General features: G+C 48.0%; 50 protein-coding genes (2 of these 50 cut by a window edge). 20 read left to right on the top strand and 30 right to left on the bottom strand.

The features are described from left to right. From nfuA to ACJJIM_RS07535, 4 genes are all read right to left on the bottom strand, one after another. Nucleotides 1-549, bottom strand: partial view of a Fe-S biogenesis protein NfuA gene (gene nfuA / locus ACJJIM_RS07550; protein WP_282933143.1) — the 5' portion only. It extends 42 nt beyond the left edge of the window; only the first 549 of its 591 coding nucleotides appear in the window; its start codon is at nucleotides 547-549; its stop codon lies off the left edge, out of view. 108 nt (nucleotides 550-657) lie between these two features. Next, on the bottom strand, nucleotides 658-1,338 hold the full coding sequence (locus ACJJIM_RS07545) for a type 1 glutamine amidotransferase domain-containing protein (protein WP_444912858.1): 681 nt from the start codon (nucleotides 1,336-1,338) through the stop codon (nucleotides 658-660). Between the two features lie 33 nt (nucleotides 1,339-1,371). Next, a complete protein-coding gene (locus ACJJIM_RS07540) occupies nucleotides 1,372-2,403 on the bottom strand; it encodes an NADP-dependent oxidoreductase (RefSeq protein ID WP_444912857.1) in 1,032 nt (343 codons plus the stop codon). 119 nt (nucleotides 2,404-2,522) lie between these two features. Further along, nucleotides 2,523-3,113, bottom strand: a complete 591-nt coding sequence (locus ACJJIM_RS07535) for a TetR/AcrR family transcriptional regulator (RefSeq protein WP_444912856.1) — start codon at nucleotides 3,111-3,113, stop codon at nucleotides 2,523-2,525. Nucleotides 3,114-3,333: 220 nt separating this feature from the next. Here ACJJIM_RS07535 and metH point away from each other — a divergent pair, with 220 nt between their 5' ends. Both metH and ACJJIM_RS07525 read left to right on the top strand, forming a co-directional pair. After that, nucleotides 3,334-7,029 (top strand): methionine synthase, encoded by a 3,696-nt coding sequence (metH, locus tag ACJJIM_RS07530; RefSeq protein ID WP_444912855.1) that lies wholly within the window; start codon nucleotides 3,334-3,336, stop codon nucleotides 7,027-7,029. A gap of 4 nt (nucleotides 7,030-7,033) precedes the next feature. Next, nucleotides 7,034-7,252 (top strand): DUF2970 domain-containing protein, encoded by a 219-nt coding sequence (locus tag ACJJIM_RS07525; protein ID WP_413665506.1) that lies wholly within the window; start codon nucleotides 7,034-7,036, stop codon nucleotides 7,250-7,252. A gap of 344 nt (nucleotides 7,253-7,596) precedes the next feature. Here ACJJIM_RS07525 and ACJJIM_RS07520 read toward each other — a convergent pair whose 3' ends face one another. Further along, on the bottom strand, nucleotides 7,597-8,409 hold the full coding sequence (locus ACJJIM_RS07520) for a hypothetical protein (RefSeq protein ID WP_444912854.1): 813 nt from the start codon (nucleotides 8,407-8,409) through the stop codon (nucleotides 7,597-7,599). Between the two features lie 430 nt (nucleotides 8,410-8,839). Here ACJJIM_RS07520 and ACJJIM_RS07515 point away from each other — a divergent pair, with 430 nt between their 5' ends. Both ACJJIM_RS07515 and ACJJIM_RS07510 read left to right on the top strand, forming a co-directional pair. Next, nucleotides 8,840-10,501 (top strand): nitrite/sulfite reductase, encoded by a 1,662-nt coding sequence (locus ACJJIM_RS07515; protein WP_444905527.1) that lies wholly within the window; start codon nucleotides 8,840-8,842, stop codon nucleotides 10,499-10,501. Then, complete coding sequence (locus tag ACJJIM_RS07510; RefSeq protein ID WP_444897573.1) at nucleotides 10,485-11,033, top strand: DUF934 domain-containing protein; 549 nt, start codon at nucleotides 10,485-10,487, stop codon at nucleotides 11,031-11,033. The genes ACJJIM_RS07515 and ACJJIM_RS07510 overlap by 17 nt, the downstream gene beginning before the upstream one ends. Nucleotides 11,034-11,082: 49 nt before the next feature. Here the strand turns inward: ACJJIM_RS07510 and ACJJIM_RS07505 are convergent, their stop codons facing one another. Next, nucleotides 11,083-11,685 (bottom strand): TetR/AcrR family transcriptional regulator, encoded by a 603-nt coding sequence (locus ACJJIM_RS07505; RefSeq protein ID WP_413665502.1) that lies wholly within the window; start codon nucleotides 11,683-11,685, stop codon nucleotides 11,083-11,085. Between the two features lie 108 nt (nucleotides 11,686-11,793). On the opposite strand from ACJJIM_RS07505, the gene ACJJIM_RS07500 reads away from it, so the two are divergent. Beyond that, nucleotides 11,794-12,528 (top strand): SDR family oxidoreductase, encoded by a 735-nt coding sequence (locus tag ACJJIM_RS07500; protein WP_444912853.1) that lies wholly within the window; start codon nucleotides 11,794-11,796, stop codon nucleotides 12,526-12,528. A gap of 54 nt (nucleotides 12,529-12,582) precedes the next feature. On the opposite strand, the gene ACJJIM_RS07495 is transcribed toward ACJJIM_RS07500, so the two are convergent. After that, nucleotides 12,583-12,876, bottom strand: a complete 294-nt coding sequence (locus ACJJIM_RS07495; RefSeq protein WP_413665500.1) for a YciI family protein — start codon at nucleotides 12,874-12,876, stop codon at nucleotides 12,583-12,585. Nucleotides 12,877-13,257: 381 nt separating this feature from the next. Beyond that, entirely contained in the window at nucleotides 13,258-13,563 is a 306-nt protein-coding gene (locus tag ACJJIM_RS07490) for a YciI family protein (protein ID WP_444912852.1), read from the bottom strand. An 81-nt stretch (nucleotides 13,564-13,644) separates the two neighbouring features. On the opposite strand from ACJJIM_RS07490, the gene ACJJIM_RS07485 reads away from it, so the two are divergent. Continuing rightward, complete coding sequence (locus tag ACJJIM_RS07485) at nucleotides 13,645-13,974, top strand: winged helix-turn-helix transcriptional regulator (protein WP_444912851.1); 330 nt, start codon at nucleotides 13,645-13,647, stop codon at nucleotides 13,972-13,974. A 413-nt stretch (nucleotides 13,975-14,387) separates the two neighbouring features. Here ACJJIM_RS07485 and ACJJIM_RS07480 read toward each other — a convergent pair whose 3' ends face one another. Beyond that, a complete protein-coding gene (locus tag ACJJIM_RS07480) occupies nucleotides 14,388-14,798 on the bottom strand; it encodes a GFA family protein (RefSeq protein WP_444912850.1) in 411 nt (136 codons plus the stop codon). A 110-nt stretch (nucleotides 14,799-14,908) separates the two neighbouring features. Here ACJJIM_RS07480 and ACJJIM_RS07475 point away from each other — a divergent pair, with 110 nt between their 5' ends. After that, a complete protein-coding gene (locus tag ACJJIM_RS07475; protein WP_444912849.1) occupies nucleotides 14,909-15,268 on the top strand; it encodes a winged helix-turn-helix transcriptional regulator in 360 nt (119 codons plus the stop codon). A 298-nt stretch (nucleotides 15,269-15,566) separates the two neighbouring features. On the opposite strand, the gene ACJJIM_RS07470 is transcribed toward ACJJIM_RS07475, so the two are convergent. Continuing rightward, the gene (locus tag ACJJIM_RS07470; protein ID WP_444912848.1) at nucleotides 15,567-16,316 is read right to left on the bottom strand and encodes a sporulation protein; all 750 of its coding nucleotides are present in this window, start codon (nucleotides 16,314-16,316) and stop codon (nucleotides 15,567-15,569) included. 648 nt (nucleotides 16,317-16,964) lie between these two features. On the opposite strand from ACJJIM_RS07470, the gene ACJJIM_RS07465 reads away from it, so the two are divergent. Beyond that, the gene (locus ACJJIM_RS07465; RefSeq protein ID WP_444912847.1) at nucleotides 16,965-17,978 is read left to right on the top strand and encodes an ELM1/GtrOC1 family putative glycosyltransferase; all 1,014 of its coding nucleotides are present in this window, start codon (nucleotides 16,965-16,967) and stop codon (nucleotides 17,976-17,978) included. A 111-nt stretch (nucleotides 17,979-18,089) separates the two neighbouring features. Here ACJJIM_RS07465 and ACJJIM_RS07460 read toward each other — a convergent pair whose 3' ends face one another. Together ACJJIM_RS07460 and ACJJIM_RS07455 are read right to left on the bottom strand one after the other, a co-directional pair. Then, nucleotides 18,090-18,659: a hypothetical protein gene (locus ACJJIM_RS07460; protein WP_444912846.1), complete on the bottom strand. Its 570-nt coding sequence runs from the start codon at nucleotides 18,657-18,659 to the stop codon at nucleotides 18,090-18,092. A 2-nt stretch (nucleotides 18,660-18,661) separates the two neighbouring features. Beyond that, nucleotides 18,662-20,053 carry an aconitate hydratase gene (locus ACJJIM_RS07455; RefSeq protein ID WP_444912845.1) on the bottom strand — a complete coding sequence of 464 codons (1,392 nt, stop codon included), beginning with the start codon at nucleotides 20,051-20,053 and terminating at the stop codon, nucleotides 18,662-18,664. A gap of 369 nt (nucleotides 20,054-20,422) precedes the next feature. Here ACJJIM_RS07455 and ACJJIM_RS07450 point away from each other — a divergent pair, with 369 nt between their 5' ends. Continuing rightward, nucleotides 20,423-21,109, top strand: a complete 687-nt coding sequence (locus ACJJIM_RS07450; protein ID WP_444912844.1) for an alpha/beta fold hydrolase — start codon at nucleotides 20,423-20,425, stop codon at nucleotides 21,107-21,109. Nucleotides 21,110-21,238: 129 nt separating this feature from the next. Continuing rightward, the gene (locus ACJJIM_RS07445; RefSeq protein ID WP_444912843.1) at nucleotides 21,239-22,807 is read left to right on the top strand and encodes a multicopper oxidase family protein; all 1,569 of its coding nucleotides are present in this window, start codon (nucleotides 21,239-21,241) and stop codon (nucleotides 22,805-22,807) included. Between the two features lie 53 nt (nucleotides 22,808-22,860). On the opposite strand, the gene ACJJIM_RS07440 is transcribed toward ACJJIM_RS07445, so the two are convergent. From ACJJIM_RS07440 to ACJJIM_RS07390, 11 genes are all read right to left on the bottom strand, one after another. Beyond that, complete coding sequence (locus ACJJIM_RS07440) at nucleotides 22,861-24,234, bottom strand: glutamate decarboxylase (protein ID WP_444912842.1); 1,374 nt, start codon at nucleotides 24,232-24,234, stop codon at nucleotides 22,861-22,863. Nucleotides 24,235-24,248: 14 nt separating this feature from the next. Continuing rightward, nucleotides 24,249-25,769: an amino acid permease gene (locus ACJJIM_RS07435; RefSeq protein WP_413665489.1), complete on the bottom strand. Its 1,521-nt coding sequence runs from the start codon at nucleotides 25,767-25,769 to the stop codon at nucleotides 24,249-24,251. A gap of 220 nt (nucleotides 25,770-25,989) precedes the next feature. Further along, complete coding sequence (locus tag ACJJIM_RS07430) at nucleotides 25,990-26,793, bottom strand: class I SAM-dependent methyltransferase (RefSeq protein ID WP_444912841.1); 804 nt, start codon at nucleotides 26,791-26,793, stop codon at nucleotides 25,990-25,992. A gap of 36 nt (nucleotides 26,794-26,829) precedes the next feature. Then, nucleotides 26,830-27,198, bottom strand: coding sequence for a SpoIIAA family protein (locus ACJJIM_RS07425; RefSeq protein ID WP_413665487.1), 369 nt, complete (start codon nucleotides 27,196-27,198; stop codon nucleotides 26,830-26,832). 81 nt (nucleotides 27,199-27,279) lie between these two features. Then, nucleotides 27,280-27,846, bottom strand: coding sequence for a hypothetical protein (locus ACJJIM_RS07420; protein WP_444912840.1), 567 nt, complete (start codon nucleotides 27,844-27,846; stop codon nucleotides 27,280-27,282). 309 nt (nucleotides 27,847-28,155) lie between these two features. After that, nucleotides 28,156-28,620 (bottom strand): hypothetical protein, encoded by a 465-nt coding sequence (locus tag ACJJIM_RS07415; protein ID WP_413665485.1) that lies wholly within the window; start codon nucleotides 28,618-28,620, stop codon nucleotides 28,156-28,158. A gap of 199 nt (nucleotides 28,621-28,819) precedes the next feature. Further along, nucleotides 28,820-29,905: a PQQ-dependent sugar dehydrogenase gene (locus tag ACJJIM_RS07410; protein ID WP_444912839.1), complete on the bottom strand. Its 1,086-nt coding sequence runs from the start codon at nucleotides 29,903-29,905 to the stop codon at nucleotides 28,820-28,822. Between the two features lie 150 nt (nucleotides 29,906-30,055). Next, the gene (locus ACJJIM_RS07405) at nucleotides 30,056-31,069 is read right to left on the bottom strand and encodes a GlxA family transcriptional regulator (RefSeq protein ID WP_444912838.1); all 1,014 of its coding nucleotides are present in this window, start codon (nucleotides 31,067-31,069) and stop codon (nucleotides 30,056-30,058) included. A 2,179-nt stretch (nucleotides 31,070-33,248) separates the two neighbouring features. Then, on the bottom strand, nucleotides 33,249-33,896 hold the full coding sequence (locus ACJJIM_RS07400) for an OmpA family protein (RefSeq protein WP_413665482.1): 648 nt from the start codon (nucleotides 33,894-33,896) through the stop codon (nucleotides 33,249-33,251). Between the two features lie 615 nt (nucleotides 33,897-34,511). Next, nucleotides 34,512-34,739: a SlyX family protein gene (locus tag ACJJIM_RS07395; protein WP_282933169.1), complete on the bottom strand. Its 228-nt coding sequence runs from the start codon at nucleotides 34,737-34,739 to the stop codon at nucleotides 34,512-34,514. Beyond that, entirely contained in the window at nucleotides 34,739-35,881 is a 1,143-nt protein-coding gene (locus ACJJIM_RS07390; protein ID WP_413665481.1) for a serine hydrolase domain-containing protein, read from the bottom strand. Before ACJJIM_RS07390 ends, ACJJIM_RS07395 begins: the two co-directional genes overlap by 1 nt. A gap of 110 nt (nucleotides 35,882-35,991) precedes the next feature. On the opposite strand from ACJJIM_RS07390, the gene ACJJIM_RS07385 reads away from it, so the two are divergent. Continuing rightward, nucleotides 35,992-36,456 (top strand): PaaI family thioesterase, encoded by a 465-nt coding sequence (locus tag ACJJIM_RS07385; protein WP_282933171.1) that lies wholly within the window; start codon nucleotides 35,992-35,994, stop codon nucleotides 36,454-36,456. A gap of 63 nt (nucleotides 36,457-36,519) precedes the next feature. Here ACJJIM_RS07385 and ACJJIM_RS07380 read toward each other — a convergent pair whose 3' ends face one another. Beyond that, a complete protein-coding gene (locus ACJJIM_RS07380; protein WP_413665480.1) occupies nucleotides 36,520-37,353 on the bottom strand; it encodes an ion transporter in 834 nt (277 codons plus the stop codon). A 166-nt stretch (nucleotides 37,354-37,519) separates the two neighbouring features. On the opposite strand from ACJJIM_RS07380, the gene yciH reads away from it, so the two are divergent. Further along, nucleotides 37,520-37,843 carry a stress response translation initiation inhibitor YciH gene (yciH, locus tag ACJJIM_RS07375; protein WP_444912837.1) on the top strand — a complete coding sequence of 108 codons (324 nt, stop codon included), beginning with the start codon at nucleotides 37,520-37,522 and terminating at the stop codon, nucleotides 37,841-37,843. Here the strand turns inward: yciH and ACJJIM_RS07370 are convergent. Then, a complete protein-coding gene (locus ACJJIM_RS07370) occupies nucleotides 37,840-40,383 on the bottom strand; it encodes a hypothetical protein (RefSeq protein ID WP_444912836.1) in 2,544 nt (847 codons plus the stop codon). The genes yciH and ACJJIM_RS07370 overlap by 4 nt on opposite strands. A 183-nt stretch (nucleotides 40,384-40,566) precedes the next feature. Next, nucleotides 40,567-41,211 (bottom strand): TetR/AcrR family transcriptional regulator, encoded by a 645-nt coding sequence (locus tag ACJJIM_RS07365; protein ID WP_444912835.1) that lies wholly within the window; start codon nucleotides 41,209-41,211, stop codon nucleotides 40,567-40,569. Between the two features lie 202 nt (nucleotides 41,212-41,413). Between ACJJIM_RS07365 and ACJJIM_RS07360 the strand changes: the two genes are divergently transcribed. The 6 genes from ACJJIM_RS07360 (at nucleotide 41,414) to ACJJIM_RS07335 (ending at nucleotide 49,174) form a co-directional block, all read left to right on the top strand. Continuing rightward, a complete protein-coding gene (locus ACJJIM_RS07360; RefSeq protein ID WP_444894137.1) occupies nucleotides 41,414-42,307 on the top strand; it encodes an SDR family oxidoreductase in 894 nt (297 codons plus the stop codon). Beyond that, a complete protein-coding gene (locus tag ACJJIM_RS07355; protein ID WP_444912834.1) occupies nucleotides 42,307-43,914 on the top strand; it encodes an acyl-CoA carboxylase subunit beta in 1,608 nt (535 codons plus the stop codon). The genes ACJJIM_RS07360 and ACJJIM_RS07355 overlap by 1 nt, the downstream gene beginning before the upstream one ends. 81 nt (nucleotides 43,915-43,995) lie before the next feature. Continuing rightward, nucleotides 43,996-45,162: an acyl-CoA dehydrogenase family protein gene (locus tag ACJJIM_RS07350; protein WP_413665474.1), complete on the top strand. Its 1,167-nt coding sequence runs from the start codon at nucleotides 43,996-43,998 to the stop codon at nucleotides 45,160-45,162. 9 nt (nucleotides 45,163-45,171) lie between these two features. Then, on the top strand, nucleotides 45,172-45,975 hold the full coding sequence (locus ACJJIM_RS07345; protein ID WP_444912833.1) for an enoyl-CoA hydratase/isomerase family protein: 804 nt from the start codon (nucleotides 45,172-45,174) through the stop codon (nucleotides 45,973-45,975). Continuing rightward, complete coding sequence (locus ACJJIM_RS07340; RefSeq protein ID WP_444912832.1) at nucleotides 45,975-47,999, top strand: acetyl/propionyl/methylcrotonyl-CoA carboxylase subunit alpha; 2,025 nt, start codon at nucleotides 45,975-45,977, stop codon at nucleotides 47,997-47,999. Before ACJJIM_RS07345 ends, ACJJIM_RS07340 begins: the two co-directional genes overlap by 1 nt. Nucleotides 48,000-48,010: 11 nt before the next feature. Then, nucleotides 48,011-49,174, top strand: coding sequence for an acyl-CoA dehydrogenase family protein (locus ACJJIM_RS07335; protein WP_444912831.1), 1,164 nt, complete (start codon nucleotides 48,011-48,013; stop codon nucleotides 49,172-49,174). Between the two features lie 96 nt (nucleotides 49,175-49,270). Here ACJJIM_RS07335 and ACJJIM_RS07330 read toward each other — a convergent pair whose 3' ends face one another. Together ACJJIM_RS07330 and ACJJIM_RS07325 are read right to left on the bottom strand one after the other, a co-directional pair. Further along, a complete protein-coding gene (locus ACJJIM_RS07330) occupies nucleotides 49,271-51,040 on the bottom strand; it encodes a DUF885 domain-containing protein (protein WP_444912830.1) in 1,770 nt (589 codons plus the stop codon). A gap of 360 nt (nucleotides 51,041-51,400) precedes the next feature. Then, a complete protein-coding gene (locus tag ACJJIM_RS07325) occupies nucleotides 51,401-53,218 on the bottom strand; it encodes a haloalkane dehalogenase (protein WP_444912829.1) in 1,818 nt (605 codons plus the stop codon). Between the two features lie 395 nt (nucleotides 53,219-53,613). On the opposite strand from ACJJIM_RS07325, the gene ACJJIM_RS07320 reads away from it, so the two are divergent. Continuing rightward, a complete protein-coding gene (locus tag ACJJIM_RS07320) occupies nucleotides 53,614-54,639 on the top strand; it encodes a sensor histidine kinase (protein WP_444912828.1) in 1,026 nt (341 codons plus the stop codon). Between the two features lie 7 nt (nucleotides 54,640-54,646). Beyond that, the gene (locus ACJJIM_RS07315; RefSeq protein ID WP_444912827.1) at nucleotides 54,647-55,423 is read left to right on the top strand and encodes a LytR/AlgR family response regulator transcription factor; all 777 of its coding nucleotides are present in this window, start codon (nucleotides 54,647-54,649) and stop codon (nucleotides 55,421-55,423) included. Nucleotides 55,424-55,490: 67 nt separating this feature from the next. On the opposite strand, the gene ACJJIM_RS07310 is transcribed toward ACJJIM_RS07315, so the two are convergent. Together ACJJIM_RS07310 and ACJJIM_RS07305 are read right to left on the bottom strand one after the other, a co-directional pair. Then, nucleotides 55,491-57,461, bottom strand: a complete 1,971-nt coding sequence (locus tag ACJJIM_RS07310) for an alpha/beta hydrolase family protein (RefSeq protein ID WP_444912826.1) — start codon at nucleotides 57,459-57,461, stop codon at nucleotides 55,491-55,493. Next, nucleotides 57,458-57,671 carry the 3' portion of a hypothetical protein gene (locus ACJJIM_RS07305; RefSeq protein ID WP_444912825.1) on the bottom strand. 449 nt of this gene lie beyond the right edge of the window, so only the last 214 of its 663 coding nucleotides appear in the window; its start codon lies beyond the right edge, outside the window; it ends in the stop codon at nucleotides 57,458-57,460. The genes ACJJIM_RS07310 and ACJJIM_RS07305 overlap by 4 nt, the downstream gene beginning before the upstream one ends.

Genomic DNA, 57,671 nt, shown 5'->3' with positions numbered 1-57,671 from the left:
TTTCACGCCAGCTAATTCGGGGATTTTCTCTTTGAGAGTCTTTTCCACGCCTTCCTTCAAAGTCATATCAACCATGCCACAGCCCTGGCAGCCGCCACCAAACTTCAACACAGCAAACATATCCTCGGTCACTTCTACCAGGCTTACCTGGCCACCGTGAGCTGCCAGGCCCGGATTAACCTCGTTGTACAAAACATAGTTAATACGGTCCTGAATAGGGCTGTCATCGGTAATTTTCGGCATACGGGAGTTGGGCGCGCGAATCGTCAGCTGCCCGCCCATCTTGTCCGAAGAGTAATCGACCCGAGCATCATCCAGATAGGGAACACTGCGCCCTTCAAAGTAAGCTTTGAGACCGTTCATTTCCAACATCACATCACCTTCTTCCTCCTCTCCCGGGCGGCAGTAGGCGATACAAGTCTCGGCGTTAGGCGTGCCGGGACTGGAAACAAACATGCGAATGGCAATTCCCTCACAGTCCTGTTTGGCCAACAGCTCTTTCAGGTATTCCTGAGCGGGTTCAGTAATAGTGACATTCAAATCAGACATATAGGCTCTCAAATAACCAAGCTTCTTTGTCGGGTATTCTACTCTCAGAAAGACTCAAGGGAAACCGGTCAGTTGGAACCCTTTCGACCGACCGGCCTCACCACTCTCCTAGGTGGGGATAAATCCCATAAGAGTCTGGGCGGTTTCCTCTGAGGAGGCCGGATTTTGACCAGTTACCAGTTTGTCGTCTACCACTACGTAGGGTGCCCAATCACCACTTTTGGAGTAGTTTCCACCATTACTCTTGAGCATATCCTCAACCAGGAAAGGCACGACATCCACCAGTTCAACCGCAGCCTCTTCCGAGTTGGCAAATCCAGTCACACCTTTTCCCGACACCAGGTAAGCGCCATCCTGGCGGCGGGTATGACGGAAAATGCCTGGAGCATGGCACACAGCACCGATCGGCTTGTCTGCGGCAAAAAAGTTCTCAATCAGTGCAATTGAGACCGGGTCTTCCGCAAGGTCCCACAAGGGACCATGGCCACCGGGATAAAAGACTGCATCAAAATCAGACTCATTCATATCAGCCAATTTGTGGGTATTGGCCAGAACCTGCTGAGCATCGGCGTCAGCCTGAAAGCGATGAGTCGCCTCAGTCTGAAAATCTGGCTCATCACTCTTGGGATCGAGAGGCGGCTGCCCGCCTTTTGGAGAGGCCAGGGTCACTTCAGCACCGGCGTCCTTGAAGGTGTAGTAAGGTGCAGCAAACTCCTCCAGCCAAAACCCCGTTTTCTTACCGGTATTCCCCAGTTCATCGTGGGAAGTCAGAACCATCAGTATTTTCATATTTCTGTCCTTATAAACTTTGTCAGCTTTGCTTCAATCATCATTTCCTATGCGCACAACTAACTTGCCGAAGTTCTTTCCTTCCAGAAGCCCGATAAATGCATTGGGTGTTTCTTCCAGCCCTTCGACCATATCCTCAAGATATTTAATACTGCCTTCCGCAACCCACTGACTTAATGTACGTACCGCTTCATGAAAACGTTCGTAGTAATCGAAAATAATAAAGCCTTGGATTTTCAAGCGTTTGGTCAGTACATCCCGCATTAACAAACTGGTGCGATTCGGGCCTTGCGGCAATGAGGTTGCGTTGTACTGAGAGATAAGCCCACATACAGGAATCCGCGCAAAATCATTTAATAGCGGTTGCACCGCATCAAAGACCTTGCCACCAACACTTTCAAAATAGATATCGATACCGTCAGGGCAAGCCGCAGCCAATTGATCGACAAAATCTACGGCGCGGTGATCCAGGCACAGGTCGAAGCCCAACTCCTCTACCGCATAGCGACACTTTTCCTCACCTCCAGCAACACCGATTACCCGGCACCCTTGCAACTTGCCGATTTGTCCAACTGTTGCCCCCACAGGACCGGTAGCAGCTGCAACTACCAGTGTCTCTCCTTCTTTTGGCTCCCCAATTTCCAGCAAGCCAAAGTAGGCGGTGATTCCCGGCATACCCAGCACTCCCAGGGAGAAGGAGGGGTAATCCGGATTTTTACCCAAGTTAATCAGCCCAGTACCATCAGAAATGGCGTAGTCCTGCCAGCCGCTATAACCGAGTATCCAATCCCCCTCCTCGAATCCATTCAATCGGGACTCAACCACACGGCTCACCGTCCCTCCAACCATGGTCTCTCCCAGTGAAACAGGCTCTGCGTAGGACTTCGCATCACTCATTCGCCCCCTCATATAGGGATCGAGCGATAGGAATACTGTGCGCAACAGCACCTCGCCGACCTCCGGCTTGACCACAGGGGCATGCTCCAGGCGGAAGTTATCTGTTGTCGGGGCACCTTCAGGGCGGGATGCCAATACCAGGCGGCGGTTTATATCGCTCGATTGCATTCTCTATTCTCCATAACTTCATAAGACGGAAGTCAAAGTCGCCAAATTAGACCGGTCGTCTAGAATGGCGCCATAAAAATACCCGCAACGGTTTTCCCCTCGCGGGCTCAGTAAAAAACTCAGTGTTTTCCCAGTATCTCCTGGGTCGCCAGCATCGCCTCTGCCATTGGCGTATCGTTGCGGTTTAACTTGGCCAACAGGCTGGCTCCCAGCCACAGCTGGTACAGGGAAGCTGCGGTGGCACGGGCATTGAGGGTGCTAGGCAGAGAACCGTCTTCCCCTGCCAACTCGATACAATTCTGGAGCTTCTGAATAATATGCTCAGTCCCATCTCTGAGGATAATCCGCATCGATTCAGACAGGTCTGCCACCTCAGCGCTAAGCTTAACCACCAGGCAGCGGTGTGCATCGTAACGCTCCCCACTACTCTTCTGCCAAGCATCAAAATAGGCCAATAAATTATCGGCGGCAGATTGATCCCGGGAGGAAAAGCCAACGTCCATCTGTTCCAGGTAGCTGCGAAAATAATCTTCCAGCAGAGCCTCGCCAAATTGCTCCTTGGACTTAAAGTAGTGATAAAAGGATCCCTTTGGCACACCGGCGGTTTTGAGAATTTCACTCAAACCCACACCGGAGAAACCTTTTACGGCCATCACGGTATAACCGGTATCCAACAAATGTTGGCGAGTATCTTCATAGCTGCTTTTCATGCCTAGCACTCTACGCAAAACTAGACCGGTCGTCTAGGGATTTATAGTGATTAGGCGCTGTGAAGTATCTATAAATTGCTCAACTTTAATCAAAACTGCTCTGTTATTGTGGTGGATCAACCAAAAAGGCGTAAGTCGCAGCCAGTGAGTGGGCGTGACTGTGCTAAGATTGGCGCCATTCCCACCATCGGCAAAAGATCGACAACATAAGGATTGGTAAATGTCCCAGCAGTCCCGCGACCAACGTCTCGAGCAAATTAATGCCGCGCTTGCGCAGCGCATCCTGATCCTGGATGGCGCTATGGGGACGATGATCCAGAGGGAGAAGCTGGAAGAGGCCGATTACCGGGGTGAGCGCTTCGCCGACTTCCCACGCGATTTGAAAGGCAATAACGACCTGCTCAGCCTGACCCGCCCGGAGCTGATCGAAAAGATTCACAGGGAGTACCTTGAGGCGGGCGCGGACATTATCGAAACCAATACTTTTAACGCGACCCAGCTGTCCCAATCTGATTACGATATGGAACACCTGGTGGTAGAGATCAACCGGGCCTCCGCAGAGATCGCGCGCCGTGCAGCAGATGCACTCTCTACCCCAGAGCGCCCGCGCTGGGTAGCCGGGGTCATCGGCCCCACTTCCCGCACCGCCAGTATTTCACCAGACGTCAATGATCCAGGGGCACGCAATGTCACTTTCGATGAACTGGTAGAAAACTATGTAGAAGCGGGCCGTGCTTTGGTCGAAGGCGGCAGCGACCTGATCTTAATCGAAACCATTTTTGACACCCTCAATGCCAAGGCCGCTATCTATGCCATGCAGCAGCTCTTTGAGGAGCTGGGTTTCGAATTGCCAATTATGATTTCCGGCACCATTACCGATGCCTCTGGCCGCACCCTTTCCGGCCAAACGACTGAAGCTTTTTACAATTCCGTTGCCCACGCAAAGCCAATTTCTGTGGGGCTCAACTGTGCCCTGGGCGCCACCGAATTGCGCCCTTATGTGGAAGCCTTATCGGGCGCCTGTACCTCTAATGTCTCCGCCCACCCCAACGCGGGATTGCCCAATGAGTTTGGCGAATACGACGAAACCCCTGAGCAGACCGCCGCAATCGTAGCGGAATTTGCCCGCAGCGGATTTATTAATATCCTCGGCGGCTGTTGTGGCACCACCCCCGATCATATTCGTGCAATTGCCGACGCAGTGGCCGATATACCCCCACGACAGCAGCCGGAAATAAAACCTGCTCTACGCCTGTCCGGACTGGAGCCATTTGTCGCCGATGAAAACGCCCTATTCGTCAATGTGGGCGAGCGTTGCAACGTCACTGGCTCCGCCCGATTTAAACGCCTGATCCTTGAAGAGGACTACGACACCGCCCTGCAAGTGGCTGCCGCCCAGGTGGAAGATGGGGCGCAGGTAATCGACTTCAATATGGATGAGGCGATGCTGGATGCACTCGCCGCTATGCGCCGCTTCCTCAACCTTGCCGCTACCGAACCGGATATCGCCAAGGTGCCATTTATGGTGGACTCCTCTAAGTGGGAGGTGGTTGAGGCCGGCCTGCAATGCATCCAGGGCAAGCCCATTGTGAACTCCATCAGCCTCAAGGAAGGCAAAGAGGAGTTTATCGAAAAGGCTCAACTGTGCCTGCGCTACGGTGCAGCTGTGGTGGTGATGGCTTTTGATGAAGATGGCCAGGCGGATACTTTCGAGCGCAAAATTGAGATCTGTAAGCGCAGCTACGATGTGCTAGTCGATGAAGTCGGCTTCGATCCCACCGATATTATTTTCGACCCGAATATTTTTGCTGTCGCCACCGGTATTGAGGAGCACAATAATTACGCAGTGGACTTTATCGAGGCGTGCCGCTGGATTCGCGCAAATCTGCCCGGTGCCCAGATCAGTGGCGGCGTCTCCAACGTTTCCTTCTCTTTCCGGGGCAACAATCCGGTACGTGAAGCCATTCATTCAGTATTCCTGTTTCACGCTATTAAAGCCGGCCTGAATATGGGTATCGTAAACGCCGGGCAGCTGGCGGTTTACGACGAACTCCCAGAGGAGCTGCGGGAAAAAGTTGAGGATGTGATCCTCAACCGCAGCCCGGATGCCACCGAAGCCCTGTTGGACATTGCCCCCAAATACCAAGGGGATGGCGGTGGTGCGGCGCGCAAAGAGGACCTGAGCTGGCGCAAATTGCCCGTGAAGGAACGCTTGGCACACTCCCTTGTGAAAGGCATTAACAACTATATCGAGGAAGATACCGAAGAGGCCCGCGCAAGTTCCTCACGCCCACTGGATGTGATCGAAGGTCCACTGATGGACGGTATGAATATTGTCGGCGACCTGTTTGGCGAAGGGAAAATGTTCTTGCCCCAGGTAGTGAAATCCGCCCGGGTTATGAAACAGGCGGTAGCCTACCTGCAACCCTATATTGAAGCGGAAAAAACCGAAGACAGCCGCTCCAACGGCCGTATCCTGATGGCCACTGTTAAAGGGGATGTGCACGATATCGGCAAAAATATTGTGGGTGTGGTGCTGGCCTGCAACAACTATGAAGTGATCGACCTCGGCGTGATGGTGCCAGCGGAAACCATTTTGCAAACTGCAAAGGAAAAGGAGTGTGACATTATCGGCCTGTCCGGCCTGATCACCCCCTCCCTGGATGAAATGGTTCACGTAGCCGCCGAGATGGAGCGCCAGGGGTTTGATATCCCATTATTGATCGGCGGAGCCACCACCTCCAAAGCCCATACCGCCGTAAAAATTGATCCCCAATTCCACCGCAACCAGGTGGTGTATGTAGCCGATGCATCCCGCGCCGTAGGCGTGGCCAGCAGCCTGATTTCCAATGAGCTGCGCCCAGCCTTTGTGGAAAAAATCCAGGCAGAGTATGACAAGGTGCGCACCCGCACCGCCAACCGCAAGCGCAATGACACCCGCTTAACCTACGAGGAAGCGCGGGATACTGCCCCGGAATTTGATTGGAAAAACTACCAGCCAGCACGACCCAACAAGCTGGGCCTTACCGTGATCGACGATTTCCCTCTGGAGAAACTGCTCGACACTATGGACTGGACGCCTTTCTTTATTTCCTGGGATTTGGCGGGTAAATTCCCGGCAATCCTTGAAGACGAAATTGTGGGAGAAGCCGCTACCGATCTCTACGACAACGCCCAGCGCATGTTAAAAGAGATTATCGATAAAAAGCTATTGCGCGCACGGGCTGTATTCGGCCTATGGCCCGCCAATAGCGTCGGCGACGATATCATCGTCTACAAGGATGAAAGCCGCAGTGAGGAGCTGGCTCGCCTTCACCATATGCGCCAGCAGGTACAGAAACGCGGTGGCGATGGCCTGTGCCGCTCCCTGGCAGATTTCGTCGCGCCGCTGGAGTCCGGCCAAATAGACTATGTGGGCGGCTTTGCGGTTACCACTGGCATCGGCGCAGACGAGTTGGCAGACACCTACGAAGCCAAACACGACGATTACAGCGCCATTATGGTAAAGGCCCTGGCAGACCGTATGGCAGAGTCCTTTGCTGAGACACTGCACCGTTTGGTGCGAAAAGAATATTGGGGCTATGCCGAAGACGAAACCCTCAGCAATGAGGAGCTGATCAAGGAAGCCTACCAGGGCATCCGCCCAGCCCCGGGCTATCCCGCCTGCCCCGATCATTCGGAAAAAGCTACCCTGTTCAAATTGCTACAAGCGGAGCAAAATGCAGGCGTCAGCCTTACCGAGCACTTTGCCATGATGCCCGCAGCTGCGGTGAGCGGTTGGTACTTCGCCCACCCCCAGGCAAAGTACTTCAATGTGGGCAAGATCGGCAGGGATCAGCTGCAAAGCCTGGCTAAACGAAAAGGGGTCAGCGAACCAGAATTGGAGCGCTGGCTACGTCCCAACCTCGAGGAGTGAGCCCGTGGAAGATAATAATAAGAAAGCGAAAAAGCCCAATTTTGGCCAGGTGGTAGTCAGTACCCTGGCCGCCGCAATTGGCGTGCAGAGTGATAAAAACCGCGAAAGGGATTTTCAAAGCGGCAGTATTATGACGTACGTTATTGCCGGCGTTGTTTTTACCGCCGTATTTGTAATCGGATTGGCTCTAATTGTGAAAATAGTACTCGGCAATATGGGCTAAGAGTGCAGAGTGCTTTTCATCAGCTAGCAGCTACACAAATAAGCCGAGCGAAATGCTAATGCCCGGGACTACACAACTCCGGGCCAGCGGCGGGCTAGCGCGTGGCCACCCAAAAAACACAGGTGGCTACGAAAATTGCGACCAGTGCTACAGCAGCAATTGCATCCACTACATTATCGTCTTCAGAAACTACAGCTACTTCATCATTCATCGAATCTCTCCGATCGTTCTTTATTGTTATTTAAAGTAGTTGGGCCGCTGGATGCGGCAACCCAAGTAGAGCAAATCAAGTCATCAGTTGCAAGGCGGGGCCGGCAAACAACCTTACCGACCCAACTGCCACTCTACGCCTGCCCGGAATAGAGAGCGATATGAAACCCTCCGGTAAGAGCCTGGCCAGTCTTAGCAACCTGTGTACGGCTGTTAACATCGACATTCAGATTGCCCCATTTGTTTGGGGAAACTGACATAATCCCATTAACACCTTTGCCCTTGTTAACACTCGTCATATTGCAAAACACCACGGCTCCACCACCACTCTTGTTCGTCGCCAGAGAACCTGGACTCGGGCTTGAGCCATCGGAAATCAGTATATGTACATCGACAGTTTTACCACCCAGCGAGTTTTTTAGAATCCTATTGTTATGATCCAAACAAATATCAATGCCAAAAGTTAAGCCCTTGTACGAAAAAGTACTGTCACTTGCCTTGGTCGAAAAAGCATCATCTGTCTGATACTTATCATTGCCAACTTTATATTTCTTCAGCAGGAAATTGCCACCGGCCAGGATAGGAGCAATGCTCAAGTAAGATGCTGAAGAAAAACATCCACCACCTTTTGTGTAAGCAATAGTCCCTGCAACAATCAGAATGTTCGGGTACTGACGGGAAGCTCTGCGCAGGCCGGAATAAATATCACTCTTGGAGCCCTTGCTTAAAGAGTCGATGTGATTAGTTTTTGCTTTAGAGGCATACCCTGAAAAGTAATACTCTGGAGCAACCAACATCTTGATATATTTATCGTCGGAGTACTCTTGCATCATGGCTTTAGCGCGAGCCAACGCCCCCTCAAACACATCGAAATTACTGTTACTCACACCAGTAAACTTTGATGAATCATCAAACTCAATCATCGCCGCTAGGATATCTTTAGCCATCCCGCTTACCTCTTATATTTTTTTAGGAATTCACTTACTGACTTACCCACTGACCAGCCTCATATGTGACTGGCGATTCGCACTTTATATCACCGCAAGTAAACTGACAGGCGGTATCAATTCACAGCAAACCGAATTAGCGTCGATTTGCCAGGCCCCGAGGTGGAGTCACTACACTCAGCAGGTAAGTTGCGACTAAAAAACATTCAGGATGACATAGATAACCATTACTCCAACGCTCCTCGAATCTGCAACGACAGACAAGCACTATGCTGATAAATCTCTCTTATAACTGTTGGTTACAGATATAGCGGAAAATATTGTTATTTATTGCATAAGAGCGCTGGTATGTTATGCGCCAGCGGAGAATCGTCCGGGGCCTGCCCCTTTCTCCACCATCAGCGCACAAAGGCAATGGAATCAAGCTGTTATGTATCGATACGACGACCGGGACCGCGCCATCATCAACGATCGCGTAGCCCAGTTCCGCGGCCAAACGGAACGTTACCTTGCCGGCGAGTTAAGCGAGGAGCAATTCCTGCCGCTGCGCCTGCAAAATGGCCTCTATATTCAGCGACTGGCCCCCATGTTGCGCATTGCCGTTCCCTACGGCCTGCTCAACAGTGCCCAGTTACGCCGCCTCGCTCGCGTAAGCCGCGACTACGATAAAGGCTACGCCCACTTCACTACGCGCCAGAACCTCCAGTACAACTGGCCGCAGCTGGAAGATGTACCCGCTATTCTCGATGAGCTGGCGGAAGTGGAAATGCACGCGGTACAAACCAGCGGTAACTGTATCCGAAATACCACCTCGGACCCCTACGCCGGCATTGCACTCGACGAGATTGCCGACCCGCGCCCCTACTGCGAGTTGATTCGCCAGTGGTCTACATTCCATCCGGAATTCGCTTTCTTGCCGCGCAAGTTCAAGATTGCCGTCAGTGGTTCAGAGCAGGACCGCGCGGCCATCCGCGTACACGATATCGGTGTGCAGATCGTCAAGCGCGGTGAAGAGATTGGCTTCCAGGTATTGGTAGGTGGCGGTCAGGGCCGCACACCGGTTATTGCCGAGACCATCCGCGACTTCCTGCCGGAAGAAGACCTGCTCTCTTACCTTGAAGCGATTGTCCGCGTTTACAACCAGCTGGGTCGTCGCGACAACAAGTACAAAGCGCGCATTAAAATTCTGGTCAAGGCCCTCGGCCCGGAAGAGTTCGGCCGCCGCGTGGAAGAAGAGTGGCAACATATTAAAGACGGCGCTGAAAAGTTAACCCAGGAAGCATTGGATTGGGCTAAATCCTTCTTCACAGCCCCGGAATATCGCGAGTTTGACGGATCAGCTGCTGAAGCTGCACTGCAACAACAAGCTGACAGCGACAAAGCCTTTGCCCGCTGGCTTGAACGCAACACCTACCCGCACCGGGTACCCGGTTATCGCGCGATTAAGTTGTCCACCAAACCCACTGGTGTCCCCCCAGGTGATGTAACCGATGCCCAATTAGAGGCTATTGCCGATCTCGCCGATACTTTTAGCTTTGGTGAAGCTCGGGTAACTCACGACCAGAATGTGGTACTCGCAGACGTCGAACAGGACAAACTGTTTGAACTCTGGCAACAGGCCCGCAAGCACGGTTTCGCCACACCGAATATCGGCACCCTGACCGATATGATTTGCTGCCCCGGCGGTGACTACTGCTCACTTGCCAATGCCAAGTCCATCCCGGTAGCCGAAGCCATCCAGCGTCGCTTTGACGATATGGACTACCTGTACGACCTGGGTGATCTCAACCTCAATATATCTGGCTGTATGAATGCCTGTGGCCACCACCACGTGGGACATATCGGCATCCTCGGCGTCGACAAAAAAGGGGAAGAGTTCTACCAGATTCAGCTGGGCGGCAGTGCATCCAACGAGGCCAGCCTGGCCAAGGTATTGGGCCCCAGTTTCTCCCGCGCTGAAGTGCCAGACGTGATCAGCAAAATCCTCGACCTCTATGTCGAGCAACGCCAAACGGAAGAGCCCTTTATCGACACCTACAACCGCATCGGCCTTCAGCCCTTCAAGGAGAGAGTTTATGCCAAAGCCAGCTAAACTGGGCCCACAGCCGGGCAACCCCGCAGAACTGATCATCGATGGTGAAGTAAAGACCAACGAATGGCAGCTGGTACCCCAACTGGAAGCGGGAGAGGAGTTGGACCCAAGCACCCTGCCCTCCGGCAAAATTATCCTGCCACTGCGACAGTGGCTGGCGCATCGCGATGCGCTGTCATCCCGCAGTGACGAAGTCGGTGTTTGGCTGGACAGTGAAGAAGGTGCCGAGCAAATTGCGGAAGAAGCTCCCAAATTGCCGGTAATTGCCGTGCACTTCCCGGCATTTGCCGACGGTCGAGGCTTTACCGCAGGCCGTATGCTGCGCGAGCGCTACAGCTTTACCGGAGAGTTACGCGCAGTAGGCGGGTTTATGCGAGACCAGCTGACCTATTTACAACGCTGCGGCTTCAATGCCTACGCATTTGAAGGCGAGCAGCCTCTGGCAAGCCTTAAAGACTCGATGAGCGATTTTGGCGATAGCTACCAAACAGGGGTAGACCAACCGCTGCCCATGTTCCGTCGCCGCTTCTAAAGCTCAATTTAGACCTCTGAATACTCAGAGGTCTAAATTTCCACTTCCATCACGCCTCCAACCCCAATCCATTAAGTGCAAACTCCAAAGAGGGTTCCACCTCCTTGAGTTCCCGCCCGGATCGCAATACCGATGCTGTGCCATGCAGCAGGGTAATCAGGTACATAGCGCACTCCTCGGCACGCCGATCCAGCCCTATAGCCTGGGACTCTTTATCAAAACGAAACAAGTCAACCAGTTGCTTTACCGCTTCTGCGTCAGCAGCTTTTAAAGCGTCAATGGCATCAGAAGGCAAAGCATCACCGGCAGTTTCCGATAATCCAAACGCCAGATAACAACCCCTCGGGGTTCCCTCCCCGGCCTGTCCTTTAACGGTAGCCAGCAAATAACTATGCAATCGCTGCCGTAACGGCACTCCCTCTTCCGTTAGGAACTGCATACGATCTTTGGCATATCTATCCAAGTATTGCCCCAATGAAAGAACAAACAGTTTCTCTTTATTGCCAAAGGAAGAATACAGACTGGGCTTATTAATCCCCATAGCCTTGGTCAGGTCAGCCATTGAGGCGCCCACATAGCCCTTTTTCCAAAAGACTTTCGTTGCTGATTCCAGCGCATGCGCCTTATCAAACTCCGGCTTGCGTCCCGCCATTGGCAATCTCCCAAAAATTGTTTTGACAATATTGTACCGATCGGTAAGACTTAGCTCAAACCTTACCGATCGGTACAATATTGATCAACCCTTCACAGGAGAACGGAATTGAGCATTTCAATCGAAGGAAAAACTGCCCTTGTAACTGGAGCAAACCGCGGAATTGGCAAGGCAATTGTCGAGCGCTTTCTCGACGGTGGCGCAAAAAAAGTCTATCTGGCCGTTCGCAACCCGGAGACAACGACAGAACTGACAGAAAAATATGGCGACAGAGTAATCACATTGGAACTCGATGTGGCAAAAGCCCAAAGTGTAGGGGCGGCGGCAAAGGCGATTCAGGAATTGGATATTCTGGTGAACAATGCCGGGGTACTTGCGCCCGCAGACCCGCTTAGCGACCATGTAGAGGACTCCCTTAAGCAGGAACTCGAAGTGAATACCTTTGGGCTTGTCCGAGTAGCCAAAGCATTCACCCCCCATTTGGAAAAGAGCAAGGGCGCCCTGGTACAAATGAATTCGGTCGTATCCTTGCGTACCTTCCCACACGTTAGCACCTACTCCGCATCCAAAGCCGCCAGCTACGCAATTACCCAGGCACTTCGAGAAACGCTTCAGGAGCGAGGCGTACAAGTATTGAGTGTTCACCCCGGCCCCATCAAAACAGATATGGCCAAACAGGCTGGGCTGGAGGACGGAGAATCCCCCAGTGCAGTGGCTGAGGAAATTGTTGGCGCGCTAAAAAATGGGGATTTTCACCTCTTCCCGGATGCCATGTCGCAGACTTTTGAAGCCGCTTATCAGAGCTTCTCTGATTCGGTGATCACCGCAGACCTTAGCAAATAACACGGCCGAAGATTGTCTGAGTAAGAAGTAACACAAGCCTCGAAGGAACCCGGTCTAGGGTTCTTTCAAGAGGCTGGAAAATTCCTCTGAAGCCATAACGGGTACAAACTCAGTGATCGTAAAAGTCGACGCCCCATGTTTTGTAAAAGGGTCTTCTTCCAGAACCTTTCTCAGAACCTCCTCAGAGGGGTGACGTGAAATAATTATCGCGCCAGTTCTAGGCTCTTTCGCTCCCCCAAAAAGCAGGTCTCCCGATTTATAGTGCCCCTCCAGGTAGCTCACATGCTCCGCCATTAACTCTGGGGTCAGTTTTTTAAGATCCGGGAAATTCAAGTTCACTAAAAACATAACACCTCCCCCCTCCTTAGGGGCTATATATCAACTCTTTACACCACTTTAAGCTTGCAGAAATAGCCTCCACCAATCTAATAGATAGCAAATCTTTCCACCTTGGCGATAGAGGATAATCCCCAAGTAGTAGCTTAAATGGAAACCATCGGAGATTGATGATCGGGCATCATTTAATTTAATGGTGCCATCAAGTACCTTTCTTTAGGCAATAGTGTTAACTAGACGATACTTCAGATTAATCAAGTTACATGTGGCCTGAAGAGCTTCATCTGCCTTCCAGGCTATGGTATCCCCCTCAAAGCCACATACCAAACTCCCCTCAAAACATTTGGGGATTAATGAGATGGCACTCCCTCTTTGAGCTCACTCTTTAGACTGTTAATGCGAACTCATCTTTAGAAGGTGTAAAAACTGTTCAGAGGCCATAACAGGCTCAAATTCGGTTAGCGAATAAACTGCCACTCCACTTTTTATAAAAGGGTCCTCATCAAGCACTCTCCGCAATGCTTCTTCACTGTTGTGGCGAGAAACAATAACCCCTCCAGTCCTGGGATTTTTCCTTCCTCCAAAGAGCAAACTTCCAGACTTATACTCTCCTTCCAGATAAAGCCTATGCTCCGCAGTCAGTTCTGGGGTTAGCTTTTTCATATCCTTGAAATGCATATCCACTAAAAACACACCCATTCCCTCTTCTCTAAAAACACTATAAGATTGCTACTGATTTCGTAGCAACTGTAACGCTACTAATTTAGAAGCGCAAGAACCATGACAACTCCTCTACCGAAAAAAACTGTCAGAGGCTCGACTAGCGGCATAGCCATCATGGCTGTATTCGATCTACTCGGGCGAAAATGGAATATGAGAATACTGTGGGAACTGAGGAACAAACCCCGGAGCTTCAGGGAACTCCAAGCCCAGTGTGATGCCATGTCTCCTTCGGTACTAAATACAAGAATCAAGCAGTTGAGCGAAGCTAAATTGATTAATAAATGTACGAATGGATATCAACTGACAGATCTAGGTGTTTCGCTAATGGAAACCCTTGATCCGCTGAGGGAATGGGTTAATAACTGGGAGGAATCCCTCAAGGCCTAATAGACACTCTGTAAAAGCCAAAACCCAAGAGCCTTGCAGCCTAGATGCCGCTGGGTTCTTAGAGGCAGGCCAACTATCGCGAAAAAATGGACTGAATCGATGGGGCAGTCTCATTATCACTCGCATCATGCGCTAGCGAAAACGAATAATATTAATCGCCGCGCAAATCAAATCTACGAATAATTCTGCCAAACAATGCACCTGCTCACCATCAAGGGTAAATGAGGGTTCAATCTCTTTAGAAGTCAACAAACCACTGCTCTCAAGGGCACTCTTATGAGTTACCTTTTTGTGCCCGTAAGTAGCGAATCATGGGGATTGCAGGGAGATAAATTGAGAGAAATGTGATTTTCAGAAGTTTCCTTAACCCAAAAACAGCTGTGCGCTGCATCCCCTACTTTTGATTGTTAAGGTCACATTTCTGGCATTTTTTCAAATTTTTGTAATTCCGGGTCCATATAGTCCCAAGATGCACCACTACCAGCATATACCACCATTGTCGGGTTGAATTGCTCCAGGTCATGAAGACTTCCAGCGCGGATAAATTCAAACTGCGGCATACCGCTATTTTCCGCATAAATATGCGAACCGCAGCGAGGGCAAAAACCTCTCCTTACTGTATTGCCGCTATCTGTCTGCTTCTCATGAAATGCAAGATCGCCGCTAATGGCTAAGCTTCCGCGAGGAATAGCAATGTTAGCGATGTGTCCAGCCCCACTAATTTTCTGACAATCTGTACATTGGCAATGACCCGCCATTACCGGCTCTTCAGAGCAAGAATAACTAATATAACCGCACAGGCATTCTCCAGATATTTTGGACATAAATTTCCCCTGTTACTTACGAAGTTGAAGTAACCTTAGCCTAAATCAATAACTTCAACTTCGCAAGTAACTAGGCTAGTATTTCATTTTCTGGCAGTAAGAGTGTGAGCATGGGTCCTGATAATCAATTTTTACGTTCGGGATGCCCTATCGTGAACGGACTGGACGTATTCGGCGATAAATGGACATTAGTTATTCTAAGAGACTTACTGTGTGGTAAAGAGACCTATAGCGAGCTAGCTGACTCACCAGAAAAAATACCAACCAACAGACTCGCAGAAAGATTAAAAATGCTAGAAGCAGAGGGAATGTTGGTGAGGGAACAATATCAATCAAAGCCTAAGCGATATAAGTACCTGCTAACACAGAAAGGCAAGGATGTCTTACCGATTCTTCAGGCAATCGCCAAATGGGGAAATACATATTTTGAAGGCTCATGGATTCCCCCGAAGTGGTTCATGGAAACCTAACCCTTTGATTCCGGGCCAGAAGCGTAACAATACCGTAGGGCCAAGCTAAGCTGAAAATTTAGCGATAACAGCAACTTTTATGCATTTTTACTTTGTAATTGCTCTCTATAAATGGCCAGAAGCTTATGATATTGACTCTGCCTGTTATGCTCCCCCCCCCCAATCTCATTAAGAAACCCTCCTGAATCACTAACGAACCTGGCGGCAGTTGATACTAAGAGTATACTGTTTTACTTGAACACTTTTGCCCCTAAGGGCCCGGCAGCTCAGTGCCGCCAGACTCTATGGATCAGCTCATCTATAGAGACAAAATAGACTGAACCGCTGCGACAACCTCATTATCACTCGCATCATGTGCTAATGAAAACGAATGATATTCATCGCCCCGCAGACCAAATCTGCGATCAATTTCAGCCAAACAGTGCACCTGTTCACCATCAACGATAAAGGAGAGTTCAATCTCTTTTGAAGTCAACAAGCCACTACTCTTAAACTCTATCTCCTGGTAGCATCCAGACTGGGAGACAAAATTGCTTCCACGCAAATGCCCCTTTTCAACATCCGCTTTTACCATTTTAAAGCCACTTTCCTCGATCATGGAAAGTACCTTCTCTACAACGGGTAAAGGTCTTATCCGCAAGGGATCCCTGTCTTTCGGATCCAGCGCAAAATCAATATCCAGGGAAGTTTCCAGCCACACATAGCTTTTATTTCTACGGGTGTTTAAAACAGTAACTGGTGTCTCTTCATGCAACGCCAACTGAAAAGGAACTTCCCGGCTCTCTCCAGCGCCAATAGTGAAAGGGTCCTGTACCTGCAATTCATTCAGTACAAAACGCTCATGGCTTACCCCTTCATCGGTCTCCACCTTGATCTCGGTGCAGAGCTTTAAACTTATAGCATCCACCTGCTGGTCGATATCACCACCAATGATATGGATAGCCCCTTCAATGATTCCACCCTGAACTTGCTCAGAGTTTTGTAGAACTGTATCAACTTTAGCTGCACCAATACCTATTGACGCTTTGAGTTTTTGAAACATAGACATACTTGGGGTACTCACCTAACCAAACAACCTGGCCTTAAAATATGGACTTCAATTTATTTCTTAGCCCAATAAATAGAGTCCAACATTAACATAAATCCAATTTAGGTAATACCAGGCCCAATAAGTTCATTTATGTCTTGAACTTCTACATAAATAATTGATAACACCTATACCTACCTCTACCAGGTTCAGGGAGAGCTTGCCTGATTAAAAAGAGATATTTTTATTACATATTTCCCCCAACAGTAAAAAATTTAATGCTTGAATAAGGCCACTTACTTTTTCTGAATGTGTCATTTTTCGTTGGAATATCGGCAAAATCCTAACTGTTGTTAAGAAAATTCCAGCAGTACCATAGTATCTGAGCCCTATTTATACCGAAGAAGTAAAAATATGATCAGAAATAGTTTCAAAATTACACCTTCTCACACCTACATCATGCTGCAAGGGCTAGACCACTATCTGCAGCATCAGAAGTCGATAACAAACCAAAGGTAGATTGTAAGTTTAAATCTGCAAATTGAGACTCTCCATCTCAGCCACTACGTATAGAAACTCCATCTACAGAAAATTGAGAATAATCAATTTAGGGTACTCCTATTCACTTAGAGCCCCCTAGAAACATTTCTCAAACCATTAAGCAAGGTTATGCACATTTTAATTATTTACGATGGAAAACCGGGCCATCTCAGTCCTTCGCTGGGGCTATACCAGCTACTCTCCCGCCACTCCAAGGGCAAATATTCTTATGAAATCACCACCAGTAAACCAGTTTTAAAGGCCCTAAATAAACCAATAAGACTATTGACTCGACATCTCGCCAGAAACGCACACAAATTTATCATGCTCTTTCACAGAAACCCCTCCTTCAAAAGAAAACCAGATCTAATTATTTCCTTTGGTGGGAATAGCGTTGCTGCGAACGTTGCACTAACCCAAAAAACACAATGGATGAATATTGCCATAGGAAATATTTACAGCTTCAGGAAAACCGACTTCTCTCTAACCCTATCTACCAAAGAGGACATTAAGAAATCTAGGCAATACCTTCCATTTAGCCGCATAGATGTAAATTTATGCAAAGCATTGGGCGACAACTTAAAGAAGAAACACCACAAACCCTTTTATACTTTACTTATCGGAGGCAATGGAAGCGGCTATAAATACACACGGAAGGATTATATAGACTTGATAGAAGAGCTAAAAAAAATAGCGATCTATCAAAATATTTCATGGCTAATTAGCACCTCAAGAAGAACCCCTAAATATGTGGCTGAGCTAATTGAAAGCAACATGCCATTTGATACATGCTTCAACTTGCTAGATTATGAGGCCCCCAATGCCAGCCTCGAAGAAATACTCGGTGCAAGTGAAGCTGTCTTTATAACCGAAGACAGTTCATCAATGATTTCTGAGGCCCTTGCCCTATCTAAACCTATATATACTTTAGTCCCCCAAGAGAATAACATCTACGGAGCCCACAAAACTCTCATCAATAAACTTTACAGTGAAACTTATATAAAGAGGATGGAGATTTTCGAACTGGCCAAGACCTTTAATGATTCTCTATCAAAAGATTTCAACTTAGATTATGGATACCATTCTAAAGCAAGATACGATGAAATTATCTCTGCGCTTGACATCAGCAGCAATAGTAGGTGAGCGATCTCAACCCGTTAAATTGACCACCATAACGACAGAGACTTCAACACAAAGATCTATTGATATAAAAACCTTTAGTGGAGAGCCAACCCCACACCACCCTGCACACTGTTAAAATGAGCCCATATCTTCCAGAGACCTTCTCAACAACCCCTTAATATAGTTGATGCGGCCTCCAAATTTAATTATTTCAATTTCTTCTTGAGAAAGGTCATTTTCCAACCAAATCTTAATACCTTTAGTCACATTTCTCAGCTCTAGCATCTTGTTACCCCCCGTACAGCTTGAGAGATCATAAAATTGAAGTTGATCATCTTTACTAAAGGCGTCAAAATCGCTTGGATTACAAAATGTTAAAATGAGAATTCCGTGGTCAATAAGATTCTTGCGATAGAGTCCAGCTACACTTTTGGCTATGACGCAGCGCACTCCCAAGTATCGTAGTGTAATTGAGGCATGCTCCCGGCTCGACCCATGACCTAAACTGTTGCCGGCAATAAGAAATATATCCTCCTTGGTGCTCAAAGCCCGCTGATAAAAAGATTCATCTACATTTGAAAAAGCAAAGCGGCTTAACTCTGGGACATTTGACCAATAAGGCAAAGCATCCGCACCTCCGGGAATAATATCATCGGTTGAGACATTATCCTCCAGCTTTAAAAGAGCTGGGCCTTCGATCACACTTAACATTTTTCCAGAACTGGCAAAGGCTTGATGTTGGGGCCCTTTCTCACCTCAACTTTCACTGGTATTTCCTGCGGTGGCTCCAATAGTGATCGCATATCCATTAGATGTTCAGGCTCTTCAAATACCGGATAATCCATGTCTAAATTTCTGGGGTCAGTTATTTTTCCTTTCAGGGCGCTGGCCGTCGCAGTCTCTGGGCTGCATAAATAGACGCTATCTTCTTTAGTTCCCGAACGCCCAGGGAAATTTCTCGGCACAGTTCTAAGACTATTGTGCCCGCTAGCTGGGGCTTGCCCCATACCGATACAGCCACCACAGCCGGTTTCATGCAAGTAAGCCCCTGCACCAAGCAGTTTTTCAAGGTCACCATTATGAGTCAGCTCATGAAGTAGTTGGCGCGACGCGGGATTAATATCTAAAGAAATCTCGTGCGGTACAAAGAGACCATTTACCATCCGGGCGGGAATAGAAAAATCACGCAACCCAGGGTTAGCCGAAGAGCCGATATAGCTCTGAGAAACTGGCCTACCCTCAACTTCACGAACTTTAACAACCTTATCCGGCCGCGAGGGGCAAGCGATCATTGGTTCAATTTTCGATAGATCTAAAGTTGCAACCTCATCATAGGTTGCATCCTTATCGGCAAGCAACTCGACAAAGTCGTTCTCGCGCGACTGCTGCCGCAAGAAAAGCCTCACTTGATCATCAGCAGGAAAGACACTTGTTACGGCCCCCATTTCCTGCCCCATATTGGCGATTACGTGACGATCCATTGCTGTAAGGTTTGCCAATCCAGGGCCGTGATATTCAACAATCTTGTTCCAGCAACCTCTCAATGTATATCTACGTACAAGCTCCAAAATAACATCTTTAGCGCTTACCCATGTCTGTAGCTCCCCCTCTAAACGCACCCCCAAAATAGTTGGCATTACCAGAGAAAGCGGAAATCCCATCATTGCAAGCGCAACCTCAATTCCTCCGGCTCCTATTCCTAACATACCTAACGAGCCAGCAGCACATGAGTGGCTATCCCCACCTAAAAGGGTTTTACCGGGGATACCAAAACAAGCCATATGGACAGGATGACTAATACCATTTCCTGGTCGCGAGTACCATATCCCGTAGTTTCGACAGGAACTTTGCAGGAACACGTGGTCATCACCATTCTTATGGTCTGCCCTCAATACATTGTGATCCACATACTGAGCGCATATTTCTGCTTTCACCTGCCTCGCCCCCAAAGCTTCAAGCTCCAACATCACTAACGTGCCGGTGGCATCCTCACTGAGGACTTGGTCAATTTTAAGCTCGATTACACTTTGGGGAGCCATATTCCCTTTGACCAAATGACTTTCAATTAACTTTCTAGCTACGTTTAGGCCTGTCATTAAGTTACACTAATGAACTCTAATACTTACCCACCTAGACAACTTATTGGCCTAGCAATTCTGTTTTCGTTATCGACATAACTAGAAATAACGTATTAGTATAAATAAATATCCATTAGAATAATTAAATATATTTAGAAGCTCAAATCAAAGAAACTATTTTTATCTAAAACATGCACACCCAACAGCCTTCACAGCAACTCAAACCGCCTCATACGATAGAAAACTTCACCTTTCGGCACTACCAGATTGCTTGTCCCGTACAAACATCAAGAAGAATTACCCTGGCTGAATGTCATATATAGAGAAATACTCAACATAAGCATGTTAATATTCAATTAATAGGAAATTCCAGCAGGATATTCGGAATTGAAAGTTTTACTTCTACCAGGACTTGATGGAACAGGAACACTGTTTTCAGGTTTGAGTAAGGCACTACCAAAGCAATGGACAACCGAAACTATCTGCCTTTCCAAGCTCCCAGGGGATAGTTACCTGACTCAAGCTCAATCAATCGCCAAGAGCTTTCTCAATGAGAAGACTCACATTATTGCTGAGTCCTATTCAGGACGAATTGCATATGAGTTATCCCTCTTAGCTCCCGAGAAAATTTTAAGCATTACCTTTATAGCTAGCTTTATAAGCTCTCCTTCGCTTCTATCCAAGGCAGCACAACTAGCTCCAATCTCGCTTATAGACTGCCCATCTTTAACCAAAATCACACTAAATTTTTTTGGTTTCAATGGCAAAGGCAGTGACATACTCATTGACAGCACCTATAACGCCCTACTAAACACCAACAGAGGCAAACTAAAGCAAAGGCTTCACAATACCGCCTCGATTTCCCAACCATCCCAAAGATTGGAAATCCCTGCCGTCTACATCCGCCCGGATAGAGATCGACTTGTAAGTAAAAAAGCTGTCATCGATATATCTGCGATATACATCAACCTCAATGTCATTGATATTCCTGGTGGGCACTTTATTGCTCAGGCACACCCCAACAAAGTCGCGAGAATTATTATGAATTTTGCAGAAGGATTATTGCTACCCTAACTTGCCTCTCAATTAACGATCATATGGCGAGCAATTCCACAAATAATCTCGCCTTAGAATCTAAACTGATATTCGTTCATAAAGTACCTCTTACCAATCTCGCTTCCCACAAAATCCTCGGAGTTAACAGTGAGCAATAGAGAGCATATTTCCTTTCTAGAACCAATAAAAAATCCGCCTGCTTACTCAATGGATAAAGAAAATAGAAAATTAGAACTTAAACTTGATGTACAGTACGAAAAGAATAACATTTTCAGTTTTTACAAAACCCATGACACACCAACCTGGACCCGTGTATTTTCATCATCAATCACTCAAGAAGCAGGTTTCACACTTACAGGCCCTACCATTGAAATTCGCGCTGATAGCCACCTTACTATCCAGACAAACAACCTGCTGCCAGAGGAAGACCCCCTTAATACACCCGCTACAATAAACTTCCCCCATGAGTTCAATACCTACAACTTACATACTCACGGGCTCCACGTCTCCCCAGAATCTCCGGCCGACAATGTCTGCATGAAGATCAAACCAGGGGAAAGTTATACCTACAAATACGACATTCCCAAGGACCAACCCCCAGGACTCTACTGGTACCACCCCCATAAGCACGGCTCTGTCGCTATACAAGTCGGCAGCGGGATGGCAGGTGCCCTAATCGTAAGGGATGAATTTGACGATGAACTTGAGGCAATGGGAGTTAAGGAACATATTCTTGTCTTCCAGAATATTGCCGTAGATGAGCACGGAAAAGTAGAGGATCAACACCAAGTCGCTATGTTCCCAGATAGTGAATACTGTATTACCGTTAACGGACAATACTGCCCTATCATTCATGCAACGGTGGGTGAGCTTCTCAATCTGAGACTTCTCAATGCTACCACCAGGACATCGATAGATATCGATTGCCCTTGGTTCGCGCAAATGTACATCTACGGGTTTGATGGAAACCCTACTGATGACTACCGCCTACAAGACGGAGTAAGCCTGGGCCCCGCTAATCGAGCTTCCCTTTTCTTAAAAATCAGTGAAGCTGCCACTCCGGGAGCTCATTTTTACATTTACAATAATGCGATTGAGTTCCAACAAATGCCGCATTATAAGTACCATAACAACAGTCCACTTTTTGTTATCGCTATTGCCCAGGGAGAGGAAATCGGAACGGCAATCTATGCTCCCAGCAAACCACCCGCCAGATGTGCACCCCCACCCTTCCCCAGCAGTTTTAAAGTGGACTTACTGAAACCTATTACAGATGATGAGATCACCAATACACGTCGACTCACTTTCCAGGCCAACACGCTTGATGACCCCCAAAAATATTATCGCGGGCTGAATGTCAGTATTGACCATTCACCATTCGAAGGATGTGAAGTGGTTAATCATTACGTAGAGCTTGATGCAGTAGAGGAGTGGACCTTGGTTAATGAGAGTGAATTCCCACACCCAATCCATATTCATGTTAATCCGTATTATGTTATCGAGGTGGTTGGAGAAGACCCCATGCACCACACACTCAAACTACCGTTTTGGTGCGACACCTTTCAAGTACCGCCCCATGGACATGTCAAATTCCGTACTCGTTTCAAGGATTTTACCGGAAAGTATCCTCTGCATTGCCACTTACTTTATCATGAGGATGGGGGCATGATGCAGCATGTTAGAGTTGTCAAAGATGCCTCTGAGATTCCAAAATAGCCCACTTATCTATCCAGTCATTGAATGCAAGGATCGTTAAAGTCCCTTAAGAATTAACACTTACTGGGGGCCACTTTTTGCGGGTCATGTAACTTGGGCGGAGTTGCATTACCGCAATGCTTACTCAACCAATCGCAAGCATGGATAATATCCTTTGCAAGGCCACTGATGGCATTCTGATTGAGATGAGGGCGAACAACAATTCTCAGAGAGTTTACAGACTGAGCGTTTGGCGGCATCGAATAGGCAGAAAGAACCCATCCCCGCTCACGTACTTTATTGGATATATCATATTCATTAAAATTCTTATATTTTTTATTCAGGGTCATGGCAACAACTGGGATTCTCTGGGTTTTATTCATTATTTCAAAGTACCCACTGGCCACCAGAAGTTGACGAAGAGTCTGCGCATTTTCCAAGGTGTGCTGCATAATCTGCCTGTACCCCTCATAGCCTAGACGTATAAAGTTGTAATACTGGTAGGCAACCGGCGATGCATTTCGGCTGAAGTTCAATGTGGCTGTAGGCATCTCCCCACCCAGGTAATTCACATAGAACATCAAGTCTTCATCAAAAACTGCTTTTTCACGAAAAATTATCCACCCCAATCCCGGCGGCACCAAGCCAAACTTGTGCCCGGAGGCATTGATAGATTTCACTCTTGGCAAACGAAAATCCCATTTATAATTCGGGTAGAGAAATGGATTAACAAATCCTCCCGACGCCCCATCAATATGCATAGGGATATCGTTTCCTGTTCTCTCTTCATACTTATCCAACCAGTTTTGAATCGCCCTAAATGCATCATCCTCACCGGTAAAGGTTTGCCCGGCGATAGCGACAACAGCGATGGTATTCTCATCGACCAATTCATCCAGATGTTCACTGGTAAAGCGGTAATGACCAGGCTTTAACGGTGCTATGCGCGGCTCCACATCAAAGTAGCGCATAAATTTGTCCCAAACGATCTGCACATTGGCTCCGGTAACCAGGTTAGGTTTTGAGCCGTCTTTGCCGGCTTGCTGCCTCTTCTTACGCCAATTCCACTTATGCGCCAAACCAGCCAACATGCAGGCCTCTGACGAGCCTATGGTCGCTGCGCCGTATGGCTCTACTCCCTTAGGTCCATTCCAGAGGTTGTGTAACCAGCGAACCATTCGCGCTTCCATCGCAAACAGCTGTGGATACATGTCGTGATCAATATAGTTCTTCAGATAATGTTTCTTAGCGACCTCAAATGCTTCTGACTCAGTAAAAGTTGTGACAAACGAAGATAAGTTCATCGCAGGCTTTGCGTCAGCCCAGGTTTCACTGGTTACGATAGCCTCGGCAGCCTCTGCTGAAATACTACACCGGGGAAAGTGCTTTTCTGGGATATCTTCATTGTATTCGTCAAAGAACCTATCAAATGGAGATTGCTCTTTCACTACCTGCCTCCGGCTCACTCATCAATATCAGAAAATGACTGCTGTTGATGGCCACCCTCCCCCCGCCAGGAGGGATTGTGAAAATAGAAAATTAACAAGGGAACGGTGATCGCTATAGCAATTCCACCCAGATTGAGAGCAACATAAGTTACAGGATTTTTTATCGTGAGCTGTTCTGGCGGGAAAAATGAAACTACCAAGGCAAAAACAACGGAAATTAAGCCTATTCCGGCAACAATACAAACCCCTGGCAGCCCTCCCGGGATACGAAAACTTCTGGGTAAGTCTGGTTGCGTGATCCGTAACCGAATAACCGCAGCAAACATCATTATGTACATAATGATATATAAGCTAATAGCCATCACTGAAATCAAAACAAAAGCTGTAGATACATTATCCATTAAGATATAAATGGACGAGATTGCCGCTACCACTACAAACTGTGCAAGGAGAATATTTTTTTGTACACCCACCCGGTTTTCTCGCTGAAACCAGGGCGGCAACATCCCATCCTGGGCCGTAGCCAGTAGCCCTCGACTGGGGCCAGCCAACCATGCCAAGGCACCACTTAGTGCACCATAGCCAATTAGCCAGGAAAGTGCTTGCACGGGCCATTGAATCCCAAGTAGCTGCCCAAAAGCTCTTTCGTAAGCTGTAAATAAGCCAGTTTCTACAGATATCTCTTTATAGGGCAAAATTGCAGCAATAGAGAGAGCGCCGAGGGTGAACACCAGGATGGAAATAACGGCGGCGATGGCAATTACAGCTGGATATCCTCGACGGGTATCACGTAGTTCCGACACATGCGTGGCCTGTGCTTCCACACCAGCAAAGGCAAGTAATATACCCCCGAGAAAAGCAATAGCCCCCAAACCGTTAATATGGGGAAACCAGCGCGGGTGATCATAACCATCCCGACGCACTGCTACTTCCGGGTCGGTCAAGGTCTCCCAGCCAATAGGATTACCACTCACCACCCACCAAACAGCCAGGACAATCAAAATCAAACAGGGAAATACGATACCCACCAGAAATCCAAACTGTGCCACTTTTACCAGAAAGCGGGTTCCGGTAAGGGCAATCAATGTCGCTAGCAAATAGGCAAGAATACAAAACCCACCGATATAGTAGGTATTCTGGGCGATGGTATTATCGCCCACCGCATAAGCCACCGCCGCAGCGGCAAAACCCAACTCCGTGGGATACCAAACAATGCACTCGATCCACTGCAACCATATAGCGACAAAACCCACCTTCGGGGTAAAAGCTTCACCAACCCAGGTATAGACACCCCCAGTGCGCTCTGAAAAGGCACTGCCAAGTTCTGCCGACACGAGCCCTGCAGGAATCAAGAACAGCAATGCCGCAAAGCCGATATAGAAAAACATCGTCAGTTCTTCTTGCGCCATCATCGGCAGGGTACGCAAGCTGGTAACGACCGTTGCGGCAGTTAGGAGCCCGAGAGCAGCCACAGAAAACATCTTTCTGTTGGCAATATCCGGGGTGCTCGATGCACTGCTCCCTTTTGGTCGCACTGATGGGACCTCCCTGGAGTGCAATATTTTTGCGGCAGTACAAAGAAGCAAAGCCTATCGTGGGAGTCTGCGGAATAGATGGGATAACAGAGGTGCCGCTACCAAGGCATAAGCCGCCCTTTTAGCAACGGAATTATGGAAACATAGAATTCATAGCAAGTCGGTGCCCACACCATCTTTCACCCAAGGAGAAATCGGCTAGGGCAGCGGTATGTGGCAGTTAGCCTGGAACCCCATGTTTGGTGTAGATATCGAAGCGGCCGGATTTCCCCTCCAAGGAAAGGTTGGGCTTCATATCAGCCAAATAGGGGGCAAGCTTAGGGCGCTTAACTACTGTGCGGTAGTAGCAGGCCGCCAAGGCAGGGCTCAATAAGCTATCCGCATCCTCATCAGTCCCAACCAAATGATGGAAGGCAGCCATTTCCTTTTTGACCTTGGCAGCTTTCCCCCGCGCAGGGAACATCGGATCCAGATAAATAACAGGGATGGATTCCTCCGATTGCAGCGCGAGCCACTCTGACGCCGCCGTACAGCAATCCACCAAGCTCATTCGCTCAGAAATTGCAGCCAACTCAGCATCCCCGATAGACGCCTGTCGCAGCCGGCGTATTCCATCTTTCAGCAATTGGAAAACAACCGGGTTGCGCTCCAGCATCTGCACCTCACATCCCAGCGCTGCCAGAACAAAAGCATCTCTACCCAAACCAGCGGTGGCATCGAGGACTTTGGGATGGAAGCCAGAACGCAGACCAACAGCTTTTGCTACCGGTTGAGCTTTACCGCCGCCATACTTGCGGCGATGAGCAAGTGTTCCAGCAACAAAATCCACCCATACTGGCCCGGCTGCTTTACGCCCGGTCGCACATAACTGCAGTTGCTCTCCGACACACAACACTTGGGGAAAGTCGACCACATCAGCAGGAGAAATAGCTCCAAGGAGGGGGTAATCTAACTGAGCGGATAGTTCTTCCGCTGCGGAAACATATTCTGGCGCCGCAGCGACAATAGCCAACGATGGACTCACCTGCCCTCCAGGTAACATTGAAAAAGGGAGGCGATGCTAACCCGGTTTTTGTAACCATTCCAGAGCTTGAGCGGACTCCTCTTCGGGAAAGGGACGCACCTCAGCACTGATGAAGTGACAGGCAAGGTTGGGCATAAAGCGGAGGATAGGATTATCGGTAACCACGGCTATTCGGCGGATATGCCGTTGATGCTCTCGAATAAAGCGAAAATGAGAGATCATTGCGACGAAGCTCTCCCAGCCAGCAAAATCTCCCGCATTGACTAGCAACCCTTCTATACGTCCCCGCTTGCTGATGATCGGATCAACTTGCGCGGCTAGCAACTGGAAGTCCTCAACGGTTAACTTCCCAACTGGTCTAACTTCGAGTATTCGATCACCCTGATGCCAGATATGCTCAATCATATTTTGAGAATGCGGCAGGGCCACACTTCTGTGCGGCCCTGCTTTTCGCTTAGCTCGATGTAGCTGAGTCATTACTATTGGTCAGTTATCATTACTTTCCATTCCCTCATCCTGACCGGTATCTGCCTCTGTATCTGTTTCAGTGCCATCGGCAGAGGCATCCATATCGTTAGTCGCTCCCTCTACAGCATCATTGGCTTCCTTCGTAGCATCATCTACGACCTTATCCGCTTGCTGATTTAGGTCGCCGCCCGAGTTATTGCTCGCGTCTGGCATGGCGCTAGAATCATTAGCATCCGGGCTCATGTTGCCATCTGCACCCATATTGTCGGACCCTGACATAGTAGCGTCAGGTGAGCCCCCGTTATCTGAAGACCCCGGAGGAGCGGGATCGGTTGAGTCAGAGTCCTGGGGCATTTGGGAATCGGGATTGCCCATACCATCAGGGGAATCCGAGGTATCTGCTGGGGCCATTGAGCCACCGCTACTTCCTCCACTAGAGGGGGTAGAGGATCCCCTCATCTGTTCACTCTTCTGCTCCTGCTCCATCGAGTTATAGGCTTCTTTAGCCTTATGCTCGCCGCTGCGCGACATAAAATAACCGATGATCAGTAATAAAATGATCAGGGGAATCAGTAACTTCTTCATATCTGGACCTCTCGACCCCAGGCAAACTCAAAAGAAGACATTAATCATTAAAATCGAGCCGGTTACACAGTGCTGGTCGGTGTACTTTCTCGATAACAATCCCAAACCCTGACACTCCAGCCTGTTTACAACGGTGCGCAACTTAATGAGATGCAGCGCCTGTAAAAGAAGGTCGCGCCAATACTGATAAGAATAACCCTCCTTTGGGGTTCTTCAAGGGGGAGAGCCACTTCGTAGCAGGTTGGATTGCTGTAAAGAAAGAACCAGTTACAACTGATAGTTCTAACAGGTCTGCAAGAAAGCAACTTATTAGCCCTGTTTAATAAACTTATTAAGTTGGGCAAGTATCGCGGTGGCGTCTGACTCAGCAATAACCGCCTCACAACTCCTCAGGTGTAACCTTCCGTAGCTATCCAAATTCGCAAAAATCAGATAGTTTTCACCTTGCTCCAGCTTTAAATCGCAGGATTCAAATCCCAGGCGGAAGGTGATCTCTCCACCCATTGGCCCCTTCCAAACCTGGCTGGGAACGGCAGAGTAGATATAGCCTGATATGGCTGTAATTCCCTCCTCAGACAGTGCGCTATCCACATCCCTGTGAACATCAATAATTTCTACTTGCGCCACAACCTCAGCTTGGGCAAAACGTAATTCCAAATGGGCAGTAGATGCCGAAGCTATGTCCTCAGTCGCATGCGCCGTGCTACTCACTAGGAGATATAAAATAACACTCACGATTTTGGAAAATGTCTCACAGGATATTTTTTGCGTCACAACCCTCTCCTAACTTATGCTCTTATCGCAGTAGACATAGCACAAGTAATTAGGATCGGCTTACTCTTTTTTACAGAGTCTGAAGGATAGCTAAGAGGTGAGGAAATATGGCAGAAATTCCTCTAGCGTGAAAACCAATAAAGTGGATAACCAAGCGGGCTGCTCAATGAGCAGCCCTGATAGCTATAAAATCGGCCATTTAAATACCGGTATAGGTTAAGCGATAGATTTTATGGGCAAAATCATCAGAAATTAATACGCTGCCATCAGGCATTTCTAAAAATGTAACAGGGCGCCCATAGGTGGTTTCATCCCGCATAAAACCAGTGACCAGCGGCTTGTAATCCGTGACCTCACCATCTTTAACTGTCGCCATCATTACTCGGTAACCTGATTTTTTGCTTCGATTCCAGGACCCGTGCTCAGCAACCAACAAGTTCTGTTGGTATTCCTTGGGAAACTGCCCACCGCGATAAAAGTGAATTCCAAGAGGCGCCACATGGGCATCTAAATTTAATACCGGCTTGGAATAATCAGCGGCCTTCTTACCCTGACCAAATTCCGGATCTGCAATATCGTCACCGTGGAAATAAGGATAGCCAAAATGCTCTCCTGCAAAGCTTACCTTATTGATTTCACAGGGTGGGATATCATCACCCATCATGTCCCGACCATTGTCTGAAAACCACAATTCATTAGTTTGCGGATGAAAATCAAAGCCAACGGAGTTTCTCACTCCATTTGCAATCACTTTTGTTTTCTTAGATTGCAAGTCCAGCGAAAATATTTTTGAGTAATTTTCGTTGGCATCACAGATATTACAGGGCGCGCCGACGGGCACTATCAGCTGCCCTTCACTATCAAAACGCAAAAATTTCCAACCATGATGCCTGTCCGCTGGAAACTGATCGTAAACAACCTCAGACTTCGGTTTGTCAAGATTTTTATCAATCTGGGGAAAGCGAATAATCTTATTGACATCAGCCACATATAAATCGCCATTTTTATAGGCAATACCTGTCGGCGCTTTTAAATCATCCATCAATAGCCAACGCTGATCAGCTACACCATCATTATCTGTGTCCTTGAAAGCATAAACTTTTTTCGCGCTGAAAGAACCAGAAAATACTGTACCCGACTCAGAACGTGCCAATTGACGAGCCGTCTCAACATCTTCTGCAAAGTAGCTGAGCTTAAAGCCCTCGGGTACCTTTAGGTAATCAAGGTCTATCTCAGCACTTGCAGAAGCTGCAAATAGCAAACTGGCCAAAAGTAAGTATTTCATATTTATATTCTTGCAAAATATAAATATTAACTAAAAGTGAAGATGTTGATCAACTCAGAGGTTCAGACATACATGAGCACTCATGCTTAAACACTGAAAAGCCGCCTCCCATATCGAAGATAAGCCGAAAATCAACGAAATCCAGTATTTTCAAGCGAACTGTTTGCGGTATTTACTGGGAAGAATACCTTTCTGCCGAAGAAACGCCCTTCTCATTTGTTCCTGCGACGAAAAGCCACACTGGGTTGCCACTACATCCTGACTAATCCCTGCCTCCAATATTAACTGACAGGCCTTCTCAACTCTAACCTGCTCCAAATACCGAGCCGGAGTTACACCTATTTCGCTTGTGAAGCAGCGAGAAAAATTCCGGGGGCTCATTGCTTGTTTTTTGGCCAAAAAATCAACGCTGAGAGACTGCTCTAAGTTAAGGTTTATCCATTCCAACAACGGGGAGAACCTATTATTTTTTAATTGTGCCTGCAAATAACTACTGTACTGACTCTGATCACCATCACGCTTCAGGTACAAAATCATTTCCCGAGCAACTAAAAGGGCCAGTTTTCGACCGAAGTCCTCCTCAACCATAGCCAAGGCCAAGTCTATCCCTGCACTTCGCCCTACAGAACTGTAGATTTTCTTATCTCTCACAAAAATCGCTTTGTCATCTACTTCAATATCTTTATATTTTTTTAGATCACCGATGTATTTTTCATGGGTTGTAGCCCGATGCCCTGATAAAACTCCAGCCTTAGCTAGTACTAATGTGCCACTTCCGCTAACCCCTATCCTCTCAACTTCCCTTGCCTTAACTTTCAACCACTCAAGAAACTGACTGTCATCCGTTAAGTCAAGGCAACTTTTCGCAGTACCACCACCAACTAAAAGAGTATGGATGGAATCAGCCTCGTAGAAACATTTATCTGGATGTACTTTCAGGCCAGTAGTTACTTGCCTCGGCTCCTTGCTTGCAGCCAAAAATTCAATTTTATACAGCTGATCTTCGCCGTACCCAAAATCGGCCATTTGTTTATTAGCAAACGTAAACACCTCAGCTGGACCTGTGATATCCAGGCACTGGGCACCAGAGCAAATAATGATCGATATCGTTCTCTTTTTACTTTCTTTAAGGCCCTGGTATGACGATAGAAGACTACTTTTCACGGCAAACACCTACAACTAACTTATCAACCCAGAAGGGTTCTTTATGTTTTCTCGCAAATCTAACTTGGCGTAAAAAGGCAAAATAACTCGTTGGAATTAAGTGACTTTGCGTTAGGATGTACTAACCTTGTATATTCTGTAAAGTGATATTGATATTACCTTAAAGAATAACCAGTCACCCAAAATTTGGGGCCTTTTAACTGATCAAATTTCATCCCACTTGTACTAACAAGCTGTACCAATAAAACTAACAACCTCAATTGGTACAGATGAACCAATAATTATTTCACTTACACAACGATAAATAGTATTTTCCACCCTAAAAATTTTGGCGTCTTTAGCATGCACACCAGCAAATGATTGAAGACTGTTTTTTTTGACACATCTAAATAAAATGCCAATTAAGGACCCACAACACTGCCTCAATTTTTCCACCCCGCCCCACAGACCGGGCCTGGGTGTAAAACAATCACCCAAAATTAAAAAAACTCCAAATCACAAACAAAAAAAGAACAAAAACCTACTAGAAAAATTTAAATGTAATAAAATTGCAATAAAACACTAAAGCCAAGAACTATTTACCAACTCTAACATCCAACCACTCAATCAATAGCTTTACGATCGATTCAGCAATTAGGCGCAGCTACTACATCTACCGCATGTTAAGTGAGACCCCTATCTTTACCTGAGCCACTAAAATTCTAAACTCTTCCCTTAAGAGGAGAGTCAAGGCTTTAAGTTAAGAACTCATTGTGTACTCTTCTCAGAACCTACTTTTAGCCAACACCTTCTGCCAAGATCACCGCTACCCCTTATTAATTACCAACCAAAAGTTATCGAGATAGCCTTTCCATCTTATGGATAAAATCTTTTAGTGAAGAACTGAAAATGACATAGACCTTCATAAAAAGAGCTTGAAGCCCTCAGCCCCAATATGAATCTCACAAAACATTTAAGTAATGAAGCTTGACTATCATCACAGGCCCACATCTTAAGACTCATCATTTCCAACCAAAAGGACAAGCTTCCTGCAAAATTTTACTTTATCGTCTCTTAAAACCAGCCAGGTTCACAATCACCATTATTATATTTCTGCAGCGTATAGATCAGCCATTTACAGCAGTGAAACCATGAAAAACAATACTTATGGAATTCTTTACCCTCCTCAATGTGTCGAATTAATTCTCCGACGAGACAGACACAAACATCCATCCATCCATCCATCCATCCATCCAACAACTAAATTACCAATCGAAGTGGCGAATGAGGGAAGGAACAACCTCCACTATTAACACAACCCTAAAATCTGGCGCTACACCCTTCGAATTAGAAGTATTTATGCGATCCTTTGCCTGGGGGTACTAATCAAAACTGATTCCACCAACTAAACACCTAAAAATATCCGCGACAGAAAAAACAATAAAAACTTACGACTCATACCACCTCAACTTGCACAGGTGTACCAACATAAAAAGCTGGTCAAAATATAAATCACATAAAATACAAATCCAGAAAATAATAAAACTAAGAAATTATTATTAGCGCCAACCCAACCCTAGACAACTTAATTTTCGGACTTTCCTGCTTACTTGACGGCCAATGCTCTAAAAATCAAAAAGCAAGCAAATCCATCTCTGCATACATGGCCACAAAATCAATTTTTCATAGATAGAAAATATGATTGGCAAAAAATCTCTATAAAAATGTTGGCACGTCTAATTTTTAGCAGTCGAACAAACTGAGACATCAAAGAACTGACAACCACTATCGTTTGGCTCAAAAAAAATTTCTAAAAATCTACTAGAATCAAACTAATGCTAAATCTTAGGGTCGTTAGATTTATATAAGTCTGAAAACAAGACAACACGGAAATCCAAAGATGAGCCTTGATCTAAATAGAATGGTTTGAGCGGCAACTACAAAAACAGTTCGGAAAAGATTCTGAAGATGGCAAGAGGATAAGTGAGAAAGCTATCTCTCAATACGTCATCCGCTGAGTAACCAGGGATCAAAGCCGGAAACTCTTTGCAGGGACAAACAAATAGCGGATTAAGGGAATAGTTAAGAAATTGAGCAGAATAATAAAGGGAATTTATGAAGGGGTGTAGTGCCCAAACCGAACAATCTGGGCACTATCAACAAAAGAACGACTAAAGGTAGAAATTATCTGACCTGATCGTTATAAAGGCAGTAGTTCCAACTCAACTCGGCGATTGGCCTGACGCCCAGCTTCAGAGTCATTGCTGGCAATAGGATAACGCTCACCGTAACCTACAGCCTGTACACGACCTGCAGAAACGCCCTGACCGCTGAAGAAGCCAGCAACGGAATTAGCACGCTGTTCGCTCAAGCTCTGGTTGTACACATCTGAACCAGTGCTATCGGTATGGCCGCTGACTCGAATTGCAGTTTTATCAAACTCCTGCAATACAACAGTGACCGATTCCAGAGTGTCATAGAAGTCTGTACGAATATCTGCGCGGTTAGTACCGAAGGTAATGTTACCTGGCATGATCAGGCGAATATTATCACCTTCACGCTCAACACGTACGCCGGTACCTTCCAGGCGCTGACGCAACAACATTTCCTGACGATCCATATAGTAACCAATGCCACCACCGATCGCCGCGCCACCCAGGGCACCGGTCAAGGCTCCCTTACCACGGTCTTTCTTACTGGCAGTAGCGACACCAACGATCGCTCCAGTTACAGCTCCAATTCCAGCCCCCTTGGCGGCATTACTGGTCTTACTTTCACCTGTGTAAGGGTCCAATGTGGAACAACCAACCATCGAACCCAGTGCCAGGGCTGCTACCCAATATTTCATTATTGGCTCTCCTAACGCATTTTTAAGTAACGGGTATTGAGCTACACATGTCTTGTGCAATCTCTGTATTGTTCAACACACTATCTGACTGGCGGCTGAACCAACCCAATGAAATTTTCCATAGACTAAAGCGAATTTATTGTCAGTTCTACTGACTAGTCCCCATTACGTACTAACTATTCATAACTACGTACCAATGACGGACAAAGTAGCGAGCAAGAAGTGATCAGCTTTCCGGTCTTCCACAAAATCTGTGGATAAAACTGTGCACTAATAAGCTATCCATGGCGCCAGCCGGCGTAAACTCTCGCCTACAGCGTTTTGCACATTTTTTAAACTCTTCAGTTTTCCTTTTAAAAACAACAAGTTAGAAATCTGCCTTGACGTCAAATAGCGGTGGATATCTTCTTGTTTGAGGGCAAATTTTACCAACTGCGTATGTGGAAAAGTTTGTCAATAGCCCCACACTCCACTGAGGCAATTTTTTTAGACGCTTTTGTTTTTAAAGTCACCCCCAAGAGGCAGCGAATACCTCTATGTCTGTCACTTAGTAACAAAAAAAATTTCGTGCCAGCCCCTGTGGACTTCTATAAAAACCCTTTTGTAACCACTGAATTAGTAATGCGGAGGTTTTTCATCCAGCGGCTTGCCGGCCCCCTGCATCTCAAAAGCAATCGTCCGATACTTTTCGCCCAACTCGCGCATATGTGCGAGTAGAGTGCGAATATCCGTATCCTGACGAGTAATCACATCATTTAATTGGCTTATAGTGTCTTCCTGGAAAGCCAAACGGCTCTCCAGTTCATCGACCCGCTCTACCAGAGCCTTTATTTCTTCAGTCATCACAACAACCCGTAAAGAACATCTACCAGACCGACCGCTCGACGATCCATAAATAAGCTCTGCCCCAAACGAGTTGTCACGTATCCGAAGCCCAGCCCTCTTTCCGGATCAGCAAAGCCGACACTACCACCCGCTCCCGGATGGCCAAAGCCCTGGCTACCCCCAAAGCGCAAGTCCGCCGCGGAACTGCTGCGAATAAAGCCACAACCAAAACTCACCTCAGCCTGCAATACTTTATCGTGGCCATGACTCTGCTCCTTTGCCGCTTCATCTATCAACCGCTTGGGCAAAATAGTCGGCTCGTCACAGGTGAGTTCACCGTAAACCGCTGCCAGGTCTCTCGCACTGAAGTGGCCATTGGCTGCAGGAATTAAAGCACCGCGCCACTCGGAGCTATTGGTACCCATCATCAAGCTCACCGGGTTGCTAAATGCCATCGCAACAGGCCCTTTGCGGTCTTCTTTTATGGCGCGGCCAATGGCATTTTCCCGAAGCTCTGGTAAGGGTTGTTTCAGCGGGCTGACATCGGCAATTCTCTGCGAACGATGTCCATTTGCCCCAAAGCCCCCATCAAGATTGAGGGGTTTGGCTAGCAATTCCCGATAAAGTTCCAACAAGGGTTTTTCGGCAACCCTTTCAATTAATCCACCCAAGCTCCAGCCGTATAAAAATGGGGCGTAACCCTGTGCACTTCCGGGCTTCCACCAAGGCTCGCTGCCAGCCACCTGGTCGCAAGCCGCCTGCCAATCGTAAATCAAACTGTCTTTTACCCGCTCACGGAAAGCGACAAGTCCGCTGCGGTGGCACAGCAATTGGCGTGCGGTGACAGTTTCTTTGCCTGGGGCAAATTCAGGCCAGTAATCCGCTACCGGGCGATCCAAATCCAGTTTGCCTGCGGCAACTTGCTGCATCGCCAAAACTGCAAGAACGCCTTTGGAAGATGAGAAGACATTGGCCAATGTGTCTTCAGTAAATGGCCTCTCTGCACCCCGATCCGCACTTCCCGCCCATAAGGAACAGATTAATTCTCCATGCTGGCGCACGGCAAAGGCCGCTCCTGTATCACCGCACTCGCGAAAATTTCTGGCAAAAGCATCGTAAAGAGCCTCTAAACCAGGGGCACAAAAGCCGTATATGTCCATGTATTTACGTCCAGATAATTCGGATAACTCTGTTGCAAGCCCGCAAGGGTAGTTTCTTCCACTCTGCGGCGCAAATCGGTAGTATTGCGCGCTCATAGCGAGGGATAAATATGACTCAGGAAAGCGCAATTCAAGATCAGATCCAGGGCAATCATTGCTTCGGCTGTGGCCCAGACAATGACCAGGGCCTGCGTATTAAAAGCTACTGGACAGAGAAGGATCAAACCCGCTGCGAGTTCCTTCCCAGCTCCCATCACAATGCTGGACCTGCTCAATATTTAAACGGTGGAATTATCGCTACGGTTATCGACTGCCATACCGTATGCACAGCCATCGCCGATGGTTACCTGCAAGCCGGACGAGCTGTCGGCACTGGTGACAAGATCTGGTATGCCACCGGCAAACTGGATATTAGCTATCTGGCACCGGCTGCCATCGATAAACCGGTCATTCTCGAAGCCACTATTGTTCAGCGCTCCTCCAAGAAAACTGTTCTGCACTGCAATCTCACCAGCAATGGACGCCTTTGCGCCAAGGCAGAAGTCATAGCAGTCCGCGTCCCTGATGAATGGTAAAACCATAAGCTGATAAATGGCTGCCGGCCCTGTGTTGGCCGGCAGTGACAAAGTGCGAATAACTTACAGCGCTTCGCTCTCTTCCATATCCTCCAGGCGATGGCCACAGAATTTGCAGTATTCCGCATCTGGGTCATGGGCACTACGGCTGCAGTTATCACAGCGCTGTTGCACTCGCTCCCGATGCATTTCTCCAGCCAATTCCGCCGTTAGAATGCCGGTAGGCACTGCAATAATTGAGTAACCAATCAGCATGGTCATTGCAGCAATGCCCTGCCCCAAAGGCGTTTGCGGAGAGATATCGCCATAACCAACGGTTGTGATGGTCACAATGGCCCAATAAACACTCGTGGGAATACTGGTAAATCCGTGACCTGGCCCCTCCACCACAAACATCAGGGAACCAAAAATAATGCACATAACCAAAACACTGGAGTAAAACACCAGGATTTTGCGCCGGGCCAGCCCGAGGGCTCGCAACAAGACGTTGGCATCACGTAAGTAGCGAACCAGCTTCAGGATTCGGAAGATCCGCAGCACCCGCAACAGGCGAATCACCAAAAGATAGGTGGCGCCAGTATAGAGAAGCGCCAAGTAACTGGGGAGAATTGCGAGCAGATCCACAATCCCATAGAAACTGAAAATATATTTGCGGCGATTCACCGTGCAATATATCCGGGCGATATACTCAATGGTGAAGAGGCCAGTAAATACCCATTCCAGGCCGATGAGTAAGTGCTCATAGCGGTCGCGCACCGTACCTATGGAGGTCAGGAGCACCAAACCCACGCTGATCAGGATCGCCCAGATCAAAAAAACATCAAAATTCCGCCCTGCCCGGGTCTCGGTTCCGAAAATTACCTCATTGAGCAGTTTGCGACGTCCCGTCAACGCCATCTATCACCTCAACTACGCTGCTGTTTCATATTGCGGCAAAATTCTAACCTCTCAGGCTTCAGGGGTCGCCCCATTTTCAACATCGTTTACAGCGGCTTTGACATCCTGCGCACCTCGGGCACAATTCCCGGCATTTTCAGCAAATACCAACGGAGTATTCCCAGCCATGGCTAAGGAGAATCGTCTCGTCTATTCAACTGACCTCGGTCGAATTAAAGAGGAATCCAGGACAGAGAAGCGCCATGATGGAGATGGCATAGTTCGAATCCAAAGGGAAACCAAGGGCCGCAAAGGAAAAGGGGTGACTTGCGTGCGCGGGCTGCCAGGCACTGACAGCGAACTCAAGCTGCTCCTGGCAGAGCTCAAGAAGCGCTGTGGCTGCGGTGGCGCCCTCAAAGATGGGGTGATTGAGATTCAGGGTGACAAGCGTACTGAGATCAAAACATTCCTTGAATCTCGCAACCACACGGTAAAGCTGGCCGGCGGTTAGCCGGCTTTAAGCAGTCGCAGTGGCTTTAACTGCAACTGCTTTTCCCGCTCCAAACACTGACTCAGCAAGGCGGCTAGCTGGATATGATAGTGCTCCAGAATCGCAGCGCGAATGTGTTTGCAACGCGATTCCATAACCTGCAGAGAATCCAGCACTTCCTGTCTCCCTTGTGGCAGCTGCCTGAAAGGCTCCTCCTGAGCTTTCAAATTTATTGCCGCAGCCACCCCTTGCTCTTTTAATAGAGCCGAACTTTCCACTGCCGCTACTATGGCATCTATCTCTCGCAAAGACAGCGCTGTATATTTTTGCAGCAGCTCCCTTTCATTCAATTCTGGTGATAGGTGCTGGGCAAATATTGCCAGCGAGTGGCTATAACCGGCGAGCCGATCCAGATGCGGTGCCAAGCTATCGTAGGCGGCCAAATGGCGCAGCTGATTCCTGGCTGTCTGACGCTGATCCGTGGGCATAGTTACCAGGGATAGACACAGGCGCTGATAGAAAACACCATAAATCTGCTGTAATTGCTTGTGTGACTCCTCCAGTTCAGCGCGCTTAACAGCGATCTGCTCTTGAGCTCCTGCAAGGCTGGCCCCCTTCAAGCAAAAGTCTTCAGCGGTAAAAGGGATTTTGCCGCGTATCAGCGCCGCTCCCAGCTGCATTGTAAAAACCCTGATCTGCAAGTCCTCCCGGCGTCCACGCAAATCACGCAACTCCACCAGTTTACTGCGCAGCCAATCGATAGTGCCCTGCAGATCCAGCGCCTGCATTTCCGCAGAGGATGGCCTGCGCAGAGGCATCAGGGCCAAGGGTGCCAGGCGATTGAAATACTCGTCCAGTACCTCAGCAGACTCCTCTGACTCCTTACTTGAACTCAGTAAAAGTCGGTTTTCGACCATCTCACAGTCTTTGCCAGCAACTTCAGAGGTCACAGCGGTTGCCAGCCCGGCAAAGTCCACAAACATGGATTGCAGGGGTATCGCAGATCTAACCTGCCCCACAAATTCCCGCTCAATCAACACCGCTACACATTCACTGTCGATCGCCTGCTGAATATCCCAGGGGTCCCTGGCCTGCGTCATAGCAGCCTCAACCACATCGCAGGTATCAACATCCAGGTTCTCCTGCATCCAGCGAACGGCATCGGGAATATTTGCACAACTGCGTCCCAGCGCCTGGGCTTCACGATTAATTTCTGTCACCAAGAGATCTGCGTGCACTAACCGGTGCCACTTTCTGGCGAAGTCTGCCAACGCATCACTACCTATTATCTGTGCCGCAATACCGTCAGCCCTCTCCTGTAGCATTACGGCACTGCCTGCGGTTAAGCGGCAATGCAGTGCCTCCAGGCGCTGCAAGATAGGGAGCAAAATATATCCACCTGTCACTAGCATACGGTGAAATGGCGCGGCCAATGCTCCCGGAGCATTATCCGGGCTAACAACACTGCGCTCATTTTCAAAAGCCCACTGCATCAGTTCCAATCGCTGCACGGTGCCGTAAGTCAACCAACCAAGTGCGCCGAGCAAACGGCCGCGATAAAAGGCGAGCCCCCGGCCCACGAGTGCCAGGACCTCCTTTCCGTTCAATGAGGCGACGCTGGCAAGCCCTACCGTAAGTGGTAAATTCTGCCTAAAAACCTGGAAAAATCCCGGCTGGGACAGAATATGGGAGTCTGCACTTACAAAGACCTGGCTGATCTTTGGCAGCCCTAGCTTATCGACCAATGAATTAATTAACTTCAAGGCCTCCTTACCTTCAGAGGGCAACAGCTGACGGGGCTCCGATGAATCTCGCAAACGGGAGGATAAGCAGAAAAATGGCCAGACAAACAGCAGACCAACAAGCAGGGCGAGAAGTACGGTTAAAATACTCAGCGACACCCCCACCCAAGTAAGTTCTCCCTGCCAAACAGCCATAGGGATTTGCCATAGAGCATATCCACTGGAGAAAACACAAGCGAACAGTACCAACCAGAATATTGAAGGCACGATTACTGCTTTGACCACTCCCCAAACTGCCTTTCCCTGACTCGTGACACTGTCAGCCTGTAATCGGCCTGCATCAGATAAATACCTCTCAACCGAATCCCGGGAGCCTTCCGGCTTTATTACTGGATTGCCTGCGGCAGGAGTGGATGAAACGACTTTCTGGGGCTCGTCTGCTTCGAGAGTTTTCTGGCTAACAGGAACAAAAGGGTCAGTACCAGCGCGCGACTTATCCGGCGCATCCACCGATGCAGCATTGACCTGGGCCTTGCGCCGCTGGGCGACTTTTATCTTTGCAATCAGCTCGCGGTTATCAAATCGTCCCGCCGGACAAACCTCCACTCGCAGGCCAATTTTCTGCAGACTGGTGCAAAACTCCAGCGCCTGGTCAGAAACCAACCGATCTTTAATTACCCAGCCTTTTAGTAGCAGCCTGCGCGCCTGGGGCTCCGAGATAGAGAACAACTTCGCCACATCCCGGATAACCGGACCCGGTTCTTTGGCGTGAAGCGTCCTTCCCGTGGAAACCACCTGGTACAAATCCTGGCCCGCCATCTCCCTCTCCTGTCACCAAGTGACGCAAATTGTCACATTTATTACATCTTGCGCGGAGAGTAAAAGATTCAGAGAAAATCAGTTGCGCACCAGTTCTCACCAAGCCAGTTCAAAAACAAAAATGGCAGGAAAGAAGGCAAAGTTCACAGTTTTTCTGGCACGCTTTGCCAATTTAGGAAGAAATCAGGGAGTGAATATTGCTAGAACACGCGCCGCCAGATCTGGAATAGACAACCCCTTATCTCTCGGCTTATACCAACTGTATGTGTGACTCAAGGCACCAACCAGCAAACGCCTTACCAGAGCGGGATCACCACCGGGACACTCGGCGGCCTTAATAGCGTCCAGCCATATCTGCTCATACTCCTCCCTTAGGCGCAAAACCTCCTGCTGACTCTCTTCGGATAGGCTTCTCCACTCCACCACCAGGATAGAAAAACCCGGTACTGCCAATCCATGAATAGCCTCTAATTCACACTGAATACAGGCCTGAAGCCTCTCTTGCGGTGTTCGACTCTGTTCCGCCGCGGTTCGCATTCGCGCACCGGCAAATATCGTCACCTCCCGCATTACTTCACAGAGAATCTGCTCCTTACTGGAGAAATGATGAAAAATACTGCCAGACAAAATACCCACTTCCGCAGCGAGATCCCGCACTGTTGTCCGGGCAAACCCTTTTTGCTCAAACAACCGCGCCGCAGCATTCAGCAAACGTCCACGGGCAGATTCAGGATCTGTTAGCACTCCCTCTGCCACCAAAGCACCTACCAGCTGCTGCGGCGATAACTCTTCGGGAACTCTCACTAAATCCTGCCCACTTTCAATCACGAACCACTCCCCGTATTGATCAATTTGAGTCAAACATCTTAACGGCCCTGAGAATTTTTAATCAAATAGGCGCCAAGTATTGAATACCAAGCGCTTGCTTGGTAGCGTTAAGCTATTCTGCGTTTTCCCACACGCAGGCGCAAGCGCCGACAAGAACAATAAAAACTGAATAAGCCGTAAGGCCGTAAAAAAGGAAACTTTCATGCGCTATCAAAGCCAGCTGCGCTCCGGCAGCTTTAGCGAGCAAACCTATATCGTCACCGGTGGCGGCAGCGGTATTGGACGCTGCATTGCCCACGAATTGGCCAGCCTCGGCGCCCATGTAGTATTGATCGGGCGCAAACTGGACAAGCTGGAAAGGGTTGCCGGCGAGATCAACAACGATGCTGGCGAGTGCAGCTTATTCAGCCTGGACATCCGCGATGAAGAAGGGGTGCAGGAGACAGTGGGGCAAATAGTCCAGGCCCGGGGCCAAATTCACGGATTAGTGAACAATGCCGGTGGCCAGTTCCCCTCACCCCTTGAGCAGATCAACACAAAAGGGTTCGATGCTGTTGTACGCAGTAACCTGCTCGGTGGCTTTTTAATGTCCCGAGAAGTTTTTGTTCAATCTATGAAACAGCACGGCGGCAGTATCGTAAATATCACCGCAGATAACGCCGGCGGTATGCCAATGATGGGCCATTCCGGTGCCGCTCGAGCAGGCATGGAAAATATTACCGAAACCTCCGCCTTAGAGTGGGCACCTTTTGGGGTTCGAGTTAATGCTGTAGCGCCAGGCTATATTCTCTCCAGCGGCTTTGATACTTACGACCCCAAATTCCTGCGCGAGCTATTACCGGGTTTCCGAGACAGTATTCCCCTCTATCGATTGGGAGAGGAAGCGGAAATTAGTGGGGCCGTGTGCTTCCTGCTTTCCGATGCCGCCAGCTATATCACTGGACAAACGCTGCGTATCGATGGTGGCTCGAGTCTCAAACATCACTCTCCCCTTTGGCAGCCACAGGCGGCCCGTAACTCTAAGCGCTTCAACGGATTCCATCGCAAACGCCGGCCGCAGGTAGTGGAAGAATTGGAAGCGGAGGGCAAGCTCTAATGCAGCCGATTGATTCCCAGCTCGACAACCGCTCGGCAGAGTTCAATGACAACCAAGCTGCCATGCTGGAACAGATCAACCATTTTCGTGAAGCTGAGCAACGTCCGGTACAGGCAGAGAAAAGTAAGGCTGCGCGCTATCGTGACAGGGGCTGGCTGCTGCCAAGGGAGCGCCTTAATTTATTGCTCGACCCCGGCGCACCTTTTGTTGAGCTGTGCTCCCTTGCCGGCTATAAACTTTTTGACGACCAGGATGGTACCGGTGCCGGTGGCGGAGCCATTTGTGGCATTGGCCAGGTCAGCGGACAACGTTGCATGGTACGGGTGGATAACTATGCCGTAAAAGGTGGCACCATCTCACCAGCCGGGATGGATAAAGCCCTGCGAATGCAGAGGATCGCTCTGGAGAATCATTTGCCGATTGTCGCCCTGGCACAAAGTGGTGGTGCCAACCTGATGTATGCCAGCGACACTTTCGCTCCCGGTGGACGCGGATTTGCTAACCAGGCTCGAATGTCCGCTGCCGGTATTCCGCAAGTAACCGTGGTACATGGCGGCGCTACTGCTGGCGGTGCTTACCAGCCAGGCCTGTCAGATTATGTGGTCATGGTACGCGGGCAAACCGGTATGTATCTGGCTGGGCCGCCGCTACTGAAAGCAGCCACCGGTGAAATTGCCGATGCGGAAAGCCTCGGTGGAGCGGAAATGCACTGTACCGAATCCGGCAGTGGCGATTACTTAGCTGAGAACGACGCCGATGGTATCCGCATAGCAAGGGAAATTATTGCCACCCTACCCTCACCCATTAAAAGCTCAGTACAAAAAGACTACCGAGACCCATTACACCCTATCGACGACCTGCTCGGCCTGATTCCAGCAGATAGTAAAAAGCCCTACGACGTGCGCGAAATACTAGCTCGTATCGCCGACGGCTCTGCCATGCTGGATTTCAAGCCGGAATTCGACCGACAAACCGTATGTGGCCATATTCGTATCGAAGGCTTCCCTGTGGGAATTATTGGGAATAATGGCCCCATCACCCCCAAGGGCGCCAACAAGGCCGCGCAGTTTATTCAGTTGTGCGAACAGAGTGGCACGCCACTGCTGTTTTTACATAACACCACCGGCTTTATGGTGGGTACCGAGGTGGAGCGCAACGGCATCATCAAGCACGGGGCCAAAATGATTCAGGCCGTGGCCAATGCCAGCGTACCAAAACTCAGTATTGTCGTGGGCGGTTCCTATGGGGCCGGCAACTACGCCATGTGCGGTCGCGGATTCGATCCCCGCTTTATTTTTGCCTGGCCCAATTCCCGCACCGCAGTTATGGGCGCAGCCCAGGCCGGCAAGGTAATGCGCATCGTCACCGAGCAAAAAATGCAACGCAGTGGCAATGTGGATGAGACTGTATTGGACAAATTGGAAAATGACACCAGCGCATTTATGCATGGCAATTCCGATGCTCTCGCCTGCAGTGCACGCCTCTGGGATGACGGCATTATCGATCCCCGCGATACACGCAAACTTTTAGGTATGTTGCTAGAAATTTGCAATGAGGCCGAGCAGAGAAAACTCAATAAAAATACCTTTGGCGTAGCTAGGTTCTAACGAAAAACCGGGGCAACAAGGAAGTGCGGTTGCCCATTAACACAATCACCGGGTTCACACTTCAAGGCAGGGAAAACAATAATGATATTTAGCGATCAACACCGGGAACTGCAGCGCACTGTACAAAACTTTGTACAGCAGGAAATCAATCCCAATGTGGCGGAATGGGAAAAGGCCGGCCGCTTTCCTATCCACGAAATTTTCCAACAACTGGCCAACCTGGGCCTGCTGGGCATCAGCAAGTCCACGGACTTCGGTGGTCTGGGCCTCGACTTCAGTTACGAAACCGTTTTCCTGGAAGAGCTGGGCAGCGCCCACTGTGGCGGCGTACCCCTGTCAATTTCAGTGCAAACCTCCATGTGCACCCCGGCTCTGGCTAATTTTGGCAGCCAGGATCTGAAAGAGCAGTTCCTGATTCCCGCTGTGAGTGGCGAGATGATCGGTGCAATTGCCGTTTCCGAACCCGGCGCCGGTTCCGATGTTGCTTCGATTAAGACCACCGCCAAGAGCGATGGCGACGACTATGTGATTAACGGCAGCAAGATGTGGATCACCAACGCCCCCTGCGCCGATTTTTTCTGCACCCTGGTCAATACCAGTGAGGGCAAAGCCCATAGCAACAAATCCCTGGTCATTATTCCGGCGAAAACGCCTGGTGTGCGCATCGGCGAAAAACTCGACAAATTAGGCATGCGCTCATCGGAAACCGCTCCCATCTTTTTTGACAATGTACGGGTGCCCAAACATTTCCGTATCGGCGATGAAGGTGCCGGATTCCTATTGCAGATGCTTCAGTTCCAGGAAGAACGCCTCGCCGGCGCCGCGCTGAACTTAAAAGGCCTGGAGCACTGTGTAACCAGCACCATCGACTATGTGCGCGAACGTCATGCCTTTAAAGCGCCATTGATCGACAATCAAACTATCCACTTTGCCCTCGCAGAAATGCAGACCGAAGTGGAGTGCCTGCGCTCTCTAACCTGGCGCGCGGTGGAAGCTTATGTGGCAGGTGAAGATGTCACTACCCTTGCTTCAATGGCCAAGCTCAAGGCTGGTCGCCTGTCCCGCTCTATTCCCGATCAGTGCCTGCAGTTCTGGGGTGGCATGGGCTATATCGAGGAGACTGTAATCAATCGCGCTTACCGGGATAGCCGTCTCACCGCTATCGGCGGCGGTGCAGATGAAGTAATGCTCGGCATTATCTGTAAGCTGATGGGCATACTGCCCAGCAAACGCAAACCCACCGCGTGAGGTCAGGCCATGGAGACAATTATTGATGAAACCATCGGCATCGCCCGCCATCTCACGCTAAATCGCCCGCAACAGCGCAACGCCATCAGTTTGCAAATGGTAGATGAGCTTCTGCAAAAACTCGCAGAAGCTGAAGAAGATCCGCAGGTGCGAGCGTTGATACTGCGGGGTGCAGAACACAACTTCTGCGCCGGTGGCGATATTGCCGATATGCTCAATGCTCAGCAGGGCGCGAGCGATGGAAATAGTGATGTATTTTTTCACCTAAACCGTCGTTTCGGTGAATTGATGGAGCGATTTAATCGCACCCCTTTAATAGTCATTGCAGTACTGGAAGGTGCCGTAATGGGCGGTGGTTTCGGGCTCGCTTGCAGTGCCGATATTGCCATCGCCGATCGTAGTTGCCGCTTTGCCCTTCCGGAAACTCGCTTGGGTTTACCGCCTGCACAAATTGCTCCCTTTGTCGTGGCACGAGTCGGCCTCTCCCAGGCCCGGCGCCTGGCCCTCAGCGGAGCAAAAGTCAATGCACAGCAGGCCTTGGAAATTGGGTTAATCCACCAGTTGCTCGATAATTCCGAAGCCCTCGAAGGCGCGCTGCAGGAACACTTGGGCGCGATCAATGCCTGCGCTCCCGGCGCCCTGGCAACGACCAAGCAGATCTTGCTGGATGCTGCACGGGTAAGCGATGAGACTGCCCTCGGCCAACTGCTCGACGGCGCTGCGCAGCAGTTTTCCCGTGCAATTCAAGGCCATGAAGGGCGCGAAGGCGCCCGCGCATTTCTGGAAAAACGATCACCGGAGTGGCAGCACTGATGTCGACAACAGAGACCCTGTTAATCGCCAATCGAGGCGAGATCGCACTGCGAATTATGCGTACTGCTCGGGCGGAAGGCTATCGCACAGTCGCCGTCTACAGCGATGCGGACTGCGATGCACTTCACGCACAGACTGCCGATATCGCCGTAGCCATTGGCGGGCAGACTTCGGCGGAGTCCTATCTGGATATCCAAAAAATTCTCGCCGCAGCTAAAAAATCCGGAGCCACTGCCGTCCACCCTGGCTACGGCTTTCTCGCTGAGAATGCGGAATTTGCCAGCGCTTGTGAAGAGAATGGACTGAGCTTTGTTGGCCCGAGTGCCGAAGTCATAGAAATGATGGGCAACAAACGCAAAGCCAAAGAGTTTGTTGCCGCTGCCGGCGTACCCTGTATTCCAGGCTTCCAGGGGGCCCAGGACGACGACACCCTGATCGCCGAGGCGAGGCGCATTGGATTCCCGTTAATGATTAAAGCTGCCGCAGGCGGTGGTGGGCGCGGCATGCGCCTGGCTCACGAAAACAACGAGTTGGCCTCCCAGTTGCGCGCTGCCCGCAGTGAATCCATGAGTGCATTCGGCAGCGACGAGTTGATTCTGGAAAAGGCACTGGTCAACGCTCGCCATATCGAAATCCAGGTATTTGCGGATCGTCATGGCAACTGTATTCACCTAGGGGAGCGGGATTGCTCCGTACAGCGACGCCATCAAAAAGTGGTCGAAGAGTGCCCTTCCCCAGCGGTCGACACCCAGCTGCGAGAAAGAATGGGGCAAGCCGCTGTCGACGCCGCGCGAGCCTGCGGTTATTTAGGCGCGGGCACCGTAGAGTTTCTACTCTGCCCTAACGGCGAGTTCTATTTCCTGGAAATGAACACCCGGTTGCAAGTAGAGCACCCGGTAACAGAAATGGTAACCGGTTTTGACCTGGTAGCTTGGCAACTGGCAGTAGCACGCGGCGAAGCCCTGTGCGTTTCCCAGCAGAGAGTCACCCAGCAGGGGCACGCCATTGAAGTCCGCCTGTATGCCGAAGACCCGGAACAACAATTCCTGCCCCAGGCCGGAAAAGTACTCCACTGGGTAGCGCCAAAGGGACAAGGAATCCGTATCGACCACGCTTTGAAAAATGGTTGTGAAATCACGCCATTTTACGACCCCATGCTAGGCAAATTGATTGCCTGGGGGCAGGATCGAGAAGAAGCTCGGCGCAAGCTAACCCAAGCCCTGACCCGGCTGGAATTTATCGGCCCCAAAAACAATATCCATTTCCTGCAGAAGATCCTGGCCGAATCACAGTTTATCGCTGGCGATGCCGATACCAGTTTCCTCGACCAAAACAGCACGCTGACATCCGCAGAACCAGTTCCAGCAGTAATTGCAGCCCAAGCCACATTACTTAATCACTTGCACCAAGCCAACCCTCAGGATCAGCGTAGCGGCCGCAGTGACTGGCGCAGTGGCGACAACAGCGTGCCGATCAACTACCGACTGGAAATTTCAGGACAAACCCTAAACTGTGAGCTGCTGGCGTTAGTAGATAATTCTTATCAAATCTCAGTAGGCGACCAGCAGTTCCTGATTCAGTGGGTCCATTTTGAGAAATCACAAAAAGAAACTGGAGTTTATAGTGCTGAACTCCTGCTGGATGGCGTTAGCCAAAAGAGACTGTTCCTAGCCAACCAAAGCAATCTGCACCTCCTGTTAGACGGCAGGCAATTTCATTTTGTCGATATCACCCACGCCCCCGCCAAATCGAGCCTTAACGAAGGCAGTGGCCGCATCACGGCCCCTATGGACGGTTGCCTGGTGCAGGTATTGGTTGAGCCCAATCAAAGAGTTCAGCGGGGAGACACTATCGCCTTAATGGAAGCTATGAAAATGGAGCACGCCCTGCGCGCAGACCGTGACGGTACCGTAATTAAACTGGGCGCCTGTGAAGGAGACCAGGTACGCGGTGGCCAGCTGTTAGTTCAGATCGAAGCCGCTCCCACGGAAACCGCCAAAATCCCCAGCGACGCTACTTCCTAAAGGAAATCAGCATGTACGATATTGATGCCTCCCGTATGGCAAGCCCCTTCTATGACGAAGGCCATCAGGAATGGCGCACCCAGTTGCGCCGCTTTGTCGACCGCGAGATTACTCCCTACATTACTGAATGGGACGAAGACGGCCAGCTACCCGCCGAGCTTTGGAAAAAAGCCGCAGAAGTTGGCCTTCTGCAGATGAGTTATCCGGAAAACTACGGCGGTATCGAAACCGATGTCTTCCATATGATTGTTGCCGCAGAGGAGTTAGCCCGCCCCGGCGCTGGTGGCCTCTACGCCAGCCTAATGGTCCACGGCATTGCCCTTCCCCCATTATTGCACTATGGCAGTGAGGCCCTAAAAGATCAGGTTATTCCCTCGGTATTACGTGGCGAAAAGCATATTTCCCTGGCTGTTACCGAGCCAGGCGCAGGCTCCGATGTAGCCAATCTTCAGTGCCGCGCAGAGCGTGATGGGGGTGACTATATCGTTACCGGCGAAAAGACCTATATCACCGGCGGTATGCGCGCTAACTGGTTTACTACTGCCGTGCGCACTGGCGAGGAAGGCTTCGGCGGTATCTCCCTGCTCTTAATCCCTGCGGATGCCGAAGGCGTTAGCCGGCAGCTGCTCGATAAAAAGCAGGGCTGGTGGTGCTCCGATACGGCCAGTATCTTTTTTGAGCAGGTGCGCGTCCCTGTGAGCAATCTAATTGGCGGTGAGAACCAAGGTTTCTTACCCATAGTACACAACTTCAATCGCGAGCGCCTGGGCATTGCCGCCTCTTGTGTAGAGTTCAGCCGGGTCTGTTTGCAGGACGCCATTGAGTGGGCCCAGGAGCGCCAGACTTTCGGAAAGCGTCTCGCCAATCACCAGGTGATTCGACACAAGTTTGCCCAGATGCTTCAACGTATCAATGCCACCCAAGCCTATCTGGACCTCTGTGCCTGGGCAGAGCAACAACATCAGCTCAAAGTAGCGGATATCGCACTACTCAAAGTCCAAGCCACAGAAACCCTTGAGTTCTGCGCTCGGGAGGCTATGCAGGTATTGGGCGGCGCTGGCTATATGCGCGGCAGCCGTGTTGAGCGAATCTATCGTGAAGTGCGGGTGAATGCGATTGGTGGCGGATCTGAAGAAATTATGCGGGATCTAGCGTCCAGGCAAATGGGGATTTAAGGTAGCCTTTAAGGCAAGGATAAAAGCCTTGCTAAGCCTATTTATAACTCAGTCCCGCATGGATGTGGGACTGAGTTAGCGAAAATCCCGCTTAAATTAACCCTGCTTCTTTTCTTCGATAAAGTCCCTTACCTGCTCACTTAGTACGGCCATAGGAACATTGCCATTTCTCAGAATGATTTCATGGAAGTCCTTAATATCGAAGTCCTCACCAAGTTCATTTTGCATCAGTTCTCGCAAGGCGAAAATCTCGAGGGCACCAGAATCATAAGAGGTAAGCTGCGCAGGCATAACCGCCATTCGGTCCATCAGAGTCCTCGGGCCTTTAGCAAATGAAGCTCCAGAATCCTGCAAAAACTCCGCAACCTTTTCATCACTCCAACCGAGTACATGCATTGCGGTATCCGCTACCATACCTCGCGCAGGCCATGCTCGCCTTAGGATCTTGGTTGACCCATACTGATACATTCCCGCTTCTTCCGCTAGATGTTCAGAGTACCTACCCCAACCTTCAGCAAACGCAGAGTTAGACAAGGCATCTTCTATTTTATGAAACTTCTCTTGCTCCTGTACGAGAGCAATTTGCATATGATGGCCCGGGTACCCTTCGTGGATAGTAACCTTTTCTGCAGAAGCGTAAGACTCATCCTTGTAAGTTGTCGGATCATATCCAAATCTCGCCTTGCGCTCCTTGGTGCCCGGAATATAGTGTGCGCTGCGACCTGAGCCCTGTTCATGCTCAGGGATAGCTTTTACTTCCATTTCGATCAAAGGCATTTCATGGAAGAAGTCAACGGTTAAATCTCTAGACTTATCTACCAGGCGCTCATAAAACTGATGCATTTCATCAGCGCTATTAAATTTCTGAGTTTTATCCTCACTGGCCCTTGCCACTGCCTTAGAATAGGAATCTACTTGATAGAACTCCTTGCCTAAGCGAACCACTTCGCTCTTGTTTGAGTTGACAGCCCTTAAACCCAACTCAAAAACTTCTTCAGGTGTTCTCTGCAAAGTCGTATAAGAACGATACTGAGCCATATAACATTCACGGCCATTAGGAATCGCATGGATACCAAGCTCCGCTCTGGCTTCAGGTAAATAGGCAGACTCTAGAAAATTCTTGTAATTCTCCATTGAGGGGATAACTTGATCTGAAAGCACTTGCTTGAATGCAGCTTCAAACTCAGGGTCCCCAGCTTTCTTCGCTAACCCCAAGAACGGGTGCTCATCGATAGGTACTTGGGTCAAGCCATCAACTTGCTGAATGACTCGCTTAACCACACTCTGAGGTGCGGAGTAACCTTGCTCTAACCCCCGGCGGAGATTGGCTATTTCTTGCTCATAGTAACGAGCCGCGTCAAGCCAACGTTCAATCGCATCTGCCTTTTCTTGGGCTGTTTCAACCGGCTGAACCTCGGTCAAAAAGCCAAGAATGATATGAGGCCCAAACATATGATCAACAGACCAGAGTTCAGTCTTACACACCCTTAGGCCAACATTGGACTCTAATCGCTCTTTCAGTTTGAAGTAGAATACCTTCTCTTGATCACTTTTTAGACCATTAAGATCTATCTCTGCCAATTTATTGAGTATTCTGTCCTCAGATGCCGCTAGAGAGGCAGCGTTACTGGGGGAGTTACTTAAAAAAAGGTTGTGCCTGTCCAGCTCCATATCTGAGAAGTAAGCGTACGGCTGGAAGTTTTCTAAATAAGCTTCGGCATATTGATCCGCTAGATCATGGAGTAGCGCCGAGTTGTCAATAGCTTCCCTACCGGCCACTTCAGTTTGGTTATCAGTAACTGAGCATCCCATTAGGACCGATGAAACTACCAATACACCTAAACCCGCTCTTTTTACATTAATCATTCTTATAAGACCGCAACATAAAACTCATTAAAAAGGTTTCTACAAAGAAAACTTCAACTTCCTGTTTTATAGTAGGCACTGTAACAAAATGAGTTTCAACACCTCAAATGCGGAATATCGGCGAAGCGAGGATATTTATAGATAAATCCCAGAGATAGAGCGCGGAACTCGTTTAATTGGCAGAGTCATAAATAACAAGCGCTAGCAACTTGACATAGAGACCACCTTAACCTCCCTTAACCTCCCTTAACCTATGCACTTGAAGGGTATGGCGATGCATAAGAAGCCCACTTTGATAAAAATGGGCTTCTTAAAGAACAGTAATTCCTTATAACACCGATGAATGTTACTTCATTTATATTACGGCACTAACTGGTAGCTATTACCTAAGTCGTCTTGTACCACCTCAGCAATACCATCGATGGCGGAAACTTCTAATGGCTCACTTAGAATGCGACTTCTAAATGTCCAGCCTTCTGGCAGATTGAGGCGACTTCCCAGGTCTTTTAAATCGTCAAACTGAAGATCAGAGACCTCAATACGACTAAATGATTGCATAATATACACCTGCCCATTGATATCAGTTAGCTCATAAACACGACGGCCTTCATAAAACAACCAAGTATTATTCCTTAGTACTTGTCCAGGAATATAGGAAACACTTTCTCCGAGATCAGAACTATAATTCATGGTAGTCAATAAGCGCATTTCTAAGTCACCGAAAAAACGGTGTTCATCATCCGGACTGGGTGAGACAATATCGCCACCTAAAATTTCATCCACCACAAAAAAACGCGGCCCATTAGGGATTGCAAAAAGCGAACCATACTCAATTTCTATATCGCTGAAGTTGATAGCATTCCACTGATTTTGGGGACAAAAATTAACACCCGGGGTACCCCAAATCTCTGTTGACTCCTCAGCTCCGTCTAGATAAGACAGTAATATCTCACAATAGCGAAAATTAAAGAGTGGACCGCCAGCTTGCAATGGTTCCTCAACCGTAGTATTTCGCAAGAAATCTAAAAAGTGTATGGCCAATTCCTCGCCTACATCGTCTTGAATAAAGTGGCCTGCAGCAAAGCGCCTATGATCACCATCATCCGAACCTGGTACATGCTCCACCCACTTCTGTTGCGTTTCAATACTCCCCAAGTTGATATCATACTCACCGGCATTAAACATAAAAGGGTTGTGAAAAGCTCCAAGTGTTTTCCAGGCAGAAAAATTCTGCATTTCAATACCTACCATCATCGCAGGAAATGCTCGTATTGCCGCTTTATACTCAATATTTGGGTAGGGGGCGTTATACGCAATTACTTCCTCATCACTTAGCAGGTTAATAGTCAATGTTTGTACCACATCTCCAGCAATTAATTCCGGTACACTAGAGGCATAGTTAATCCATTGTTGGAATCCCTCCACCCTATCAGTCGATTTTGAAGTAAAGAATGTTTCTGCATCACCCAGTGATTCATCAATCTCAAAAGTCGGGTATATATAAGGATTTCCCCCCAATGGAATCACCGGAAGGTCACCATTCGCGACAACTAGCCTTCCGATAACTTGTGGCATATCACCTGCAATACGAAGACCAATAACACTTCCCCAATCTTGTACAAACAGATTAATATCAGTTAAATTTAACTTATCAATAAACGCCTTAGTCCAAGCAACATGTTGTTCATATTGATGAACTGTGACGTCGATCGGCTTGTCTGACCTTCCCATTCCAATATTATCTGGTGCAATCACTCGGTAACCGGCATCAGCAAGGATCGGGATCATTTTTCGGTATAAATAGGACCAGCTGGGTTGACCATGTAGTAACAGTATAACTTCGCCATTATTAGGCCCAACATCCACGTAATGCATATTTAAGCCGTCAATTTCTACGTAACTTGGCTCAAACTCATATCCTGAAAGGGAGTCAAAACAGGCATCGGGAGTAACAATGTATTCCAAACCCGTAGCGGTTGCATGTATTTCACTTTCAGACAATTTACAAGCATCGCTATTTGGGCCTGTAACTAAGGGAATCTCTGTCCCAGAGACATCTTCAGAGTCATCCGAGTCACAAGCAACCAATAGGGAACCCAAAAAGCAGATACCGAACAGGCACCGGAATAGAGAGATATATTGGTGAGTTATAGATATAGAGACAAAAGAATAATTCATAATATAAACCTTCCTTTTACATTAAATAAAAATTCCTTTAACTGGAGAGGATATTCATATCACCATCAGAGCATCCACCTATGACAGAATTGTGCGGATGGTGAAAAACTCCGCACGACCAGAACTGTTGGAAGTTTTATCATTAATTAAACAGGGAAAACTCTATAAAAAAAGCACATAACTAACTTCTGCCAATTTAAAAACCAGAGATACATAAACTTATGCTTAGATACCTAAAAATTTGCTTGCAATCGAGAATGTTTTGTATGAACGGTGCATATTTCAAGCTCAATGGAGCAAATGGCAAGTTTCTTTCATATGAGATTACCTATATCATTCACTGTTGATATTTTGATATATAAAATCGATATTGAATGCAATATAGGCAAGGAACCTTGTTTGAATTTCGCAAAATAAATAAGATCCAAGCATGGATATTTCTTCTAATATGGCCATGGGTGAATATCTTTATCGTCTCTGCTACACTTTATTCACTTGAGTCACTAACCCCCCACCTCTTCCTGTTGGCTACAGCTAAAATATGGGGAACATTTATTTTATGTCACCTTCTTTTCATTTTTATTGAAAACCTTCCCAACAGCCCTCTACGATTGTTAAAAGAAGAACACATTTACTTACTTAGACCAATTGTAGTCATTTTTCTATTTATAAGCATTGCACCGATCGTAGAACCCCCATTAACTTTCAAAGTACCTGACATTAAAATATTACCATTGGCGATAATGCTACTTGAATCGACAGTTTATATTTTTGCCATATATATATTTCAACAGCAAAGTTTCTTCTATCGCTCGCAGCTTCATGCACAACAGGCAGAGCTACAAATACTTAAAATGCAATCAAATCCTCACTTTCTATTTAACACTCTAAATTTGATTGCATCAGAAGTCATTCAGCGCCCATCAAAAGCTAAAGAGCTCATTTACAGCCTTTCCGATTTATTGCGCGACACAATCAACTTAACCAAAACACAATGGATAACTATTGAGGAAGAACTAAGATTAATCGAGTTATACCTCTTGCTGCAACAAAAGCGCTTTGAGGATCGATTCACCTTTGATATTGACTGCCCACAAAATTTGAATGGAATGAATATACCTTCATTACTATTAATGCCAGCTGTGGAAAATGCTATAAAGTACGGTATTGCACCCTACGCTAAAAGTGGTCATGTGAGTGTAAATGTGGAACTAAATAATAGCTACATAGAAGTGGAAGTTCAGGATACAGGGGCATGCTTTGATGACAAAAACATCACTTATGGTGAAGGATTACGTATTCTAACTCAAACATTAAGAGTCAACTTCAGTGACAACCACGCCCTTAAGCTAAATTCAAGCGGTGAAGGAGCAAGTTTGAAAATTCGCTTCCCACAAGTAAATTCATCCATAACCCCGTAGGTTGAAAATGGCGAAAATGAATACTAAAAAGGTAATTATTGTCGATGATGAACCTGCAGCAAGATCCAATCTAATAGAAGTAATCAACACCTTCGATGAATTGAAAGTTGTGGCGCAAGTAACTGATGGGAAGTCAGCAATAAAGCAGATCACAACCAAAAGCCCTGATATCGTTTTCCTTGATATTGAAATGCCAGAGGTGAATGGCTTTGATGTGGCCAATGCAACTCAACATATAAACTATCAACTTGTCTTCCTAACAGCCTATCAGCACTATGCCCTGCGTGCGTTCGACACAAATGCAATCGACTATTTGACAAAGCCTGCTCATCCAGAATTAATAAAGAAAAGCATTCGCAAGATATTACGGCAAGAGATGTATGCCTTAGGGCAACAGACGTCTTCGACAAGCGGAAACCGATTGGTTTTGAGTGATTACAATCAAATGAAGATATTTGAATATGACCAAATTAACTATATCGACAGTATCGGTCGTTATCGTCGCATCCACCTTACCGAGACAGGAGTTAAATCTCACAATACAAATACCATTATTTCAGATATGACACTTGACAGTTTCAGTGAGCAGCTACCTAAGGAAACTTTTTACCGATTACATCGAAGCTACATCATTAACAGCCATAGAATCCTTGAATTAAAGTTACAGTCACGACGCCATTTTGTCCGACTTTCCGGAACAGATACACTTATCCCAGTATCTCGCAGTTTTCTATCCATCTTAAAGGAGAGCATTAAAGTCTCAGCTAACTCTCCAACTGGGTAAAAGATGGCTCCAAGTAATTCCAAAAATGCAGCTATGAAATTAGTCCGAGCCGCCATAATCCCAAAACCTACATGTTCTTTTTAAGGAAGCTGATGATCGACCCAAAAATAGCTCTATGGTGCTCACTATCAGTAGGACCATGAGCCATATCTGGATATAGTTTCCACTCATAGTCCTTATCAAACTTACTTAACATCATATTCATGCGGTACATATGTTCAACATCAACAGTTTCATCCTTCTCACCATGAATAATAAATACAGGCCTTTGAAGGTTTTGTGCCAGATATACCGGTGAAATGTCCTTCAGTTTGCCATAGTCTTTAACAGTATCTCCAACATTCTCCTGCATCCACTTACTTTGAGCCTCAGTTGCATAGGGTGAGTTCAGGTAGAGGTTAACATCTGTGACACCGGCCACACTGACTGCACAGCGGAACAATTGCTGGTGTTTGATAGCCATCATTAGTGCAGCATATCCACCATAACTCATTCCAACAGAACAAATTTCCGAAGACAAAATATCGCTTCGGTCACTTACCACTTTTGTTGCTTGAAATATATCTTCAAGCATTAAGTTACCCCACTGCTGAACACCCGCTTCCTCCAGTTCAGTTGAATAACCACTCGATCCTCGATAATTCACCCTTAAAACGGCATAATTATTCGCCACAAAGAACTGTGTATAGTAGTCAAAATACTGATGGTCAAAAACTCCAAGAGGACCACCATGTGGCATAACTATAAGAGGGAATGGCCCGTTACCTTTTGGCACGGTCAATATATAGGGAATATCCAATCCCTCCACTTTAACCTGCTCGTGATATTGGCGACTCTCAAGCTGATCATTTAAATGTGGAAATTTTGAGGCAACTAGCTGGTCAATTTTCTGGTTTTTCCTGCTAATGAAATAACGTCCTGGCTGGCCGTGGCTCTCACTATAGTAAAGCTCTATAGTACTATCGAGGCTTCTTCCTACTGTTGTTTTTAGTAGACTCGCCATGCCATTTTTTTCTTGTCTATCCTCATCAATATATTGATATTCTAACCGTCCATTATGAACGACTTTTACACCAATCAACTCCCCTGTCGATTGCTCTATTACCAGATCGATAATATCGTAGCTATCAGATCGATAAGCTATGCTCTGTTCTCCACTGGTGAAATTGCAGCGGTAAACTACCCGATCTTTCTCCGAATTAGTATCTAAACAAAAGTAAGTTCCAGACTCCGGACTTATAGATACAGGTATAAGGATTCCATGCTCTGCTCCGGGGGCGGGCTCCTCTTCCAACTCTTCTTCAGACCAACTCTTTATTGGGCCGGTAGAGTGTCCATTAACAACTTTACTCAGATGAAGCTTGCTGTCATTGAAAAACAAAACTGACTTTGGCTGGCCTGATGGATCAAAAAACCAGCGTATCGCATACCCTTCAACTGAAGCCACTTCATTCTGAACTGTAAACTGGCCTCCATCTTTTCGTAAAAGTTTACTTGCTTTCTGTTTAAATCGGTTAAGCTTAGATACGTCAATACTGTATACCTTGGAGTAAATCCCACTTTTTGCATACAGAAAATGGCCCGGCCTGTTTGGCAACGCATGGACCAACCATCCTGGTGTTTTTACCTCAAATATTTCTGGAGGCTGGCCTTCGGAGCCTGAGACATCAAGCACTAATAGTCGATAAGCTGGCTTGGTATCTAATAAATTTTTAACACCCTTCTTGACTTCCTTAAACTGGGCAACAAGATACTGTGGGCCAACCCAACGGATAAATTGAATTGATGCGTCCCTGGATGTCAATGTTTCGAGATCAATCAGGGTATGACTAGACCCATCTTCACGACTCCAAATATCTAACTTTTGACTAGCATCACTCTGCTTAATGGACGCTACCAATCTTCCATCTGGACTGACTTGTGCTGTTATAGTATCAATCGATTTAAAGTAGCTTTCTGCTGGCATTGCTACTACTGGACCAATTTTCACCAGAATGCACAACAAAGCCAATAAAGTCCCTCGAAAAAAAACAATCATTGGTTTATCTCCATAGGACTTAACCAACTTTGCAAGAATTCATCTTGCACTCCCGCACCAGATACCAGAGGATACAACTCAGTTAATGAATTTATAGCTTCTTGAATTCCATCTAAATCTGTTGCTATTCGATTTTTGAAATAGACTTCTACCGTATCTGACTTTCTTTCCTTACCTATAAACAAGCTACCAATATAATTTGTTTTTTTA

The sequence above is a fragment of the Microbulbifer maximicatervae (SeqCode) genome, assembly GCF_052467615.1.
Note: the sequence above shows the minus strand (reverse complement) of the source record. Positions and strands in the feature narration are given on the sequence as shown.

Excerpts from the sequence above, each read along its gene's own strand:
- ACJJIM_RS07545 (WP_444912858.1), bottom strand. The coding sequence starts at position 1,338 with ATGAAAATACTGATGGTTCTGACTTCCCACGATGAACTGGGGAATACC.
- ACJJIM_RS07540 (WP_444912857.1), bottom strand. The coding sequence starts at position 2,403 with ATGCAATCGAGCGATATAAACCGCCGCCTGGTATTGGCATCCCGCCCT.
- ACJJIM_RS07535 (WP_444912856.1), bottom strand. The coding sequence starts at position 3,113 with ATGAAAAGCAGCTATGAAGATACTCGCCAACATTTGTTGGATACCGGT.
- metH (WP_444912855.1), top strand. The coding sequence starts at position 3,334 with ATGTCCCAGCAGTCCCGCGACCAACGTCTCGAGCAAATTAATGCCGCG.
- ACJJIM_RS07520 (WP_444912854.1), bottom strand. The coding sequence starts at position 8,409 with ATGGCTAAAGATATCCTAGCGGCGATGATTGAGTTTGATGATTCATCA.
- ACJJIM_RS07515 (WP_444905527.1), top strand. The coding sequence starts at position 8,840 with ATGTATCGATACGACGACCGGGACCGCGCCATCATCAACGATCGCGTA.
- ACJJIM_RS07510 (WP_444897573.1), top strand. The coding sequence starts at position 10,485 with ATGCCAAAGCCAGCTAAACTGGGCCCACAGCCGGGCAACCCCGCAGAA.
- ACJJIM_RS07505 (WP_413665502.1), bottom strand. The coding sequence starts at position 11,685 with ATGGCGGGACGCAAGCCGGAGTTTGATAAGGCGCATGCGCTGGAATCA.
- ACJJIM_RS07495 (WP_413665500.1), bottom strand. The coding sequence starts at position 12,876 with ATGTTTTTAGTGAACTTGAATTTCCCGGATCTTAAAAAACTGACCCCA.
- ACJJIM_RS07490 (WP_444912852.1), bottom strand. The coding sequence starts at position 13,563 with ATGGGTGTGTTTTTAGTGGATATGCATTTCAAGGATATGAAAAAGCTA.
- ACJJIM_RS07485 (WP_444912851.1), top strand. The coding sequence starts at position 13,645 with ATGACAACTCCTCTACCGAAAAAAACTGTCAGAGGCTCGACTAGCGGC.
- ACJJIM_RS07480 (WP_444912850.1), bottom strand. The coding sequence starts at position 14,798 with ATGTCCAAAATATCTGGAGAATGCCTGTGCGGTTATATTAGTTATTCT.
- ACJJIM_RS07475 (WP_444912849.1), top strand. The coding sequence starts at position 14,909 with ATGGGTCCTGATAATCAATTTTTACGTTCGGGATGCCCTATCGTGAAC.
- ACJJIM_RS07470 (WP_444912848.1), bottom strand. The coding sequence starts at position 16,316 with ATGTCTATGTTTCAAAAACTCAAAGCGTCAATAGGTATTGGTGCAGCT.
- ACJJIM_RS07465 (WP_444912847.1), top strand. The coding sequence starts at position 16,965 with ATGCACATTTTAATTATTTACGATGGAAAACCGGGCCATCTCAGTCCT.
- ACJJIM_RS07455 (WP_444912845.1), bottom strand. The coding sequence starts at position 20,053 with ATGACAGGCCTAAACGTAGCTAGAAAGTTAATTGAAAGTCATTTGGTC.
- ACJJIM_RS07425 (WP_413665487.1), bottom strand. The coding sequence starts at position 27,198 with ATGATTGAGCATATCTGGCATCAGGGTGATCGAATACTCGAAGTTAGA.
- ACJJIM_RS07420 (WP_444912840.1), bottom strand. The coding sequence starts at position 27,846 with ATGAAGAAGTTACTGATTCCCCTGATCATTTTATTACTGATCATCGGT.
- ACJJIM_RS07410 (WP_444912839.1), bottom strand. The coding sequence starts at position 29,905 with ATGAAATACTTACTTTTGGCCAGTTTGCTATTTGCAGCTTCTGCAAGT.
- ACJJIM_RS07400 (WP_413665482.1), bottom strand. The coding sequence starts at position 33,896 with ATGAAATATTGGGTAGCAGCCCTGGCACTGGGTTCGATGGTTGGTTGT.
- ACJJIM_RS07395 (WP_282933169.1), bottom strand. The coding sequence starts at position 34,739 with ATGACTGAAGAAATAAAGGCTCTGGTAGAGCGGGTCGATGAACTGGAG.
- ACJJIM_RS07390 (WP_413665481.1), bottom strand. The coding sequence starts at position 35,881 with ATGGACATATACGGCTTTTGTGCCCCTGGTTTAGAGGCTCTTTACGAT.
- ACJJIM_RS07385 (WP_282933171.1), top strand. The coding sequence starts at position 35,992 with ATGACTCAGGAAAGCGCAATTCAAGATCAGATCCAGGGCAATCATTGC.
- ACJJIM_RS07380 (WP_413665480.1), bottom strand. The coding sequence starts at position 37,353 with ATGGCGTTGACGGGACGTCGCAAACTGCTCAATGAGGTAATTTTCGGA.
- yciH (WP_444912837.1), top strand. The coding sequence starts at position 37,520 with ATGGCTAAGGAGAATCGTCTCGTCTATTCAACTGACCTCGGTCGAATT.
- ACJJIM_RS07370 (WP_444912836.1), bottom strand. The coding sequence starts at position 40,383 with ATGGCGGGCCAGGATTTGTACCAGGTGGTTTCCACGGGAAGGACGCTT.
- ACJJIM_RS07360 (WP_444894137.1), top strand. The coding sequence starts at position 41,414 with ATGCGCTATCAAAGCCAGCTGCGCTCCGGCAGCTTTAGCGAGCAAACC.
- ACJJIM_RS07355 (WP_444912834.1), top strand. The coding sequence starts at position 42,307 with ATGCAGCCGATTGATTCCCAGCTCGACAACCGCTCGGCAGAGTTCAAT.
- ACJJIM_RS07350 (WP_413665474.1), top strand. The coding sequence starts at position 43,996 with ATGATATTTAGCGATCAACACCGGGAACTGCAGCGCACTGTACAAAAC.
- ACJJIM_RS07345 (WP_444912833.1), top strand. The coding sequence starts at position 45,172 with ATGGAGACAATTATTGATGAAACCATCGGCATCGCCCGCCATCTCACG.
- ACJJIM_RS07340 (WP_444912832.1), top strand. The coding sequence starts at position 45,975 with ATGTCGACAACAGAGACCCTGTTAATCGCCAATCGAGGCGAGATCGCA.
- ACJJIM_RS07335 (WP_444912831.1), top strand. The coding sequence starts at position 48,011 with ATGTACGATATTGATGCCTCCCGTATGGCAAGCCCCTTCTATGACGAA.
- ACJJIM_RS07330 (WP_444912830.1), bottom strand. The coding sequence starts at position 51,040 with ATGATTAATGTAAAAAGAGCGGGTTTAGGTGTATTGGTAGTTTCATCG.
- ACJJIM_RS07325 (WP_444912829.1), bottom strand. The coding sequence starts at position 53,218 with ATGAATTATTCTTTTGTCTCTATATCTATAACTCACCAATATATCTCT.
- ACJJIM_RS07315 (WP_444912827.1), top strand. The coding sequence starts at position 54,647 with ATGGCGAAAATGAATACTAAAAAGGTAATTATTGTCGATGATGAACCT.
- ACJJIM_RS07310 (WP_444912826.1), bottom strand. The coding sequence starts at position 57,461 with ATGATTGTTTTTTTTCGAGGGACTTTATTGGCTTTGTTGTGCATTCTG.